This window comes from Neptunomonas sp. (assembly GCF_016744175.1).
In the GTDB taxonomy this organism is placed as follows: Bacteria; Pseudomonadota; Gammaproteobacteria; order Pseudomonadales; family Balneatricaceae; genus Neptunomonas.
Window position 1 is genome coordinate 61171 of sequence record NZ_JADGEV010000010.1, and the last position, 55533, is coordinate 116703.

Here is a 55533-nt window from a genome sequence, read left to right on the forward strand (position 1 = left end):
TTCTTTTGTCACGGCTTCTGTTGTATTGCCTGTTACAGAGGGGGCTGCAAGTTTTTCTTCTGTTGCATTCGTAGCGTCAGCTGACCCAAGTACTGCTGCTGTTGTAAGTGCGGCAGCAACTTGTTCCGTTTCGGGCTTTAGTGCATCGGAATCGGCAACAAGCGTTCGGTCAGCTGATCGCTCAGTATTTCTGCGACGACGGCCACGATTGCGACTTCTTGGCTGCTCGGTAGTCGTTTCTTCAGAGGATTCTTCAGATGTTTTTACGTTTTTGTTGTTCTCTGATGATTTATCAGTTTTCTCATCGCTGTTTTTGCGTGTGCGGCGACGGCGGCGAGGCTTTCCGTTTTTGTCATCGTCAGATTGCTCTGGGGCAGTTGATGCGCTAGCAACGCCAACGGCTTGAGGAGCCAGCTCTGAAGTCACTGTAATAACTTCGTCTTGCTGCTTATTAGAGCGGTTACGTTCTGAGTTATCACGGCCATTACGACGAGGTTTGCGGTTGCGTTGGTTATCCCTAGAGCCGTCTCGTGAATTGCCTCTTTTGTTGCTGCTTTCTTTTTTTGCAGGTTTGGCTGGGCTTGCCTGTTCTACTTTCTTTTCTTCAGCACCAAAAAGAGATTTGAGAATAGCTACAATCCTACTGCCAATACCAGCGGGCTGAGCTGTTGGTTTTGCAACAGATTTGGCTGGTGTCTGGCTGCTTGCTGCAGGAGCTGTTGGTGCGCTTGTAGGTTCTGCTTCACTAGGGGCAGGAGATGCTGGTGTTACACTTCTAACCGCCGCTAGTTCACGTTTAACCGGCGCTGCGCGAGCAGTCTCTTCCGCTTCCGTCTCTGGCTCAGGTTGTAGAGTGTAGCTTGCATCGTTAATTGTAGTAATCGTGTGGTCATCCCTTAAGCGGACCACTTCATAATGAGGTGTTTCCATATTAGGGTTAGGCACGATAACAACACGAACGTCATGGCGTAGTTCAATGTCATGAACAATACGTCGTTTTTCATTGAGCAAGTATGTAGCAACAGTAACAGGCAAAATTGCTCTGATTTGTGCAGTGCGATCCTTTGATGACTCTTCTTCAATAAGGCGCATGATAGATAGAGCTAAAGATTCGGTATCGCGTATAGAGCCTTGTCCATTACAGCGAGGGCATACAACACCACGACTTTCTGTGAGGGAAGGGCGTAGTCGTTGGCGAGACATTTCTAATAAGCCAAAACGAGAGATGCGACCCATTTGTACGCGGGCGCGATCAAGCTTTAATGCGTTTAGTAACTTCTCTTCAACAGCGCGTTGGTTTTTGATAGGTGTCATGTCGATAAAATCGATAACAACTAAACCACCAATGTCGCGTAAACGAAGCTGGCGTGAAACTTCTTCAGCTGCTTCAAGGTTAGTCTGTAGAGCTGTTTCTTCAATGTCTCCGCCGCGAGTTGCTCGGGCTGAGTTAACATCTACAGAAACGAGTGCCTCGGTTGGATCTATAACTATAGAGCCGCCAGAAGGTAGTTGTACTTCTCGCTCGAAAGCCGTTTCAATTTGGCTTTCGATTTGAAATCTATTAAAAAGTGGAGTCTGTTCTTTATATAGACGTAGTTTGCTCTCGTAAGAGGGCATAACTTGTTGAACGAACTGTAAAGCGTTTTGATAAACTTCTTCATCATCAATCAGGACTTCACCTATGTCGGCGCGTAGGTAGTCGCGTATGGCGCGAATAACAACATTGCTTTCCTGGTAAATCAAAAATGGAGAAGGTTTGTCGCTTGACTCTTTGATCGCATCCCAAAGTGTTTTTAGGTAATCAAGATCCCACTGTAGTTCTTGGGAGGAGCGTCCAACACCCGCAGTACGGACGATGATACCCATTTTGTCGGGGACGTTTACACCGTCAAGTGCTGCTTTTAGCTGTGTGCGCTCTTCGCCTTCTATGCGACGAGAAATTCCGCCAGCACGAGGGTTGTTAGGCATAAGAACAAGGTATCGACCAGCCAGGCTAATAAATGTGGTTAGAGCAGCACCTTTGTTGCCTCGCTCTTCTTTATCAACTTGAACAATAACTTCAGTGCCTTCTTTGACTACGTCGCGAATGCTCGGGCGATTGCCACGCTGAGGTTGTTTACTGAAGTAATCGCGAGAGATCTCTTTTAGCGGTAAAAAACCATGTCTATCAGAGCCGTAATCAACAAATGCGGCTTCTAAGCTTGGTTCTACGCGGGTTATTTTCCCTTTGTAGATGTTGGCTTTTTTCTGTTCACGGCTTTCAGATTCAATATCTAGGTCGTAGAGGCGCTGGCCGTCCACGAGTGCGACACGCAGCTCTTCTGGTTGAGTTGCGTTGATCAACATTCTTTTCATTTTAAATTATTTCTCTATTGCAGAGAGTGCAATCCATCCTGTCCGATCCGTCTGGTGAAAACGTTACACGATTCAATCATACGATACAGTTCAGTATTGAGGATGCCAGTATCTATAGATGATAGTACTGCGCAAATGCATCTGCGGTGGAGGAAAAAACAGCCATTATTGTTTTTCTAAGTGTTTGTGTCTGTGAGATGTAACCACAGGTTCTAGGCTGTTAATGCGTCTCCACCTCCAATCAAATCCAGCAGGAGATGTTCAGGGGTAATGCACTCTCTTAAAAACTTTAATTAATTCTGCCGTGCTGTTTAGTTATCATGTTAGATGCCAGGTTTAGATGTTTGCTAATCTGGGATGTGACACGAGTTTTACTATTACTAAGTCGTAACTGATATTAGTCGTAACGTAGATTCTACAAACGTGAGCATCAGCTAAAAAAATCACTTCTTAGCAGCTCATTATCTATTTTTTTAACAATAGCTAAAGCCAACAGCGTTCGGCGACGCTACAATATAGCAGCTAACCCATACAGCATCAATCGAGAACACAATTTCCTCAATGTCAGATACTAATCCATCCGCTAATATAAGCGTTCGCTATATCGAAGTAGAAGAAGATCAAGCGGGGCAGCGCATTGATAATTTTTTGCGCACTGCCTTAAAAGGCGTTCCTAAGAGCATGATCTATCGCATTATTAGAAAAGGCGAAGTTCGTGTTAATAAGAAGAGAATAAAGCCTGATGGCCGTATTCAGGGTGGCGATTTGGTGCGAATACCGCCTATTCGTGTATCTGAACCCAACGACGTTCCTATCGTAGGTAAAGCGCTGCTTGAGCTGCTAGAAGCGTCTGTCCTATATGAATCTAAGGCTCTTATAGTGATTAACAAGCCTTCTGGACTTGCGGTACACGGAGGTAGCGGTATAAATCTTGGGTTAATTGAAGCAATGCGCCAATTAAGACCAGATGAGCATTTTCTTGAGTTAGTTCATCGGCTTGATAGAGATACATCCGGCTGTATCATGATTGCAAAAAAGCGCAGTATGTTGCGCCATTTACATGAAGCCTTGCGCCAGAATCGCGTTAATAAAATTTATCATGCGTTGGTCGTAGGAAAATGGGAATCAAAAAATAATTCAGTTGATGCTCCTCTGCGCAAAAATGAGCTTCAATCTGGTGAACGGATTGTTAAAGTTCAACCTGATGGTAAGGCGTCACTCACGCGCTTTAAAGTATTACGCCGTTTTGCTCAAACTACATTAGTAGAAGCGAAGCCTGTAACGGGTAGAACTCATCAGATTCGTGTACATACGCAGTTCGCTGGACATCCTATTGTTGGAGATGAAAAATACGGTGTTGAGTCGATTAATCGAGATATGAAAAAGCAAGGCGTTCGTCGATTGTTTCTTCATTCTGCAATGTTGCAAGTAGCATTGCCAGAAGGTGAGACCTTGAATGTAAAAGCACCGTTAGAGTCTGCATTAAGTAGTGCGTTAGAAAGATTGGCTGCACAGCAAGATAAAGCATACCAGGAAGAATCTTAATGATAAAAGAGCAAGTTTATCGTTGCGCTGACCGGGTTTTGAGTAATGGAGAGCAACCAACTCCTGAGATGGTTAGTGCTGACTGTCAGATTAGTATAGATGATGCAGCATTATATTTAAGTGGTTGGAAGCAAGAGCTTCCAGCGCGTGTTAGCTTTGGTAGGAAAGATGTTTATGTGCCTGATGTACCTGATTCTTTAAGCTTGTCGTTTGGTCGCATATGGCAACAAGCTGTTGAAGAAGCAAGTATGCGTCTGCTCAGTGATCAAAAAGCAACGGGTACTCATATTGAAGAGGCAGGGCGTGTTTCAGATGACACTATTAAAGAGATGCAATACCGCCAACAAGATTTGGAAAACCGTTTACGCGAGCAGAACCAGAAAACAGGTGAACTAGCAGGCCATAATAAAGCGCTAGATGCAGAGCTATCTGTTTTAAAAACGGGGTTGGCTTCAGAAACAACCATGCGAAAGCAAGAAGAGCAGATCAGGTCAAACGTTGAGCACGAATTGGCTCATTTGCGTAAAACCTATGAAGATTCTAAGCGGACATTTGATCAGCGTATAAAAGATGAGCAGAGACATATGCTGGACTCTGTTAGTAAGGCTGATGTTGATGTTAGGTATTATAAGAACGCATTAGAGAAGCTTCGTGATGAAGTAGGTAAGAAAGAGTCAATTTTAACTAAGTCTATTCATGACATAAAAGCAGAAGTTGCTAAAAAAGATGTCAAAATTGATACGCAACGTTCTCAACTGCGCAGCCAAGAGGCTGAGTTGAAACTGCTTAAGCAGGATGTTGCAGCTCAAAGCCGTGAATTAGTGCGGTGTACTTCATCATTATTGGCTGAAACAAATAAATCTAAGCGTTTGGATGATAAAGCGCGTGAGTTAGACAACGAGATTAAGCGCCTGAATCAAAAGCAATACAATTCAGCGACTGACTGGAGCCGCCGTGAAAATAACTTGCGTAAAGAAGTAAAAGACAAGGATGATGAATTAATTAGAACATTGTCGCGCCTGACCAGTCTTGAGAAACGAATTATTGCTCAAGATGAAGAGCTGCGCCGTTTAAATTCACGCTTGTAGATGACGAAAGATTAACTCCTTATTCTTTACAGTTATAATAGAGAGTAGTAATAATAGTATGGGTAGTATAGATAAGATTAAATTAAGCGGAATGCTATTATGAAGCTGCAACAATTACGTTATATTTGGGAAGTCTCGCGTCATGATCTGAATGTTTCTGCGACAGCTCAGAGTCTGTACACATCGCAACCCGGTATCAGTAAGCAAATTCGCTTGTTAGAAGATGAGCTGGGTGTTGAGGTGTTTGCTCGCAGCGGAAAGCATTTAACGCGTGTGACACCCGCCGGTGAGGCCATACTCGAAGTCGCTGGTCAAATATTACAAAAAGTAGAAGGCATTAAGCAAGTCGCTCAAGAATTCAGTGATGAAAAGAAAGGTAGTTTGGCAGTCGCCACAACTCATACACAAGCTAGATACGCTTTGCCTAAAACAATAACTGAATTTATAAAATCTTACCCTGATGTTTCATTGCATATGCATCAAGGTACTCCTATGCAAATTTCAGAGATGGCTGCCGATGGCACTGTCGATTTTGCGATTGCTACTGAAGCCATGACGCATTTTTCTGACCTGATCATGATGCCGTGCTACCGCTGGAATCGTTCAGTTATAGTGCCAAAAGACCATCCATTGACCCAGGTCTCTAAGCTGACACTTAAAGATATTGCAGATTACCCGATAGTCACGTATGTATTTGGTTTTACCGGACGCTCTAAGCTTGACGATGCTTTTGCTCAAGAAGGATTGGAGCCTAAAGTTGTTTTCACTGCGGTTGACTCTGATGTTATTAAAGCATATGTACGCCTTAATCTTGGCGTCGGCATTGTCGCTACAATGGCTTATGAACCTGAAGTTGATAAAGACTTAGTGGTGCTAGATGCTAGTCATTTGTTTGAGCCCAGCACCACTAAAATAGGCTTTCGCAAAGGAACGTTCCTTCGCGGCTATATGTATGACTTCATACATTTATTTGCGCCTCATCTTACCAAAGATGTTATTAGGCAGGTGTTAGAGTGTGGTAGTCGTGCTGAAATAGACGAGATTTTTGCCCATCAGGAATTGCCCGATCTTTAATGGGTAGGTTTGTGTTTATCAATTATGCTTATGTTATGGCGAGCTAGACTAGAGTCTGAATTGTAGGCTTTGCTATAACAGGTTAAATTGCGTTCTTTTTTGTTAGAAATTTATCGTGGAGGAGATGCTTGTGGAACTGGCTTGTCTTGATTTAGAAGGTGTACTAATTCCTGAGATTTGGATAGCGTTTGCTGAAGAAACCGGAATAGATGAATTAAAGGCTACAACTCGCGATATTCCTGACTATGATGTGCTAATGAAGCAGCGTTTACGCATCTTGGATGAGCATGGTCTGACATTACCGCAAATTCAAGCAACAATAAGTCGGTTGACGCCTCTTGAGGGTGCTCGTGAATTTATTGACTGGTTGCGCGAACGCTTTCAGGTTGTCATTTTGTCGGATACTTTCTACGACTTTGCCGAGCCCTTGATGAAACAGTTGGGCTATCCTACTTTGCTATGCCATAAGCTAGAAGTGGATGATAGTGGCCGGATAACAGACTATACATTGCGTCAGAAAGACCCAAAACGTCAATCAGTAAGAGCTTTTCAATTGCTAAACTACCGTGTGATTGCGGCAGGTGATTCTTATAATGACACAACAATGTTAACGCAGGCGGAAACAGGAATTTTGTTTCACTCTCCGCAAAATGTTATCGACGAATTTCCGCAGTTTCCAGCAGTTCATACTTTTGAAGATCTAAAAAAACAATTCTTGAAAGCGAGCCTGCGAAATTTAACGCTTTAGCTTCTTATACTGCTTGCTGGGAGTCTTGCTAGTAGACTTCTAGTGGCAAATTAATGATTAGTTGTTAACATAGTTTGTTCGCCTTTCTGACATTTCCTTCGTAATCAAAAATCCTTGTTTGAATGCGCCAGAAGTTGCCTTTTTTTCGGGCGATTACAAAATCAGGGTGTGTTATCAGCAGGCTGTTCTCTGCTACCTCCTTTGCTGTCTTAAACGCCCTTGGGCTAATGCTGTTTAAGAGACGTCGACCAAATAACTTATTAAATACACCTCTTTGAGCTTTTGAGCTGAAGTTGAAACTTTCTTTTAATGTTTCTCCGTGTTCATCATGATAAATCACGGATACTTTTTCTTCGTTTGTTTCAACGCTAATGCCTGCACAGCGCAGAATGAAAGCATCTTTGAGTTGTAAGGCTTTTTTTAATTGATCATCAGGGTCAGTTAGCGCTTCTTCGCACTGATGGCATTGCCGAGCGGCAATATCATTTTCTGCATCACAAATAGGGCAGCTTTTAAAACGAAAACGGTATTCGCAGCGCTTAATAAGCCCGCTTTTATTTTTTTCTGCTTTTTGGCAGCGGCGTCCAAAGTGTTCTATGATTTGTCCGTTAGTATCTTTTTTTCCCCAGAAAATATTAGCAAACTCACATAGTGGGCAAAATACTTGTACGGGTTCTGAGTCTGAATCTGGTTTCGGCTTTCCTATTTCCGGGTGATGAAGATTAAAGTTATTACCCGCATAATCGATGATAAGGCAATCTGACTTTCCTGGAGATAACCGCAAGCCGCGACCAATGATTTGTTGGTACAAACTAACGGATTGTGTAGGGCGTAATAAAGCGATCATATCTACATGTGGAGCGTCAAAGCCTGTTGTTAAAACAGATACATTCACCATGTACTTGAGTTCTTGGCGTTTAAATCTCTGAATGTAATTGTCTCTGTCAGCGCTGGGGGTGTCGCCAGTAATGAGCGCTGTTAGTTCATTAGGTAGATATGAGGTGATTTCTTTCGCATGCATGACCGTCGCTGCAAAAATCATTATGCCGCGGCGGTTTTTAGCATATTCCTCAACTTGCAGAATAATGGCTTGGGTGACGCGCTTGCATCGCGTTAATAAGTCATTTACAGGCTTTTCGGGCAGGTTCCCAGAAGAGGATGGGGTGATCGCAGAAAAGTCGTATTGTGCGATGGCTGCATCAATTATGTTCGGCGGTGTTAGGTAGCCGTTCGATATCATTTGCCTTAAAGGCAGTTCATAAATGCATTGGATAAAGGGGCGAGGAGTATCGCTTCGAATATAACCCCGGTAGTGAAATTGATAGATCCACCCTAGACCCATTCGGTAGGGTGTTGCTGTCAGGCCAAGTACTTTAAGGTTTGGGTTTATGCTTTTTAAATGTGAAATGGTTTTTAGGTACTGACTGTCTTGTTCTTCACTTAGCCGGTGGCACTCATCTATTATGAGCAAAGAGCATGGAGTGTTGAGTGACGATAAATTCCTAGAAATGGATTGAACACTGGCAAACGTGATTTGTTCTTGCGTATTTTTTTGCTTTAGACCAGCAGAGTAAATGCCTGCCTTAATGTCTAGTTCGCAGAATTTTTTATGATTTTGTTCTACCAACTCTTTTACATGAGCGAGAACTAGTACGCGTCCTCGCGCTTTTTGAGCGAGAGCAGCAATAATTAGACTTTTTCCTGCGCCTGTTGGTAAAACAATGACTGCGGAGTCATTGCTATTGCGAAAGTGTTGGATTGTTAGATCAACAGCTTCTTTTTGGTAATCTCTGAGTGTGAAAGGTTTCATTTGCGAAGCATACGTATATTGCTAGCAGAGTAAAAGTCTCAATAGTGTCTTGTGGTATTAACTGGCCGTTATGCAGCAGCACTCAAAAAGTTACTATTGATGTTGCTTAAAATACATCTGATAAAGTACAGCGGTTATTTTTTGAGCAATAGGTAGGGGCTTATAAGCAGGAATAGTATGTTGATATCTTTGATATGTTGAATTAGTTGGGCATTTTTTATAATACTTTTTGTTATTTATTAAAGTATTGCTATGCTGAATTGATTGAAATAGATAATGAAGGAATATTATGGCAGCTGAGTTGAAAGAGCTTGTTTTAGAGCACTCTGGGTTTGATGCAGCAATATCAGGTGGGAACGGTCGCTCTATTGATTCAGCTATCATCATTCATCAAGATGGAGTGCATGACAAGCGAACCGTACAAAAAGCCGTTCTTTGGGCTTTAGGGCGCCATAAGGATTTGAGCTGGGATGTGCTCTCAGACGCTCAAGAAGAAAGTAATGGAAGGTATTATGAGTCTATGCTGTTAGATGTTCGAGTTATGAATGACTTTGGCAAAGTGCAAAGAGGGAAGCAAACTATATATTTTGATATTACTGAGCTTATGAGTTGTTAGTCATTTATATTGATAATTAACTAAGAACCCATTCAACAATTCGTATTGCGTCATTTTCTAAGTTGCGCTGTACATTTTTCCCCATGAGAGTGAACTCAGAACCCAAAATCATGCTAGGAGAGACCACAGGTGTTTGTGGTTTTTTCTGTTTGTTGGTTTGGCGGTTTCTCCATGATAGGGCTTCTGCAGTCCAATCTTCCATCGACCTAATGGTCAGGGATGTAGAGTTAACTAAATCATTCATATCTCTTGTGCTGATTAGATGAGATAGCGCGGGGTGGCGTGCCCAAGGTACTGGGAATTGCATTGTTTCATGGTGATTTCCAGTGAGGACTTCATGGAGAATAATATGGCCGCCAGGTATAAGTATTCGTTGGCACTCTTTTAATGCACTAATCTTATCAGGCATGTTTAATAAACTGTGTTGCAAAATAATTAAATCAAACGACTGATCTGCAAATGGAAGCTGTTGTCCGTTACCTGTGACAATCATCGACGGTGAGGACTTATCATGGAGTTTGTTTAACTGTCGGTTTATTTTATTGAGCTTATGAGTGATATCTAAACCGACATAAAACGCAGGGTAATGATTCTTGCAAACGCGTAATAACCCCCCAAGACCGCTTCCAATATCAAGAACCTTTGATGCTTTAAAATCGATTAACCGTTGACTCAGCTTTTCAGAGGCTTTTATGCCACCTATGTGGAGCTGGTCGATTGGGGCTAGGTGATATAGGTTAGGACCGTCAGGGTAAGCAGTATTGAGGCGGCTTATTATCTTTTCACTTTGAAGGCTTTGGCTGTAATGTGAATCAATGCTTGTCATACGGATCTACCATACGGGTATCTATGTATTCTAGATGATAACGTAAAACCTGGGGTGCTGCTATGAGACCTGTGCTATATCGCTACTTCCGGATGAAGTGGCGGTATAGAGACAGATAGATATTCTATACTGTAAAAAATTAAGTGTATTATTGAAAGTTCTGGGTTGTTTAACATGCTGTTGGTCTAGCAAATTATTATTGGTAGTGGTTACTAAATGTCTTTTAAAAAAATACTATTGTTATCGTCATTAATTGGCTTTATTGCAGGGTGTTCTGGATATGCTGCTTCAGAAAATCAGATTGGTCATACGCTATCGATTCAAAGCCTTAAATTTTTGCCTAGCAAAGTATCGGAAACGTCTGGTTTAGGGCACCACGGTGGTTATTTTTGGACGATAAATGATAGTGGTGGTAAGAGTGCAGTTTATGCTTTTAACCAACAGAGTTATAAATATGCTAAGCGAGTTAATGTTGAAGGAGCAAAGAATATTGATTGGGAGTCATTAGCTCAGGATGATAAGAGTTTATATATTGCAGATTGTGGCAACAATAAAGGCAAACGAAAAAAACTAGCTATTTACAAGGTTGGTTGGAAAAAGCTAATTAAAGCGAAGCATAAAGGTAAAGTCTCATCTAAAAAAATAAGCTTTAGTTATGCTGATAGAGATAATTCTGATGTTGGAAAACAGCATAATTTTGATTGTGAGGCGTTGACGGTCGTTGGTGATAAGCTTTGGTTATTTACCAAGAACAGAGGCGACTTACAGACTCGATTATATGCCTTAGATAAGAATAAATCTAAGCAAAAGATAACACCCTTGGTTACATTGCCTGTATCAGGGCTGATTACAGCAGCTGATTATGACGAAAAGAATAATAAGCTAGTGCTTTTGGGATACCAAAAAGCGAGTGTGTTCGGTAAATCGTTTATTTGGGTTGTCGATATTGAGGCGGGTTTGCCTGTATGGAAACGTGCTACCTACCATACTATTTTGCCGTATGGGCAATGGGAATCGGTTATGTGGGAAACACCTGAGTCTTTATTGCTAACGTCAGAGAAGAGTCCGCTGGGTGCTCAGCAAGTGGGTCGGATACGCTTGAATGATTAAGATCTAGCCATCATGTTTTAAATGGTGCCTCATTTGTCACATAGCGTGATGATTTGCATTATAATATCAGTCTGCTCAGCAGGGCAGTTATTACTCATTCATCAGGAATACATCAGTAGATCATGCTTCAGATTTATAACACTCTCACTAAGCAAAAAGCCCCTTTTACGCCGCTGGTAGAAGGCCGTATTAATATGTATGTTTGTGGCATCACAGTATACGATTATTGTCATATTGGGCATGCAAGAGTAATGGTGTGTTTTGATGTCATTACCCGATATCTGCGCTCTCGTGGTTGGGATGTGAATTACATTCGAAATATTACAGATGTTGATGATAAAATTATCAAAAGAGCCTCAGAAAATAGTGAAACCGTTGAAAAGTTAACTGAGCGAATGATAGATGCAATGCATGAAGATGAGGATGCATTATCTGTTTTACGTCCAAATCAAGAGCCTAAAGCAACAGCGCATATCGATGAAATTATCGAATTGGTAAGTACCTTAATCAATAAAGGTTTCGCTTATCCCGCATCAAATGGCGATGTATATTATCGAGTAGAGAAATTTGCTGAATATGGAAAACTAACAAATCAGAACATTGAAGAGCTTCGTTCTGGTTCTCGTGTTGAGGTGGAAGAAGCTAAGGAAAGTCCACTAGATTTCGTTTTATGGAAGGCTGTAAAACCTGGTGAGGTTAGCTGGGATTCTCCATGGGGTGCGGGTCGCCCAGGTTGGCATATAGAATGCTCGGCCATGTCTAAGTGTTGCCTAGGTGACACATTTGATATTCATGGCGGTGGTCCTGACTTGCCATTTCCGCATCATGAAAATGAGATAGCTCAGTCCGAGGCTGCCAATGGTTGCACGTATGCAAATTACTGGATGCATGCAGGACCCGTACGTGTAAATAGTGAGAAGATGTCTAAGTCTTTGGGGAATTTCTTTACGATTAGAGATGTCTTGAAGAAGTATGATCCTGAGGTGGTGCGCTTTTTCTTAGCGCGTGTACACTATCGTAGCTATATCGATTATAGCGAAGACAGTCTTAAAGAAGCGCGGGTTATGCTTGAGCGTTTTTATCAGGCCTTAAATGGCGTCGCTAAGTGTGAGTATTCGCAGAAAGACATTGATCAATTAAGCATTGAGACGTTTGAGCAGCGTTTTATCGACGCGATGGATGATGATTTTAATACCCCTAAAGCTATTTCAGTTTTGTTTGAAATGGTAAATGAGCTAAATAAGCTTAAGAAAACATCTGAAGCGGGTGCTGCAATAATGGCCTATAAGATTTCAGAATTAGGTGGTGTGATTGGCTTGTTGCAACAGAATCCAGATGTTTTCTTGAAAGGAGAAGGTAAAGAAGGCGAGTTGGATGCCGATAGTATCGAAGCGTTAATTCAGAAGCGGGTTTGTGCTAAAGCAAATAAAGATTATGCGGAGTCTGATCGAATTCGTGATGAATTAGCGGCTCAGGGCGTTGTTCTTAAGGACAGTCGAGAGGGAACTACTTGGTTTCGCGAAAGCTAAATAGGTTGGCAGGTTGTTAATTATTTAAAAAAGCGAGCATGGCGCTCGCTTTTTAATTGCCTATAAAAAGAAGGGGCTTGTTTAGTCGGTACTTGAAGCTGCTTCTAGCGTGTTTTCCATTAAACAGGCAACTGTCATGGGGCCAACACCGCCGGGCACTGGTGTGATCCAGCCTGCGTTTTGGGCCGCGGCATCATAGTCGACATCGCCAACTAATCGTCCATCATCAAGACGGTTAATACCTACATCAATAACGATAGCATCCTTCTTGATCCATTCACCTTTTACAATGCCGGGTTTGCCTACACCAACAACAACAATGTCTGCTCGCTTAACATGGAAAGCCAGATCGCGTGTAAAACGATGAGTTGTTGTAACGGTGCAGCCTGCAAGCAATAGTTCAAGAGACATTGGACGGCCAACAATGTTGGAGGCACCCACGACGACAGCTTCTTGGCCATGTAAGCCAATATTGGTGGACTCAAGTAGTTTCATTACGCCTTTGGGCGTGCAGGGGCGTAGTGCTGGAAGGCGTTGAGCTAGCCTTCCAAGATTAAAAGGGTGAAACCCGTCAACATCTTTTTTGGGCTGGATACGCTCTAAAATTTCATTACTATTTAGTTCTTCGGGTAGTGGGAGCTGTACTAAAATGCCGTCAACATCAGGATTTGCATTAAGCTGATCAACTAAGGAAAGTAGATATTGTTGCGAGGTGTCAGATGGGAGATCATATGAAAGTGACTCGATACCCACCTCTATGCAGGCATTTTTTTTATTGCGGACATAGACATGAGAAGCGGGATCATCACCAACAATAACAACAGCCAGGCAAGGGGCGCGTTTACCTTCTTTCAGTCTAATCTGTATTTTTTCTGCTACCTGTCGACGTACGTCGGCAGCTATTTGTTTTCCGTCAATAATCTGTGCGGTCATTGTTTTAGGTGATCCCTGATGCTGGCTTTGTATCAAAACAGCGCGGATTTTCTCATGTTAGAGCTCTGCGGCCAAGTAGGCGATAGGTGATTAGAGATAAGAAGATGATTTTTGCATTGAGTTTCAAAAAAATATTGACGATGTGCGAGTGCTCCTTTAGGATACGCGCTCCTTTATGAGGCCTTTGAATCTCGGTTCAGCAGCAGGGCCTCATAAAGGTTCAGGATATCTTGGTATCTGTAGTGCCCATAGCTCAACTGGATAGAGCAACGCCCTTCTAAGGCGTAGGTTGTAGGTTCGAGTCCTACTGGGCGCACCAGTTACTTCTTAAGTGATCCTCTTCGTATAACGATATTCTCTGTTAAATCTTCCTCTCGTATTTCTGATATAACACTTCAACATTTATAAAATCTATCTTTATGGCGCTGTGTGTGACGCCGATGGTTTGAATAACCTTAAGCGATTGGCATTACCAACGACGGTTGCTGATGAAAATGCCATGGCAGCACCGGCAATAATGGGGCTTAAAAGAATTCCAGTGAATGGAAATAATATTCCTGCCGCAATGGGGATGCCAATACTGTTGTAAATGAAGGCTCCGAAAAGGTTCTGGCGAATATTCTTTAGTGTAGCTTTTGATAACTCAACTGCGTCTGCAATGCTATGTATTGAGTTGCGTAAAAGCACCATGTCAGCACTTTCAATTGCTATATCAGTACCATTTCCAATGGCGAATCCTACATCAGCGAGTGCTAATGCGGGGGCGTCATTTATGCCATCGCCAGCCATGGCAACAATTTTACCTTGCTGTTGAAGGGCTTTAACTTTATTTGTTTTATCTTCAGGCGTGGTTTCTGCTATGAAGTCATCAATGCCTGCTTGTTTTGCAATAGCGGCTGCTGTGTTCTGATTATCTCCCGTTAACATAACTATATTAATACCAATATTTCGCAATCGCTTAATAGCGGTAGCTGAGTCTGCTCTTATAGGGTCTGCAACGGCAAGAATGCCTAAAAGCCTTCCGTCAGCTGCAAGGTAGATGAGCGTATGCGCAGTAGTTGTTATGCTTGAGTTGATTGCGGCCTCAGTATCTACGTTATTCTCATGCATGTATGCGAGATTGCCGAGTAGTAGGTGCTGCCCCTTAATGACGCCAGTTATTCCCCGGCCAGTAATTGACATAAATTGTTCTGCAGGAAGTAAGGGGAGGTGCTTGTTAATAGCAGCTTTAATGATGGCTTCACCTAAAGGGTGCTCTGACAACTGTTCTAGTGAAGCGGCGAGCGACAGTATATTATTTTCAGATGAGTTGATTGAAATGATACTGTTAAGCGTAGGAGATCCTTCGGTAATGGTGCCTGTCTTATCAAGGATGATAGTGTCGATATTTGACGCCGCTTGTAGTGCTTGTGCATTACGGATGAGGATCCCATGTTCAGCTGCTTTTCCGACACCCACCATGACGGACATGGGGGTCGCGAGGCCTAGTGCACAAGGGCAGGCAATAATCAGCACTGTTGTTGCACTTATTAGCATGTAAGCGGCCTTGGGTTCTGGACCAAAAAAGTACCAAAGTGCGGCGGTAATAAAGCTAATAAGAATAACTGAAGGCACGAAAATGGAAGAGATTTTATCGGCTAAGCGTGCAATAGCGGGTTTACTATTTTGTGCTTGTTTTATCATTTCTATAATGCGGCTAATCGTAGTTTCTTTTCCTACTTTTTCAGCTAAAATTAGTAGGCTGCCAGATTTATTGAGGGTTCCTTCAGATACATTGTCCCCCGGCCCTTTACTGGCAGGAACTGGCTCCCCTGTAAGCATTGATTCATCGATGTAGCTTTGCCCTTCAAGAACGATTCCGTCAGTAGGGATTTGCTCTCCCGGGCGAATGCGAATTTTATCGTTAATTAAGACAAGTTCCAGTGGTAGGGTTTGTTCTTTGTTGTTCCGGATGATGCAGGCTGTTTTAGGTTTTAAGTCTAGTAGTCGTTCTACTGCATTAGATGTTCTAGTGCGTGCTTTTAGCTCCATAGCCACACCAAGATTGACTAATCCAATAATCATAACGGCGGCTTCGAAGTAAATATGCCTAGCAGTATCAGGAAATAGTTGCGGGGCCAGCACGATAATCATTGAAAAAAGCCAAGCACTACCAGTGCCTATGGCTATTAATGTGTCCATTGTTGAGCTTCCGTTACGAAGCGCAATGAGAGCACCTGTAAAAAAGTGTTTCCCAGAAAAATACATGATGGCTAGAGTAAGAACGCCTATGGTGCCCCAGATGAATTGATCATTCGTAGTTTGGATGCTCATGCTGTCCATGAAAAATCCAGCAATCATCATGGGTATGCCGAGCGCAAGAGCTACGCCTGAGTGAGTTAGACGTTGAAGGTAAAGTGCTTTGTCTGCTTCTTTTTGTTTCAGTCTGTCTTGGGCATCGTTTTGTGAGAGTCTAGACTTATATCCGATATCATTAAGTTGACTAATAACTTTTTCAGGGTCAACAGAACCTGTGAAAAGAAGTCTGCGTTGAGGGAAGTTGACTTCAGCGCTTTCAATACCAGGAATATGAGAGGTGCACGTCTCAATTTTCTTTACACAGCCAGCGCATGATACGTTTTCAAGAATTAGAGTTGTGCTCATGATTGAAAGGGCCTTGTCAAATTGATGTAATCGCCTGTGTAAATTATATGCGATATTATTTGTGCTAGTTTAAACGTTACAGCAGCGGTAAGGTCAAACGCATACTGTCTGTTTAAATGTATAGTGTAGGGAAATAATGAATATTGCAGAGGCTGCTAAGCACACGGGATTAAGTCGGAAAACCATTCGATACTATGAGCAGCAGGGGGTAATACCCCCGGCAAAGCGTAGTGCTAATGGCTATCGTCTTTATGATACCGCCCAATTGGGATGTTTGCTTTTTATCAAAAGAGCAAGAGAGCTTGGGTTTTCATTAAATGATAGTCAGGAGCTATTATCGATTTCACAAGATCCTGGAAGAACAAGTGCCAGTGTTAAGAAAAAAGCTGAGTTGCATCTTCAAAAAATAAATCACCAGATTGCGCAAATGCAAAAGATGAAAGAGGTGTTGGAGGATGTTGTTGGGGAGTGCATGGGTGATGAGCAAACGCATTGCCCAATACTGGATAAATTAAACAAGGGGTGAAGTAAGTGGTTGCTGCCCTAGCAGTGGACGCTCAGATAGATAACGTCTATTAATTAACCAAATATCGACAATAATTAATGTGATTTATCAGGTTAAAGCTAGTCTCTTGAAATAATTGCAATTTCTTAGTGAAATGCTGAATAAACTTGTTGACAGCATGTGGCTGTCTCCCTAGAATACGCCCCATCTTGATTGAGGTGCTCTCCTAGGCACTGAAAACAGTAAGTATAAGGCTGTTTCAATTGAGTTAGTTTTTATTGCTTTAAGTAGTAGGAATGAATTTAGTTATGGTGGGCGTAGCTCAGTTGGTAGAGCTCCGGATTGTGATTCCGGCGGTCGTGGGTTCAAGCCCCATCGTCCACCCCATGCTAAAGTTATGCGGATGTGGTGAAATTGGTATACACGCTGGTTTTAGGTACCAGTGCCGAAAGGCGTGAGAGTTCGAGTCTCTCCATCCGCACCATTTATTACCCTAATAAATGGTGTTTTTAAGAGTTACTAAGTCTTCCACTTAAGGCTTGGATTATCAGTAAGTACTAGTTATCTAGTATATTGATAATAAAGTTAGAACCACGCGGATGTGGTGAAATTGGTATACACGCTGGTTTTAGGTACCAGTGCCGCAAGGCGTGAGAGTTCGAGTCTCTCCATCCGCACCATTTACTGTTCTGGTAAATGAAATTCAATGGTGAGCGTAGCTCAGTTGGTAGAGCTCCGGATTGTGATTCCGGCGGTCGTGGGTTCAAGCCCCATCGTTCACCCCATGTTTATATCTCTTTTGTATCTATTTCTTGATATCTCTTAATAAAAGAACAATTAAGGCTTTGTTTTGCGGTAATTACTTGACTAATAAGCCCAAGTGCCGGAAAATTTCGCGCTTTAGAATTTTGACTTTGACGTATAATCGAGTCTAATTAAACGACTATGTGAATTAACAGGACAATTAGTCTGATTAATTTAGTTCATGTAGATTGATAAACTGGTACATAGTATTTTTTGGTGAGGAATTCCATGCAAGTTTCTGTTGAAACGACTTCCGTTCTAGAGCGTCAGATGACAATCACTGTACCTGCAGAGCGCATTGAAGGTGATGTAAATAAGCGAGTTCAGCAAGCTGCTCGCACTCAGCGTTTGGACGGTTTCCGCCCTGGCAAAGTTCCTATGAAAGTTGCTAAGCAGCGTTTCGGTGCTGGTATTCGTCAGGATGTAATCGGCGAAGTGATCCAGCAAAGCTTTTATGAAGCAGTTCAGCAGGAAAACGTTTTACCCGCTGGTGGACCGCAAATTGAATTTAAAAACGATAAAGATGGTGAAGACTTTCAATACGTAGCAACGTTTGAAGTTTACCCTGAAATAGCGTTATCAGATTTCACTTCAGTAGAGATTGAAAAGCAAAGCTCTGAAGTGAAAGATGAAGATTTAGAGCAGATGATTGATACGCTTCGCAAGCAGCAAGCTAATTGGTCTGAAGTTGAAACAGCTGCAGTAGATGCTGATCGCCTTAAAATCGATTTTGAAGGTTTCGTCGGTGGCGAAGCATTTGAAGGTGGTACTGCAGAAGGCATGGATCTTGTGTTGGGTTCAAACTCAATGATTCCTGGCTTTGAAGATGGTCTTGTAGGCGCTAAGCCGGGTGATGAAGTTGAAGTTAAAGCAACTTTCCCTGAAGACTATCATGCTGAAGAGTTGAAAGGTAAAGATGCTGTCTTTAACGTAAAAGTACAAACAGTGTCATCTTCAGAGTTACCTGAGTTGAACGAAGAGTTTTTCACAAAGTTTGGTATTGAAGCAGCTGACTTGGAATCTTTCAAGGTAGAAGTGCGTTCAAATATGGAACGTGAAATGAAAAATGCTCTTAAGATGAAACTTAAAGATCAGGTTTTCACTCAGTTGGTCGATATCAACGGTATTGAAGTGCCATCAGCATTGGTCGATAGCGAAATTGATAATCTACGTAAGCAAGCTGTTCAGCGTTTTGGCGGCGGTGCAGAAATTGATCCAAGCATGTTACCAAAAGAAATGTTTGAAGATCAGGCTAAGCGTCGTGTAACAGTCGGTTTGCTAGTACAAGAAGTTATTAAAGTTAACGAAATCAAAGCTGATGATGATAATGTACGTGCTGCTGTTGAAGAAATGGCAAGTACTTATCAAGAGCCAAAAGAAGTTATCGATTGGTATTACAGTAATGATGATATGCTGAATCAGGTTAAAAGCTTGGTATTGGAAGACCTTGTGATTGATCACCTGCTTTCTTCTGCTAAAGTTACTGAAGCAGCGGTTGCTTATGAAGACGCAATCAAGCCTGCTCAGCAGTAGTCGTAGGGACATATTGTCTTGCGTCTCTAATTGATGCATTGACTGAATGAAAAACGACAGTTGGTGCTTATCTTCTGTCGTTTTTTGTTTATTAGGTTAAGGAGTAAATTGCATGTCAGTATTCCATCAGGATAATGCTAAGATCATTGAAAACTCTGGTCTGGTACCGATGGTAGTAGAGCAGTCCGCTCGTGGTGAGCGTGCGTATGATATCTATTCTCGGCTATTGAAAGAGCGAGTTATCTTTCTTGTAGGCCAAGTTGAAGATCATATGGCGAACCTGATCGTTGCTCAGATGTTGTTTCTGGAAGCTGAAAATCCGGATAAAGATATTCATTTGTATATCAATTCACCAGGCGGTTCTGTTACTGCAGGTTTAGCGATTTACGATACTATGCAGTTTATCAAGCCAGATGTGAGCACCATGTGCACAGGTCAGGCAGCTAGCATGGGTGCTTTTTTATTATCTGCTGGTGCGGCAGGTAAGCGTCATGCTTTACCTAATGCGCGTGTAATGATTCACCAGCCATTGGGTGGTTTTCAGGGGCAGGCAACTGATATCGAGATTCACACGAAAGAAATTTTAAGTATTCGTGAGAAGTTGAATCGTATATTGGCCGAGCATACTGGCCAAGATATAGAGACTATTAGTCGAGATACAGATCGTGATAACTTCATGGATCCTGTTGCTGCAGCAGAATATGGTTTGATTGATTCAGTATTGGATCGGCGCCAAGGGCAATAAAGTGTAATTCAGGGAATATTATGGAGGTATTGAGTTGAAAAACTCGATGTATGCCACTATTAATAAGAATACCGCTTTGCTGGAATGAGTTTGAGGTAGGTTGAATGAGCGATAATATCGACGATAAAGACAATGAACAGGGCAAACTTTTTTGTTCATTCTGTGGTAAAAATCAGGATGAAGTTAAGAAGCTGATTGCCGGCCCATCTGTTTTTATCTGTGACGAATGTGTTGATCTATGTAACGATATTATTCGTGAAGAGATTCAAGACATTGATGAGCAGGAAGCTAAAGAAAGCTTACCGATTCCCGCTGAAATTAAAGCGAAGCTTGATGACTACGTTATTGGGCAGGATCGTGCCAAAAAGGTATTGGCCGTTGCTGTCTATAACCACTATAAGCGTTTGCGCTTTCAGAGTAGCTCGGCAAATAAAGATATCGAATTGAGTAAAAGTAATATTTTACTTATTGGTCCAACGGGAAGTGGTAAAACCTTATTGGCCCAAACGCTAGCGCGTCTACTAAATGTTCCTTTCACAATTGCCGATGCAACCACGCTGACAGAAGCAGGTTATGTAGGTGAAGACGTTGAGAATATTATTCAAAAGTTGTTACAAAAATGTGACTACGACATTGAGCGTGCGCAGCTGGGTATTGTTTACATTGATGAGATAGACAAAATCTCACGTAAATCTGATAACCCTTCTATTACTCGTGATGTTTCAGGTGAAGGTGTACAGCAAGCGTTGCTTAAACTGATAGAAGGTACTGTTGCTTCAGTGCCTCCTCAGGGTGGGCGTAAGCATCCTCAGCAAGAGTTTCTTCAGGTAGATACGTCTAATATCTTATTTATCTGTGGTGGCGCATTTGCAGGTCTTGAGCAGATTATTCGTGATCGCTCTGAGAAAAGCTCTATTGGCTTCAATGCCAGTGTGAAAAGTAAAGATGATACAAAATCTATTACTGAAACATTGCAGGAAATTGAAGCTGAAGATTTAGTGAAGTTTGGCTTAATACCAGAATTTGTTGGCCGACTACCTATGATAGCTACGCTCGGAGAGCTTGATGAAGAAGCTCTCATGCAAATACTGACTGAGCCTAAAAATAGCCTAGTGCGTCAATACACTAAGTTATTTGAGATGGAAGGCGCTGAAGTCGATTTCCGTAAAGAAGCGCTTCATGCAATCGCCAAGCATGCATTAGAGCGTAAAACAGGAGCTCGTGGGTTGCGCTCGATTCTTGAGGGGACATTGCTTGATATCATGTATCAGCTACCTTCAATGGAAAATGTGAGCAAGGTTGTTATTGATGAAGGTGTTATTGACGGTACATCTGAACCAATTTTAATCTACGAAACTCCAGAGCAAAAAGTGGTTTCTGAAAAGTAAACTACACATTCATTAGCAGCGATCTAAAGGATTGTTGTAGATTATAAAGCCACTCATCTAAACGTGAGTGGCTTTTTTAATTGTTAGTCTGGTTCCGCAATAAATTTGAAATGCCTTGGGCACTGACTGGCTTACTAAATAAATAGCCTTGGGCGTTATCACAGCCAAGTTCTTTGAGCATATTGAGTTGCTCAGTATTTTCAATACCTTCTGCAATAATTTTGTATCCAAGATTGTGTCCCATTTCTATTATGGATTTAATGAGTAGCAGTGTCTTCTTGTCAGATAACATGTCATCAATGAAGTGCTTATCAATTTTAAGAAAATCTACATTTAAATGTTTCAATGAAGCGAAGGATGAGTAGCCTGTACCAAAATCATCGATAGCAAGTAAAACACCCAATTGTTTGAGCTCTTTGAAAATGGACAAGTTTTTCTTGCTTGTCTGAATGCTGCTCTCAGTAATTTCCAGTTTTAGCTCTGTTGCAGGTAGACCTGTTCTGCTGATAACTCGGTTGATGAGTGGTACTAGATCATTTTCGAGAAAGTGGCTAGGAGATATATTTACCGCAATTCGAACAGATGAAAACCCTGCTTGCTTCCAGGAAACTGATTGTTCACTTGCTGTATTTAATGCCCACTCCGTTAGAGGTTGAATCATGCCGATGCGTTCTGCTATTGGAATGAACTCAGTTGGTGAAACATGACCTAACGTTGGGTGTTCCCAGCGTGATAGTGCTTCTACGCAAATAATAGTACCCGTATTGATATCAACCTGTGGTTGGTAAACGAGTGATAGCTGATTTTTATCAACGGCTTCTCGAAGGCACTGCTCTACTTTAAAGCGGTGCTCGGCTTTTCTAGTGAGTTCTTTATTGTAGAATGCGAAGCGATTTTTACCGTAATCCTTTGCAGCGTAAAGAGCAGTGTCTGCAGCTTTTAACAGTGTTTGTAAATTACTCCCATCACTTGGATATCGAGCTGCACCGATGCTACAGGTGGGGATAAATTTTCTACCAGAAAAGTTTATTGGCTTTGATATTGCCTCAAGATATTGCTGAGCTATCTCGGCAAGATGTGAGCTGCTTATAATGTCTCTGATAACAATACAAAATTCATCTCCTCCAAGACGTGAAACAAAATCAACCTCGCGGCTAATGTATTTTAATCTCTTGGCTACTTCTTGAAGGAGGTAGTCACCACTATCGTGACCAAGACTGTCGTTAATGTGTTTAAAGTTATCAAGGTCAATATAAAGAACGCTGAATGGGATTCTGTTTTCTGGTTTTTTTTGGATTAAGCTCTTAAGGTGAAGATACAAATGAGCACGGCTGGAGAGGCTAGTAAGTTTATCTGTATAGGCTAAGTTACGTATCAACTTTTGATTGTGTTCTCTTTCCATGATAATGCCGGTGAGCCTTCCTGCCGAGATTAAATCATTTAATTCATCTTCATTCGGAAGTGATGGAAAGTCGTAGTACATGCCAAATGCACCTAATATTTTTCCTGAAGAGCTTTTTATTGGTTCGGACCAGCAGCAGCGCATGCCATGAGGTAAGGCGTATCTTTTTAGGCTAGCCCATTTAGGGTCTGATTCAATATTTTCAACAAGTACTCGTTTCCCTGTATAGGTCGATGTACCGCATGAACCAATATCGGGCCCGCTTATTAGGCCGTTAACAGAATCGCAGTACTCTTTAGGTAAGCTAGGTGCTCCGCCATGGAGTAGTGTTTCACCCTCTAGTTCAAGCATTGAACAACGCATTCCTGGGTTGCGCTCTTCGTATAGTAATCCGATTTCATTATAGATTTTTGATGCTGTAATGCCTTTCGCAATCATTTCTAAAATATTTGTATTTCGTCGATCAAATATTTCAGTTTTTTTACGAAGCGTTATATCTACATGGGTTCCAATTAATCTAGCCGGTACATCGCTTGAGCCAAGCATGGTTTTAAATGCACGAGATCGGATGAAAATATAGTGGCCGCTTTTATGATACATGCGCATTTCAACTTCGAATACGCTTGTTTTTCCCGATAAGTAATCGTGCACTTTCTGCAGAACAAAGTCTTTGTCATCACAGTGAGTTAGTGACGCCCATGTGTCTAAATTATTTTCGAGCTCATTCTCATTATAGCCGAGCATGCTTTTCCATCGAGGTGAGTAGTACACCTCATTGGATTCTAAATCCCAATCCCACAACCCATCACTGGCGCCACGCATAGCAAGCGCAAATCGTTCCTCGCTTTTGTACAGTTCAGCAGTACGTTGCTCTTTGGTCAGTTTTGTTGAGGCTAATTCCGTGCGCAAGTATTTGATTTCTTCCAGTAAATCAATTTTAGATTTATTCGGTTTATTCATCTTGCCCCCAGATTTATAGCATTAATAATTTCACCTGGTTTTGCGGTACTCCTTTATATGTGTATTTGAAGCGCTGCTTTTATAGTAATGCAAGTTTATGTTTTGTGTTTGAAACACGAGTGCTTGTTTGTAATCGTGATTGTACTAGCTTCGTTATTACAATATAGCAAACTTGTAGAGAATTGGTCGCTAGTGAGGGCTATGAATAGAAATGGTATGTGGGGTAGGGTAAGTGTAGAAAGTATTTGTCGGTCTTTCGTGTGGCTAGGATTTACAAATTTTGTTTGAAATAGTTAGAAGATTTTTGATACGCTTCGTATGCAAACCACTCGCTCAAATATGGATTCTAGTGAGAGAGTGGTGCAATTTAGCCTTCGATGCTTTTCTAGTCTTCTTCACCTTCTAAAGCACGCTTTATCTGTTCGACAACGCGGCTTGGCATGCGGCGTAATATCAATATTTGTTTATCTTCATCAAACTCAATATCACTGCCGGATCCTGCCGCACCAAGCGAGCGTTTAGCAAAGTCTACTTGCCAGTTATCCGCTTTTGCTTTCAATTTGGTGTGGGCATTTAGTGTATGTGTATGCGGTTGGAACTCTTGGCTAACTTGATATCTTTCACTGTTTGCAAAGCGGCCAAATTTTCCTGTGATCTCTTCAGTTTTTTCGGTAGGAATATGTTGATCAAATATCTGTTCAATTTCTGGTAAATTAGCTGTGTTTTTTTCAGACCTCTGGCGGCTTAAGTAACTAACGACATCTTCGACAACTTGTTCTCTTTCGTCATACATACCATTTTGTGTACAAAAATCACGGGTAGCACGAATAAGGTCACCGGTGGATTTCTTAGAAGGAGTGACGTCAGTACAACCAAAAGCATTAGAGAAATAGTGCGTAACATCGCCTTTTTCTTTTGTGCCCATAAAACTTAAGTAGCTATCTTTACCTTTTTGATATGAAGTTATATTGATCTTAGCAGCTTGATGTAGCTTATCTAAATCTACTTCATTTATCTCAGTGGGACTGAGTTGGTCGTTTAGGGATATTGTTGAGCGATTGCGCACTAATGCAACTAATAAAAACTCGTAGCGCTCTTGTTGATAATGGGCAAAAATAATATATCCGCCGACAGCCGAGTCTGAAGAGGATGAATCCATGGCTGCTGCAAGTTGAGCAATACCTAAATCAGCAAGTTTTAGAAAATCAGTAGGGGATTGCTCATGTGATAGATAGCTTTCGAAAGCGTGTATGAAGGGATAGCCATCTCGATTTTCTTTGTTGAAAGATCCGTGTGTAAGCGTTGAACGTCTTGCTAAAGCGTTATTTAAAGCCAGAACCATGTCGGGTACAACGGGATGCTGCGTGTTAACGCTGCCGCCACGTTCGCTGATAGCAGTAGCCTGATCTTCTTCTTTATGGAGTTCTCTAATTACTAGGTGTTTTAATTCCACAGGTATTCCCAGATCTTTAAATCAAAGTTGAATTTTATGTGAAAGACAGGTGAATGTCAGGGATATCTTACATCAAGCTAGATATCATATTGGCGTTGTATGCTCGTTGAGGCACAAGTTAAGGTGTAGTACATACGTTTTTTGCATGATATTCATTAAGAAAACAACTTTTGGAGAAGCTCGATGCGCTGGAAAAGTGGTCGCCGCAGTACTAATGTAGAAGATCGCCGTACTGAACAGGCGAGCTCGGGTCGTGCTAATAGAGGCTTTCGTATTGGCGGCGGTAAAAAAGGTGGCATAGGCATTATTGTCGTTGCGGTTGTTGTCATGCTATTGGGTGGTGATCCCAGTACTATTTTGAACATGCTTTTAGGTGGTAGTGGGGTTCCAACTCAAACTCACAGCCAAACGACGGAACGCAATTATCAAACATCGGCACCTACCGATGAAATGGCTGATTTTGTATCGGTAGTTTTGGCAGATACAGAAGATACATGGAACCCTCTATTCCAGAAGATGGGTGAGCAGTACCAAAAGCCACGCTTAGTGCTGTTTCGTGGCTCGGTGAAGTCTGCGTGCGGGATGGCTCAGTCAGCGATGGGGCCGTTTTATTGCCCTGGCGATCAAAAAGTATACATCGACCTTAGCTTTTATGAAGAACTGAAACATGCATTTGGTGCACCTGGCGATTTCGCTCAGGCTTATGTTATTGCTCATGAAGTTGGCCACCACGTACAGCAACAATTTGGTATATTGCAAAAAGTCCATAAAATGCAGCGCGGTATGCCAAAACCGCAAGCTAATGTTCTGTCTGTGAAGCTCGAGTTGCAAGCGGATTGTTTAGCGGGTATCTGGGCGCATCATGCCAATCGTGTTAGAAATATTGTTGAGCCGGGTGATATTGATGAAGCGATGAATGCAGCAAGTAAAATTGGTGATGACGCTATCCAGAAGCGTACACAAGGGTATGTTGTACCCGATTCTTTTACGCATGGAACATCAGCTCAGCGAGTTAAGTGGTTTAATGTAGGGTTTACGCGTGGCGATGTCCAAAGTTGTAACACTTTTGGTTAGTTTTTTAAGGGACTGTATTTTGATCTAAATATGGTTTAACACTGGCTTAGCTAGTTATAAGAGGCTTGATTTCAATCACTTTATTTCTTCATGGATATTATCTTTTTGCTCTGGGGCTGTACGGGAAGGCTTATAAGCTCTATGCTGCTGGCATAGAAAATGATGTAAGGAAATAAACAATGCCGTACAACGCTGAATTGGTTGATGAACTGAATTTATTAAATCACTTTAACTTGGGTACAACACAAGAAGGTATTAAAGTGCACCAAAGTGCAGGGCCTAAAATGGTCGATGCAGCTAAACGCTTATTTGATAAAGATTTAATCTCTCAGGAAGATGGTGGTTACCTAACAGACTTAGGCCATGATGCTGCTGAGCATTCACAAAATCTCATATTGATTTTAACCACGCCAGTTCAAGTAGACACCACGTCTTAAAAATATATGGCACACAAACCAACCATCTATAAGGTGGAGTTGCAGCTGGTAGATATGAATCGTGATATTTATACCAGCTGTAAACTTACACTTGCACAGCACCCTTCAGAAACACTCGAGCGTATGATGATAAGACTGATGGTATTCGGTTTGAATTATCATGAGGATCTGCAATTTAGTCGTGGGTTATCTGCTACTGACGAACCAGATATTTGGGAATGTTCTTTAGACGGTCAGGTCAATCATTGGATTGAGGTAGGGCAAGCAACACCAGAGCGTATTCGTAAGGCGATTAGCCGATCTCCAAAGATTTCTTTATACGCTTTTGGGCGAGAGGCTGATATTTGGTGGGCACGTGCCCAAGATGCTTTTAGAGACCTTCCGCGAGTAGATGTTTGGCAATTTAATGCAGAGGAATCTGCTAAGCTTTCAGATTTAATAGAGCGAACAGTATCTATTACAATGACGATAACGGGCGCTGAAATTTTTCTGAACAAGGATGAAAAGCAACTTTCATTGGGGTTTAAACAGCTTCTGTAGTTGTTAATGCCGTTATGTTATACCCGTTGCTCGTGATTGGGGCCGCTTACTAATAAGCTCAGTAAATCGCTGCGACAAACTATTCCCACTACACTATGTTCCTGATCAACAACAGGAACACAACTTACTTTTTGTTCCATAAAAATCAAAGCAATTTCACGGACTAAGGTTTCGGGGCTGACAGCAATTAGCGCGACACTGAGTAAATTGCCAACAAAAGCACTAGAGTCTGATCCTGAACGCAGAAGGTTTTCGCCAGTAATTGCGCCTAACGGGTGTCCATTAGCATTGGTTATAATTAAATGATTAATGTTCTCTTGTTGCATTAACTCCCAAGCATATTTAATCGTCTCGAACTGCCCAACGGTAACGACGGGTGCATTCATTATGTGTAAAGCGATAAGGCGTCGGCGGTCTTGTAGCGTGTCTGACTTGCGTCCTGTTTCTTCGTAAAGGCGAGATGAAACCATAGTTGATCGTGTGCCGCTCGTTAGTGGCGAGTTCACAGTTTTGGCTTGAGTTGTGATTTTGGCATTTCCAACGGTGTTGTTTTGTAAGGAGTTTTTAGCAGTGTTACTCCTGTTAGTGGCGGCAACACCGCGCTGTGGAAACTGTGCAGCTGACGGGTTCTTTACGAGATTCCCGTTGTCATAGATTAACAACGCCATTTAATTTCTCCGAACTACAATATCTACTTTATCGGCGAGAAGACTTTTTACTTTAATTCTATAGCTATTAGTCAACGATCTTTAAAAAACATTCAATAATACGCTACATCGTTGTACAGAATACTGACTCGAACCTGAATATTTCCAGAATAGTGTCAGAATAAAGCGACTAGATATCGAATAAAAATAGTGAGTTGGCATTATATTAGAATGTGCTAAAATAAGTGCAATTCTTATTGTCGAGGTATTGTATGTTTCGTTTAGCGGTGTCTTGGTTGTTGCTTTTATTTGTTATGTTGAGTATCCCTGAAGCTCTGATTGCCCAAGAATTGAAATCAATAACCGTAGTGAAAACCACAATGCCGCTTCAGCGCTTCCTTGAAGGGCGTGTTGAGGCTATTTCTCAGGCTACGGTATCTGCTCAAACAAGTGGTTTGGTTGATCAAGTCATGGTTGATATTGGAGACTATGTTCCTGCTGGTACTGTTATTCTGAAGCTTGTCGGTGCTGATCAAAACGAAGCTTTAAATCAGGCTAGAGCGAATTGGAGTGAAGCCTCTGCTAATCAAAAAGCAGTCTCTCAACAATTCGGCAGAGTGGAAGCTCTCTACGCAAAAAAACTATTATCCAAAGCAAACTACGATAGTGCTCTAGCCAGTTATAACAGTGCCAAAGCACGTGTTTCTAATACGCAAGCTGCCTTAAATCGGGCGCGTCAGCAGGTGTCATATACCGAAATAAAAGCGGTTTACGGTGGGGTGGTTAGCGGGCGACATGTTGAAGTGGGAGAGGCTGTTCAGCCAGGCATGGCGCTAATGAGTGGTTTTGACCCCAGCCATTTACGTGTTTATGTTGATGTGCCACAGTCGATAGTCAGCACTGTTCGCAAAAACCCGCTTATTAATGTGGTTATGAATAATAGAGTAGCAATACTTCCTTCAAAAATTACGTTTTTTCCTATTGGTGATATTGATACAGGTACTGTTCGAATGAGGCTTGAAATAAATACTTCTCAGGAAGGACTTTATCCTGGCCAATTAGTAAAAGTTGCCGTTAATATTGGTGAAAAAGAGCGTCTGCTAATACCTAAAACAAGTATGGTTTATCGATCTGAGATTGCAGGAGTATATGTACTAGGAAAGAAACGAGGTGACTTAGTACCGCTGTTACGCCAAGTAAGAATTGGTAACCATTATGGCGATAAACTTGAAATTCTTTCCGGTCTAATGGTCAATGAAACTATTTTAACAGACCCTTTAAAGGCTGGGATTATCGCAACGAAAGACTCTGTTAAAGAGGAGCAATAGCGATGGCTAAGCCATTAGGATTGTCTGGTGCTATTGCTAAACGCTTTATGTGTTCTCAATTAACACCTTTATTGGCTTTAATTGGTTTGCTGATGGGTATTTTTGCAGCAATGGTGACGCCAAGAGAAGAAGAGCCGCAAATTAATGTAACTATGGCTAATGTAATGGTTCCTTTTCCTGGTGCCTCAGTTGCTGATGTGGAAGCGTTAGTTAGCACGCCGCTTGAACAAATCTTGGGAGAAATTAAAGATATTGACCATGTTTATTCTGTCTCTAGCCCAGGGATAGCAGTGCTAACAGTACAGTATAAAGTTGGAGTCGAGCGAACAGAAGCATTAGTACGGCTCTATAATGCGGTTTACTCTAATCTTGACTGGCGTCCTATTAATTTGGGCATTGGAACAATTATTATTAAGCCCAAAGGAATTGATGATGTTCCTATTGTCGCATTAACACTTCATAGTAAAGGTGCTTTGCGTGGCGCATATGAGCTTCGACAAGTGGCTCACACGTTGGAAACTGAGTTAAAACGAGTCCCTGGGACTCGTGATATAGACACCATTGGAGGCCCCGAGCAAACCGTTCGTGTTTTATTAGACCCTCAAAAAATGGCGGCTCGTAACATCTCTATCAATGAGCTTAGGCAAGCATTGCTTGTTAGTAATATTGCAAAAGATGCCGGTGCTTTTATTGGCGATAATACATATACACCTGTTACTGCGGGAACATTTCTATCAACATCTGATGACCTAAAAGAATTAGTTATAGGCATGATTAACAATCGCCCTATATACCTTGAAGATGTGGCAGAGGTTAAGCATTATGCCGCAGAAAATAAGCAATATGTGTGGACGCTAGACGCAAGTAGTGGAAATGTTGATGCGGCCGTAACTCTATCGGTTAGTAAAAAGCCGGGTGAAAATGCTGTAGATATTGCTAATAATGTATTAGAAAGAGTCGAGCATCTTAAAGGGCATTTAATCCCTCAGGGCGTTGATGTCACGGTGACAAGGAACTATGGAAAAACGGCAAATGATAAAGCCAATACACTTATAAAAAAACTCATATTTGCAACGTTGTCAGTGATAGCTTTGGTTTTTCTAGCGTTGGGTAGACGCGAGGCTTTAGTCGTTGGTGCTGCAGTCATCCTGACGTTAATGGTAACCCTTTTTGCTTCATGGGCATGGGGGTTCACATTAAACAGAGTTTCCTTGTTTGCTCTCATTTTCTCAATTGGGATCTTAGTCGATGATGCCATAGTTGTTGTTGAAAATATTCATCGTCATATGGAGCTGAATGATAAATCGCTAGTTGAAGCGATTCCGATAGCCGTTGATGAAGTGGGTGGGCCGACAATTCTTGCAACCTTTACGGTTATTGCTGCCTTATTGCCTATGGCGTTTGTTAGCGGATTAATGGGACCATATATGAGTCCTATTCCTATAAACGCATCGATGGGGATGGTTCTTTCACTCATCATTGCTTTCACGTTTACTCCTTGGCTTTGTTTTAAGTTGCTTAAATATAAAGGGGCAGTGCTTAAAGAAAGTAATCTCACTAAAACATCAGCTAGCGCTTCACATAAACATTCACGATTACATAATGCATTCGCTCGAGTAATGACGCCTTTCTTGGGTGTGCATAAACGCCTAAATCGCTATGCCTTAGGTTTATCTTTGATAGGTTTAATTGTAGGTGCGATTGCCTTGGGCGTAGGGCAGTTAGTGATATTGAAAATGTTGCCTTTTGACAATAAAAGTGAATTTCAGGTTGTGGTGGATATGCCTGAAGGCACACCTTTAGAGCAGACAAATAGGGTGTTAGCGGAAATGGCTAATTCGTTATTAAATGTTGAAGAGGTGTTGAATATTCAAGGCTATGCTGGAACAGCGTCGCCTATTGGCTTTAATGGATTAGTGCGCCAATACTACTTACGAAAATCACCTAATCAAGGCGATTTGCAAGTGAACTTAGCAGGGAAAAAGGACCGTAGCCGTACAAGCCATGAAATTGCACTTTCAGTCCGCCCACAGCTAACCCGTATTGCTGAAGAGTTTTCAGCCGCAATAAAAATTATTGAAGTACCACCAGGGCCCCCTGTGATGGCTCCATTAGTAGCAGAGGTTTATGGTCCAAATTATAAAGGCCAAATCGAAACTGGGCATGAGCTTGAGGCACTATTCAAAAAGACAAAAGGGCTAGTAGACATTGATACGAGTATCGAAGCGGAGGCAAATCGTATTGTATTTGAAGTTGATCGTATAAGGGCTGCTCAATTAGGTATTAGTCAGGCAGATATCGCCTCTACAATAGCAGCAGCACTTGATGGTGAGAATGTGACTTATATCCATACTGGGCATGCTAAATATCCAATTCCTGTGCGAATAGAGTTGCCTATATCGGGAAAGTCAGATGTCTACTCATTGCTGGATATTAAGCTTAAGAGCCGTAATGGGACGCTTATCTCTGTTTCCGAAGTAGTAACGGTTCAGCAAAAAGCGTGGGAAAAAAGCGTTTATCATAAGGATCTATTGCCGGTGGTATACGTCACAGGTGATATGGCAGGAGAGCAGGATAGCCCCCTGTATGGGATGTTTGAAATGGTGAGTAAGATGGATAAACTTGAGCAAACATTTATCAGTCAGCCTGAGCACCAGCATGATTATTCAGTGAAATGGGATGGTGAGTGGCAAATCACTTATGAAACTTTCAGGGATATGGGGGTCGCGTACTCTGTAGGCCTTATCCTCATCTATTTACTCGTCGTTGCGCAATTTGGTTCTTATATGGTTCCGTTAGTCATAATGGCACCTATTCCATTAACGATGATTGGAATTATGCCTGGGCATGCACTATTAAGTGCTCAGTTTACCGCTACCTCGATGATTGGGATGATAGCGCTTGCCGGAATTATTGTACGTAATTCAATATTGCTAGTGGACTTTATCAATCATCTAATCGAGCGTGGAACAGCCTTAGAAGAAGCGGTTGTTATGGCGGCCAGTGTGAGAGCTAAACCCATTATATTAACAGCGCTGGCTGCAATGATGGGAGCATTCTTTATATTAGATGATCCCATTTTTAATGGGTTAGCAGTGAGCTTGATTTTTGGTTTACTGGTATCCACCTTGCTAACACTCATTGTTATCCCGTTGCTTTATTACAGTTTATTGCGACGCCGATAGGTGAGAAATGACTTCTTTATTAGTCATCTACTTTACGTTCATCTTTATTACTTTAGTATAGAGACTATGTTAGTACGGTGAATTTTATATGCCGTGTTGCCCCTTACTCTTAAAAAGAATAATTAAAATGAATGCAAATGCGATTCGCTCACAGCACGACTTAGCATTGGCTGCACAGTTAATGCAGGCACCAGAAGTCATCTCAATCAATAAGAAAATTGCTCAATCTGAAGCGCAAGGCGAGCATGGAGTAAGACGACGTTTATTGTCGACATCGGTTAGGTTGAGCCCAGCTATGGCGCCTAGCCTTACGCGCATAGCAAAAGATTGCATAGCTAAACTGGGTGTGGATTTGCCGGTTGAGCTGTATGCCTATTCAAGTCCTCATTTTAATGCAGCATGCGTAAAGCCTGAAGAAGGGCGGTTATTCATTATGTTTTCATCAAGCTTACTCGATAGTTTTGATGAAGAGGAATTACGATTTGTAATGGGGCATGAGCTAGGGCACTTTATTTATGGTCATCATGATATACCTGTAGGTTATCTATTAAAGGGGGAGGCACCTATATCCCCGGATTTGGCTTTAAAGCTTACTAGCTGGTCGCGTTTTGCTGAAATATCTGCTGACCGTGCAGGTGCTTTTTGTACGCAAAATTTACATGCAGTAGCTCGTTCTTTATTTAAACTGTCCTCTGGAGTAACAAGCTCTATTATTCGTTTTAATCTTGGTGACTTTCTCAAGCAAATGGACGATATGAAACTAGAAGATGGGGCTCCGGGTGCAGGAGCACCAATGGAAGACTGGTTTATGACTCACCCATTTAGCCCTTTGCGAGTTAAAGCACTGCAGTTATTTCACCACTCACAACACATGATTCCCATGGGCGTTAATGTAGAGACACTCGAGCTGGGTGTTGAAGGAATTATGACCCTAATGGAACCGAGTTATCTTGAATCCAAATCAGACGCTTCGTTAGCAATGCGCCATCTACTGTTCGCAGGCTGTTTGTTAGTGGCTAACGCTAATGGAGAGATATCAAAAGAAGAAATAGAAATTTTTGAGAAATTTTTTGGTAAATATAAATATCGAGAAGATTTTAATCTTGAAAAATTACGAGAAGAACTACCTAAGCGTGTAGATCAAGTTGTCAAATACAATACGCTACCAAAACGTATGCAAGTATTAAGGGATTTATGCGTTATGGCAAAGGCTGAGAGTAGAGCGCATCATGCAGAAATCGTTGTATTACGTGAAATTGCTCATCGATTAGAAATCCCTGCTTTCTTGGTAGACCAATTGCTCAATGAAAACCCCGAACTAGATTAATGACGAATAAGCCGTTTGCCGGTTGAAGGCGGCTTGTTCTCAGATACCTTTATCACCTATGTGAAAGCGCAACAAAATCAAAGTGGCTCTACTGTTTTGTATGAAAATGGACCTGTTCTTGGTCCATTTATCATTCTATTCTTTATTCATATTTACCTAGTTGTCCTTGGATTACTTCAAGCCGCTTGAGGCAAGATTGTGTGTTTTAGTTAATGAATTAATACTTCCAGTAAGGAGTGGTAGGGTATGAATGAGAGAATGAATCATTTGGGGCAACCTATTGGAGGTGAGCTTAATCAATGGGAAGAGCGGCCAAGCCCTAGGCGTATAGTCCTGCAGGGTAAGTATTGTAGGTTAGTGCCACTTGATCCCGTATTACATGGTGCCCAGCTATACCAGGCCTTTATTGAAAAAGACCAAGAAGCTGATTGGACCTATCTTCCATATGGGCCTTTTCATAACTCTAAAGAATTTGATGTCTGGCTAGAGAATGCATGCTCAGGTAATGATCCCCTTTTTTATTCCGTTATTGATGAACGATCATCGCAAGCAATAGGGCTGGTCAGCTTTTTGCGTATTGACCCTCGTGTAGGTGTTATTGAAGTTGGCCATATTCACTTTTCTGCTTGTTTGCAAAAAACGCCGATGGCAACAGAGGCCATGTATCTCATGATGGCTTACGTATTTGATGAGCTAGGTTATCGCCGATATGAATGGAAGTGTGATTCATGCAATCAAGGCTCCAAGAAAGCTGCTCTACGTCTTGGTTTTAAGTATGAAGGAATATTCCGTCAAGCAACGCTTTATAAGGGACGAAATAGAGACACTGCGTGGTTTTCTATGCTTGATAAAGAGTGGCCTGAATTAAAAGAAATTTTTCATAAATGGTTAGATGAGGAAAATTTTGATGATAAAGGGCAACAGAAGTGCTCTTTACAAGACTGTCGATAGGAGGGGAATAAAATGCAAGGCACAGTATTGGTTACGCCATTAAACAAGGATGATAGAGAACAATGGGAAGTTTTGTACCAGAGTTATGCTCGTTTTTATCAAGTACCTATGAATCAGGTAATATTGGATAATGTCTGGTCGTGGATTTTCGATGACAGCACACGGTTTTATGCATTGATAGCAAAAGATGAGCAGGGGTGTGCGGCTGGGTTTATGCACTATCGAGAAATGCTATCCCCTTTACGTGGGGCTAAGGTAGGGTTTCTCGATGATCTATACGTAGATACATCGGTCCGTGGAGAAGGCGTTGTTGAGGTGTTATTTAGTACACTTAAAAACTCCGCCAAAATGCATGGCTGGCCATATGTTAGGTGGATAACTGCTGAAGATAATTACCGAGCACGGGCGGTGTATGACAAGCTCGCAACAAGAACTCAGTGGAAGACATATCAGATTTCTGTTGATTAAATGCTAAAAGATAAATACTAATAAAAGCCATCATAGTTAAGTTATGATGGCTTTTCGTATGTATTACGCTTTCTTAATACTGCTAATGAGCATCACCAGCATGGCGAGTGATAATCCAGCCGAGATAGTTATTAAACCTTCAGCCATCGTTATTCCAAATAGCAGTTCTGGCGTATAGCCACAGGCTTCCCATGGTTCAAATAATGTCGGCATCCATTTGTCTAGGGCGAGCCAGCTAGGAAAACCTGAGTTTAGGGTGCAGCTTCCATCGACAAAGCCTCTCTCTATACCGAGCGTTGTGTACGCGCGCTCTAACATGCCTACCGAGAAAGCCAAGGCGGTAAAGTTGGATATCACTAACCCTATATGAGAGGTTCGCAGAAAAAAGCCCAATATTGAGGTCATGAGTAGGGCTAGAACCCAAGCACGAATATGTACACATAATACGCATGGGCCGTAATCTAATTGATATTGAAAATATAAAGCGATAGATTCCATGCTGACAAAGAGAACCATCATTGCAAGCCAGAAGAAGGCTGAGCGGTTAATACAGCGAAACAGGGAAAGCATAGGTGAAAAATCCTTCTTATGGAGCTAGGTAGTATAGGACGTCATAATTTCAAAAAAGTTTAACAGATACGAAAGAACAGATGAAAAATATAACATATGAACTCATGCACTCTTATGCTTTGAGTCTATAAGAACGTTCTTAAAACAATAACTGTTCTATTCACTGTATATAGTATGGAAGAATCATATGTATGTTGTAATATTTAGGGCAAAAACCCGTAATGTGGATGATGAATATTTTTTGTTGCCAATCGGATGAGAGAAATAGCGATTGAAGAATATGGCTGCTTAGGTTTTTTTGGCAAGTGACTAAAATTTCCCGATAATATAAAAAGGGCTCTAATTGAATAAAAGAGCCCTATATACGCTGTGTTTTAGCGTGTTGGGAGTATGTCTTTAAGTTTCTTATTCATCTCGATTAAGCATTTTTCTGTTGCTGGCCAATCGATACAAGCATCAGTGACCGATACGCCATACTTGAGATCTTCCAAATTGTCAGGGATTGACTGATTGCCCCACTCTAGGTTGGATTCAATCATTAAGCCGACAATGGATTTGTTACCTTCGATGATTTGGTTGGCAGCATTTTCTGCAACCAACGGCTGTAGTGCAGCATCTTTGCTTGAGTTTGCATGGCTACAGTCGATCATGATGTTTTTCTTGAGGCCCGTTTTATCGAGTGCTTGTTCACAGATAGAAACGTTTACTGAGTCATAATTTGGCTTACCATCTCCACCACGTAAAACGATATGACCATACTGGTTGCCCTTAGTTCTAATGATAGAGACTTGACCGTCAGGGTTTATGCCCAGAAAATTATGTGGGTGCTGGACTGACTTTAATGCATTTGTTGCAACCGTAAGGCCGCCGTCAGTTCCGTTTTTAAAGCCAACTGCACAGGATAAACCTGAAGACATTTCTCGGTGGGTTTGAGATTCAGTAGTGCGTGCGCCGATAGCAGACCAAGAAATTAAGTCTTGCATGTACTGAGGAGAGATTGGATCCAATGCTTCAGTAGCCAATGGAAGACCCATTTCCGAAAGGTCTAACATTAACTTACGCGCAATATGTAAGCCCTCCTGAATATCAAAGGAGTCATTTAGGTGCGGATCGTTTATTAAGCCTTTCCAGCCAACCGTAGTTCGAGGTTTTTCAAAATACACGCGCATGACTACATAAATAGAATCTTTAACCTGCTCAGATAATTTCTTAAGACGCTTTCCATATTCAATAGCCGCATCAACATCATGAATTGAACATGGGCCGATCACTACAAAAAGGCGTTTATCTGTGCCGTCTAGAATGTCACGGATGACTTTACGCCCCTCAATAACGGCGGCTGCGGCAGTCTCGCTGATCGGTAATTTGTTTTTAAGATCTTCGGGGGTGATCAGAACCGAATGAGATTCTACATTAAGGTTTTCTACACGATTATCAGTCATGGTACATTTTTCCTGAAGCAATTCAGTACAAGCCGATAACTTGGCCGTACGCGTAATCATAAGTACGCATCTTTTTACCATAAAGTCATGACATATATAAGGGTTTCTGGGATGTAAGTGGTGACTAAACCTGAAAGGATAAGAATAAAGAGTAGTGTTACAATGTTTATTAAATATTGTCTTGGGTTTTTTGTTGAGAAAGGATCATATTTTATAAATTCATTCTTTAAACAGAACTCAACTGACCACCTGTAGTCCATAGCTTATCAAATGATGATTCAGGAGTACCTCTGCGGTGCCGAGAGTAATAAAAACAGCAGTGAAAAGTATAACGATATTTCTATTTCTGGTCATGAGTGCAGCATCTGCACATGCCGGTTTTTTTGATAAGAAAAATGAAGTAGGCCAATCAGGTGACGGACCTCTGCCCGTAGAAGAGGCATATATTTTTGTTCCTCAAGTGAGTGATAACGGTAAGGTTTATCTGCGTTGGGATATACCTGATCGTTATTATTTATATCGAGACCGTATGAAAGTTACTTCTTCCGATACTTTGGAAGTTGTAAGCCGTTTAAATAGTGAAACGGATACTAAAGATGATCCGTTATTTGGCACGGTTGAAGTCTTCCATAAGAAGGCTGAAGTCACTCTGCAGGTTCGTAGCCTAACGGGGCAACCTGCTGACGGGTACCTTAAAATCACTTATCAAGGTTGCTGGGAAGGCGGGATTTGTTATCCGCCAGTGACGAAGCAGCTTTCGCTTAACAACATTCCTGCGGATGTTCTCGTAACGGAAGTAAGCGATAACCTTAAAAAAGAAGTCATGCCGGAAAATGCTGCCAATGAAATGGCTTTGCCTGTATCAAAAGCCACTTCTGTGCAGGTAGCACTTTTGAGCGAGCAAGATCAATTCGCTAGCCTTCTATCGGGCGATAACTTGTTGTTAACATTAGGCGCTTTTTTTCTTGCCGGTTTAGCTTTGTCTCTAACGCCATGTGTTTTTCCTATGATCCCTATTATTTCAAGCATTATTGCAGGGCACGGGCATAGAATAACTACGCGACGAGCGATGTTTCTTTCAGCGGTATATGTGTTGGCAGTTTCTGTGACTTATACGATTGCGGGTGTGCTTGCTGGTTTGTTTGGTGAGAATTTACAAGCCGCATTTCAGAATGCGTGGATAATAAGCTTTTTTAGCCTGATATTTGTGTTGCTTTCGCTATCAATGTTTGGATTTTATGAGCTTCAGTTACCAAATGCTTGGCAAAGCAAATTAAACAAAACCAGTAATCATCAACAAGGTGGAACCGTGACTGGTGTCGCAGTCATGGGGTTATTGTCAGCTTTAATTGTCGGCCCATGCATGGCGGCTCCTCTGGCAGGAGCACTTATCTATATAGGTCAAACGGGTGATCCAGTGATGGGTGGTTTGGCTTTGTTTACATTGAGTATGGGGATGGGAGTACCAATTTTGTTAATAGGAGCTTCGGCAGGGAAATTATTACCTAAAGCGGGTCGATGGATGGACTCAATCAAAGCGGGTTTTGGCGTTGCTTTATTATTGATGGCGGTATGGATGCTTGACCGTGTTGTGCCTGTAACTGTCACCATGACATTGACAGCAATCATTCTTATTATTGCTGCTATTTATATGCGTGCTGTTGATGCTATTGCCCATGATGCCAAAGGCTGGTTAAAGCTTTGGAAAGGTGTTGGGGTCATGTTATTGCTCTATGGGTCAGCTTTATTGATAGGGGTGTTCTCAGGAGGCAAAAGTCTAATTTACCCACTTAAGGGCCTGAGTTCTAATTCAGCATCAGCTTCTGAACTAAATACATTAAGTTTCGTGACTGTAACAACGATAGGCCAGTTAGAGCCGCTTTTGAAACAAGCAAAAGAATCGGGTAAACCGGTGATGCTTGATTTCTACGCAGACTGGTGCATTTCTTGTATTGAGCTAGAACATGTCACATTTGCCGATACTAAAGTGCAGCAAGCCTTGTCAGGTTTTGTACGTATTAAAGTTGACGTAACGGCAAATGATGATGAGTCAAAGGCTCTTAGCAAAGCCTATAAAGTAATTGGCCCGCCTGCACTTATTTTTTATAACCAATCAGGCGTGCTACGTTCGGAGCTTACATTAATAGGTGTTATTGATCCGTCTGATTTTGTTAGCCACCTGACGCGGCTAACAGGAGCATAAAAATAATAATGGCGACGAGCCACAGGGAGGAAAGATGAAATTACATTCATTGCTAACAGTCTTATTGTTGAGTGCGTCGACTGCATTTGCAGGCAACGCCGATAGTGGGTTGGAACTGTATCAAGAGGTGGAAATCGAGCGAACTATTAATGGAGAACATCGCACTGACGTTAATTGTGAAACGTGCCATTCCGCCGATATTTACCGAAGTGAAAGCCGTAAAGCTACTACATTAGCGAAGCTAGAAAGTAGAGTTGAGGGGTGCAATACTAACCTTGATGTGGGCTGGTTCCCTGAAGATGTAAGTGATGTGGCAGCCTATTTAAATCGTGAATTCTACAAGCTAAAGTAACCGCACCAATGTGCTGGTGGTCGGCCACCAGCCTCTTCTTTTTATCTTCAGTCAAAATGATGAGGTAGTAATACGATGAAGCTTTTCTTAACGTTAGTTGTTGTTGCGGCTTCCGTCGTTATTATCTATTTTTTTGTATTGGGTTATCTTTCCAAAAAAAGTGATCCAGTAGGTATTGTTGATGACCGCTTGGCTGCATGCTCACAAAAGCCTAATTGTGTATGCAGTGAGCATCCAGAGGATGCCGCGCACTTCATATTACCTCTTCGCTTAAAAGAAGAAAGCGTGCGTTCTGGTTTGTCTTCTAACAGCATTCTCTTAGTCATTAAGGAATCAATTACTGAATCAGGTGGTAAGTTACTAGGCAGAGAGGCACAGCCAAAAGGTGCTCTGTATCTTGCTGCCAATTATCAGTCTTCTTTATTTGGCTTTATTGATGATTTAGAAATACGTCTTGATCCACATAGTAACCTGGTTCACTTTAGGTCATCGTCCCGTGTTGGGCATAGCGATTTTGGCGTTAACAAAAAAAGAGTTGAGTTGTTAAAAAGCGCAATCATCAGACGTTTGCAATGAAGCCGGCGTGTCTGCTTCCTTTGGCAAAAGGGTAGAATGATTCAAAAGAGCACAAAATGAATAGCATTGGGTGCTGTGTTTAATATTTATTTCTTGTATTAATCTCACATAATAATAAGCTTTGCTTATGAATATAACGATTAAACAACTTCGAGCTTTTGTCGCTGTCGCTAAAACGCATAGTTTTACGGAGGCATGTGCGGTTGTACACCTTTCACAACCCGCTCTGAGCGTCGCAATTAAAAACCTAGAAGGCGAGTTAGGCGGAGCGCTTTTATCACGTACGACCCGGACATTATCATTAACACCAGAGGGTGAAGCCTTCTACCCGACTGCTCAGCGTATATTGGCTGATCTTGATGAAGCTTACGAGGAGATGCATAACCGCTTTTCACTGTTTCGTGGCAAGGTTGCAATTGCTAGCATGCCATCGTTTGCATCAAATCAGCTGCCGACGGCGCTTAGAAATTTTCGCGACAAATACCCGCATATCAATATGACCGTTCATGATGTGATCGCTGAAGATGTGGTTGATATGGTGAGAGACGGTCGTGTTGAAGTGGGAGTGTCTTTTGATCCGGGAGATACAGAGGATCTATTATTTAATCCGCTGTTTGATGATCGATTTATTGCGGTATTGCCTCAAGACCATCCCCTCTCAAAAGCGTCTGTCATTCAATGGGAGCAGCTACTTGAAAGTGACTTTATAATTTTACAGCGCCCTTCAAGCGTTCGCTTATTGGTAGATATGATGCTTGACGAGGAGGGGTTAGTGTTAATTCCGCAGTTTGAAACGCACCAGTTAGCAACAATAGGTCGAATGGTCTCAACAGGATTAGGTGTGAGTGTCGTGCCATCTCTGTGTCTTAAACAAATGACGGAGTTAGGTGCTGTGTGTTGCGCGCTTGAAGCACCTATTATATCAAGGCAGGTAGGGGTAATAACACGGCGTCGTTACCCTCTATCGTCGGCTGCTAAAGGTTTGGTTGATGTTTTGCTAACGACTTACTGATTACACTAGTTTCGTTATTTATTCACTAGAGAATCAACTTCATCCCATACAGGGTTACCCCAGAGTGGCACAGTCGAAAGTGAGTGCTTGTGGCTACCTTGTACTTCTATTGTTGAATAACTCACATAAATAATCGTTTTATTTTCGGCATCGTAGATACGTCTTACTTTTAGGCTCTTAAAGAGGATACTTTTTGATGTTTTAAATACAACCTCACCACCTTTGCTTTTATCGATATTAGCGATCATTGGAAGAGTAATGGGGCCTGTTTGGCGACATGCGATTGACATATCAGATGGGTCAGAAAAATCTAAATTAGCTTCAACATGCGCAATATGGCAGCTAACGCCAGTAATTATTGGATCTTCAACGATAACTAGTTTGATGTCTTTTGTAGTAAATACGCCCAAGCTTACATTTCCTACTTCATTATCTGAGCAGCCTGAAAGAAGGGTCGTCATAAAGAAAAAAGGGATAAGGTAAATAAACTTGAGCATGTTAGCCTCATGAAAATAGGTAATAAACTGTACCTACTTTAGAAAATTAATTTTGTTAAGCTGATGTATATTGTGACACTAAAAAAGTGAATCTGAAATGAAAATAGCAGTTTTTTGCGGATCTGGTGCTGGAGCTAATCCTATCTTTACTAAGGAGGCACAGCGGTTAGGGCGGTTATTAGTCGATGCTGGCCATGAGCTTGTCTATGGCGGAGGTAAAACCGGATTGATGGGCGTAATTGCCGATACGGTCCTAGAGGAAGGGGGTAACGTTTATGGTGTCATGCCTCTTGCCTTAAAAGAAAGGGAAATAGAGCACAAGGGTGTTACCGAGCTGTTTATCGTCGCAGACATGCACGAGAGAAAAGCTAAAATGGCTGAGTTGGCAGATGCATTCATTGCAATGCCCGGTGGTATTGGCACGTTAGAAGAGATCTTTGAGATATGGACCTGGGGGCAGCTTGGTTACCATCAAAAAGCGTGTGGATTTTTAAATGTTGATGGCTATTACAATCAATTATTAGGGTTTATTAATACGGTAGTGAAACAAGAGTTCATGAAACCTGAATATGCCAACATGATGCAGGTGAGCACAGACCCTGCAGAGTTATTAGATATGCTTCGTCATTATGAAGCCCCACAAGAGAAGTGGAGCTGATCTTTATGTTATTGAGTTTTCAATCAATTCTGCCCCTGTTTTTAATGATTGCACTGGGGTATGTAGCAAAGCGAACTATCTTTGATATCAAGATGTTACCTGGGTTAAATCAGTTTGTTTATTACTTAGCTGTTCCCGCTTTATTGTTTAATGCCGCCAGTAAAGCCTCTATAGATAATTTGATAAATGGCCCTGCACTGGCCGCTTTCTTTTTGGGTGTTATTGTTACCGCGTTTATTGTTGTGTTTGGTAGCCGTGTGTTTTTTAAAGCAGATAACACTGAGCAATTAGTACTGCGTGCCTTAAACGGTACTTTTGCAAATTATGCTTATATGGGAATCCCGCTGACGTTCGCGATATTTGGTGATGTAGCTTATGCCGCTACGGTTAGCATCATTCTTGCTGGGAACATTTTTCTCATTGGTGGTGCCCAGTTATTGATAGAATCTGTTCGTCAAAAAGAACTAGGCCTTAAGCCTATTTTAGCCATTTTGGATCGTTCTTTACTACGAAATCCAATTTTCATCTCAACAGTGGTAGGGCTACTGGTTTCTGCAAACAGTGTAAGCATGCCTGATTCTATTCAAACTCTGTTGGATATGCTCGCACCTGCTGCGATACCCGTTGCTTTATTCTGTTTAGGTGCCAGCCTGCAATTTGCTAAAACTACGATAGTGTTAGCAGAATTAGGATGGATGATTCTGGTGAAGTTGTGCATTCACCCTGCACTTACATTGGCGGCATTTTGGCTGCTGGACGTAAAAGATCCTATCTGGATAGCTACCACGGTATTACTTACAGCACTGCCTACAGGGGCGCTAGCGCATGTAGTGGCACTTAAATATGATGTGTTCGAAAAAGAAACGTCTCAAATTGTAGTTGTAACGACTGTGGTTTCTTTAGCAAGCGTGACGCTGTGGATGAGCTGGTTACAGTAATATTGCTACGAATCTTTTAGTTCATGCCTTATTAATGGTAGGAGAGCTAAACCTATACCAAGACTGATAGATTCTTAATCAGTGCTCTTGAACTGATTAAGTTTTTATCAGGGTAAATAGCTGTATTTTACTCAACTTGGAGAGACCGAATGTCTATTGCAAAAATTACTGAAGTTACATCGTCTTCTAAAAAAAGCTTTGATGACGCCCTTCAAAAAGGGGTTAAGCGTGCATCTAAAACAATCAAGAACATTAGTTCTGTTTGGGTTAAAGACCAGAATGCCACCGTTGTAAATGGAAAAATTGAAGAGTATCGAGTGACAATGAAAATCACCTTTGTTTTGGATTAAGTAAATATTACGTGAAAGGGGGGATCGTCCCTCTTTTGCTGTTTTATCGTTAACGCACTTTAGATAGAATCTTACGTTTTGCTAATACTTAGCGTTTATAGGCCCGCTTTAATCCCATCTTTATATTGAGTATTTAATGTTGTGAGTCACTTATGGTTTACTGTTAATATCTCTCTTTTTATATAGCGTTAAGGACATTTTATGCAGATTGCAAAAGATTCAGTGGTTCAGTTTTCTTATACACTGAAAGACGTAAGCGGTGACATTATAGAAGCAACAGATGAAGGCTCACCTGTCGCTTACTTGCACGGCCATAACAGTATGATTCCTGGGCTTGAGAAGGTAATGGAAGGTAAAAGTGCTGGCGACCAAGTCTCTGAAACATTGCAACCAGCTGATGCCTATGGCGAGAGAACTGAAGAGCCTACTCAGCGAGTACCCGTTAAGCACTTGCAAGGCTCAAAAAAATGGAAAGCCGGTATGACCGCTACTGTGCAAACAGAGCAAGGTAACCGACAAGTGACAATCGTTAAAATGGGTAAGTTCATGGCGACGGTAGATACTAACCATCCACTTGCTGGCAAAGTCGTTACTTTTGATATTGATATCAAAAATGTCCGTGAAGCAACGGCTGAAGAGATTCAGCATGGTCATGCACACGGGGCTGGCGGACATCATCACGACTGACCTTAACTTATGAAACAAGCGCAAGATGCATTGATCCCGTGGGAACATGATGACGGTACATTAATCCTGCGAGGGTGGATGTCACCCAATTGTGGTAATAATGGTCGCCCCATTATCCATTTCCTACACGGGACTGGGCTGCCTAGTTTAACGTACTGGCCATTTCTTGAGTTGTTTCATGAAGAATATGACTTGTTTCTTGGCTCGTTTGAAGGGCATGGTGATAGTGACCATGCTTCACGAGAGTCGTATTCCGATTGGCAGGCATTAACAGCTCGTGCGCTTGTTTGTTATGAGTCCTTCAGTGAGAGCTGGGATCCTACATTACCCGTTATTGGGCTAGCACATAGCTTTGGTGCTATTGCGACGACACTCATGTTGCATCAACAAAGACGCTGGTTTGATCAGTACATATTACTGGATCCCGTTATCTATCCTAAATCCATGATTGCTGTGATGCGGTTTTTGCATATTGTCGGAGTAGCAGGACGCTTGCCTCATGTGAAGCAAGCAAAAAAAAGGCGCCATACATGGGCGAGCAGAGATGACGTACGTAATAATTTGCAAGGCCGAGGGGTATTTAAAAGCTGGACGCCAGCATCCCTAGATAGTTATATCGATCATGCGATTAAACCCAATGAAAAAGGCGAATGGCAGTTACGTTGTCCTCCTTGGCTAGAAGCGCGTATATTTTCTGGCTACCCCAAAAAGCTGTGGCCAGCTATCTCACAGTTACCCGAATATACGCATATATTGCACAGTACCAAGACATATCCTTTTGTTCCGCCAGCAGTTAGACGAGCAGAAAAAGCTAATGCTCATATTCAACTGACAGAAGTAGAGGGTGGGCATTGTTTTATGCAAGAAAGGCCAAAAGAAACCTATTTGCATGTTAAGCATTTGCTGCGGTTTTAAAGTGAAGAGTAGGATGCAATATGATCACCTCCTTAGCGATTAATAATTACCGTTCTATTTTGAATTTAATCATTCCGTTGGGGCCGCTTAATGTTATTACCGGCCCCAATGGTACGGGTAAATCTAACTTGTATAAGGCATTGCGCTTGTTGGCGGATACTGCACAAGGAGGGGTTGTTAACTCATTAGCGCGTGAGGGGGGCTTAAGTTCAACCTATTGGGCGGGACCGGAAAAAATATCAAAGCGCATGAAAGAAGGCGTGGTTCCTGTTCAAGGTGGTCCATTACAGGAGGTTAAGCGCTTACGCCTAGGGTTTGCGACAGAGGAATACGGATACTCTATTGCGTTAGGGTTGCCTACTCCATCATCTTCACAATTTAGCTTAGACCCTGAGATAAAACGAGAGGCAATTTGGGCGGGCGGTTTTTACCGGCATGCATCATCTTTGGTTGATCGAAACGGACCCGCAGTTAAGCTACGCAATGGCCGGAGCTGGGACGTTGTAGCACAGCATCTAAACAGTTTTGATAGCTTGTTTGATCAGGTGGCAGACCCTGGTGTTGCGCCTGAAGTATTTCATATGCGCGAGTTAATAAGGCGCTGGCGATTTTACGATCACTTCAGGACAGATGCCGATGCGCCTGCACGCAAACCACAGCTTGGCACCCGCACACCGGTTTTGCACCATGACGGCCGTGATCTAGCCGCTGCTTTACAAACCATACGTGAAATTGGTGACCCTAACGTACTGGATCATGCCATAGCTGATGCATTTCCGGGTGCAAGAGTTGCCGTAATGCCGCATGAAGATGGGCGGTTTTCTATTGAGTTTTATCAGCATGGACTATTACGTCCATTAACCGGTGCTGAGTTATCAGACGGAACATTACGCTATTTATTATTGATCGCCGCATTGCTAACGCCAAGGCCACCCTCATTGATGGTGCTGAATGAGCCAGAAACAAGCCTGCATCCTGATTTGTTACCCGCACTTGCCCGCTTAATTATTCGTATATCAAAAGTCACTCAGGTATGGGTAGTCTCACACTCAAACCGCTTAATAGCAGCGCTTAATCAAGACCCAAACTGCCATGCTATTGAGCTGGAAAAAGAATTAGGGCAAACAGAAGTAAAAGGCCTCGGCATGTTTGATGAACCGCCTTGGTATTGGCCCGATAAGTAATCTGTACAAGTTGCTACGTTATAGTCATCATAAGAATATTGATAATCAGCCATTAGTCTGATATTTTGCGGCATCATTCTAGGGATCTGGAATGACATTATGGAAGATATATTTAATTAAAAGGATGTTGTTTTGCCCTCGAATTCGAATGAGAGGCCTGTTGACACAGGTCTAGCTTGTCTCATCATGGTGGCCCGCTTTTACCAAGTCGCGGCAGACCCTGCTCAAATACACCACCAGTTTGGCACTCACGATAAACCCTTAGATGAAACAGCGCTGATACGCGCGACACGCCATTTACGCTTAAAAGCTAAAGCGGTGACGACCACCCAAGATAAACTCGAAAAACTCTCCTTACCTGCCATCGCTGAAGATAAAAACGGTACCTATTTCATACTGGCCCGTGTGGGCGAAGGTAAAATACTCATACAAGATCCACTATCAAATAAGCCAGAGCTGATCACAGAAGAAGATTTCTCTCAACGATGGAGTGGGCGCTTATTGATGGTAACCCGCCGCTCCGTGATACCGGGCATGAGCGGGAAGTTTGATATTAGCTGGTTTGTACCCTCTATCATCAAGTACAAAAAAGTGCTGATTCAAGTATTGATAGCCTCCTTCTTTATACAGCTATTCGCTTTGATTACCCCGCTGTTTTTCCAAGTGATTATTGATAAAGTGCTGGTGCATCAAGGGCTAACCACGCTCGATGTGCTCTGCTTTGGCTTAATTGTGGTGTCCTTGTTTGATGTGATATTAAATGGGTTACGTACCTATGTGTTCTCACATACCACTAACCGGGTGGATGTTACGTTAGGCTCAAAGCTTTTTAGCCATTTATTACGGCTACCGATCTCTTTTTATAACAGCCGACAAGTCGGTACTACGGTTGCTCGGGTACGTGAGCTGGATACCATCCGTGAGTTTATTACCGGCTCCGCATTAACCCTCGTGATTGACCTGTTGTTCACGGTTATCTTCTTTGTGGTGATGTATTACTACAGTCCTACGCTAACCTGGATAGTACTGGGGTCTATTCCGCTTTATATTCTTTTATCTGCCAGTATTACACCGGTATTACGTAACCGCCTTAATGAGAAGTTTAAACGAGGCGCCGAGAACCAAGCGTTTCTGGTGGAATCGATATCCGGTGTAGAAACGCTCAAATCCATGGCCGTAGAACCACAGATGCAACGCCGTTGGGAAGAGCAACTCGCGGCTTATGTCTCTGCTTCATTTAAAGCCACCAACCTAGGTAATATCGCCAGCCAAACCGCTGGCTTTATCAATAAAACCGTGACGGTACTTATCTTATGGGTGGGCGCCACCCTAGTGATTGCGGGCTCCTTAAGTGTGGGGCAGTTAATCGCCTTTAACATGCTGGCAGGCCGTGTGAGCGCACCTATTTTACGGCTAGTGCAGCTGTGGCAAGATTTTCAGCAAGCCAGTATCTCGCTGGATCGTTTAGGCGACATCTTAAACACACCCACCGAGCCCGGACATAACCCGAACAGAACAACCTTGCCTGAGCTGCAAGGGCGAGTGACATTTGAACATATTACTTTTCGTTACCAGCCCGACCGCCCCGAAGTATTAAAAGACCTTTCCCTAGAGGTTAATGCGGGTGAAATTATCGGCATTGTGGGCCGCTCAGGTTCAGGTAAAAGTACCATCACTAAATTGGTGCAACGCCTGTATGTGCCTGAATCAGGCCGTGTACTGGTGGATGGTGTGGACGTTGCACAAGTAGAGCCGGCATGGCTACGCCGCCAAATCGGCGTTGTACTACAAGAGAACGTGCTCTTTAACCGCTCCGTGAAAGATAACATCGCATTGGCCGACCCAAGCTTACCGATGGACCGTGTTATCCATGCCGCACAGCTGGCAGGTGCGCATGACTTTATACTGCAGTTACCGGATGGATACGACACCGTCGTAGGTGAGCAAGGCTCCTCGTTATCCGGTGGGCAAAAGCAACGTATTGCCATTGCACGCGCATTGATTACCAACCCCAGAATCCTAATCTTTGATGAAGCGACCAGTGCACTGGATTACGAATCAGAGCGCATCATCCAAGACAACATGCGTGCCATCTGCCAGAACCGAACCGTCTTTATTATTGCGCACAGACTCTCAACGGTACGCATGGCAGACCGCATCATAGTGGTAGAGCAAGGCCGTATCATGGAAAGCGGCAACCATGACCAACTCATCGAACACAACGGTTACTACGCACGCCTTTACGGTTACCAAAATCATATGCCAGCGATGAGGCAGCCAAGCACTGCGCCTACATTAGATAAAGCCTCATTGGACAACACATCATTGAATAAAACACAGCCCGCTGACGCGGAGGTACTTACATGAAAATATCACCGGGTGCAAAAGAGGCACAAACACGAGAAGTCCTGACCCAAGACGATATCTATCAGTTCTTGCCGGCGGCAATAGAAGTAGAACAAACCCCCGCATCACCGGCAGGCCGCGCAATTATCTGGGCTATAGTAATTCTCTTTATGCTCGCAGCTTTATGGGCCTTCTTTGGGAAAGTGGATATTGTGGCGGTGGCGTCGGGCAAAATTATCCCCAGTGAACACATCAAACAGATCCAACCGCTAGAAGCAGGCAAAATAAAACAGATCCATGTACGCGAAGGCCAGCAAGTAAAGCGGGGCGACCCTTTAATAACGCTGGATGCGATTCAAACAGAAGCAGATGAGCAGCGCCTACGCCACGAACTAGACGACAGACAAGCCACCGCCATACGCTTAAAAGCCTTTGATCAATGGCTCGCCAAAGATGCTCAATCAGATGAAGAGACCGAACTTACACTGACACCCACCCCCATGAGTGCTTCACAGCAACATCTCTTCACCCAGCAGCGCTTAGAATTTTCCGCACGCCTTAATGCCTTAAAAAGTGAACAGATGAGGCAGCGTGCCGAACAAGAAATGACACAGGCAGAGATCAACAAAAAAAGACGCATTATCCCGGTATTGAGTGAGCGCGTAGGCGCCTTAAATACCTTACGTAAAAAAGAATACGCCTCACGCCAACAGTACCTAGAACTAAAGCAAGAACTCATCGAAGAAGAACAAGACTTACTCATCCAAAAAGCGCGTTATAAACAGCTAAACGCTTCTGTTCGACTCACACAGAACCAAATCGATACCTTGGTATCGGAACAACGAAAAAACAACCTGACTCAACTACAAGAAACACTACTGCAAATAGCCGGCGCCCAACAAGAACTGATAAAAGCCACCGAGCGTAACCAACAACAACAACTCACATCACCCATCAGTGGACAAGTACAACAACTGGCCGTTCATACCATCGGTGGTGTAGTGACACCCGCACAAGCATTAATGGTAATCGTGCCCGAACAAAGCCAAGTAGAGATGGATGCACTCATCCTTAATAAAGATATTGGCTTTGTACATGAAGGGCAAAAAGCAGCCGTAAAAATAGATACTTTTAACTTTACCAAATATGGCCTGATAGATGCCGAAATACTCACCATCTCAGACGATGCCATACAAGATGAAAACCTCGGGCTGGTCTACAGCGCCCGTATAAAGTTACACCAAGACGGCCTACAAATAGACGACCGTTGGGTAAAACTCTCCCCCGGCATGTCGGCCACCAGTGAGATTAAAACCGGCAAGCGACGTTTGATTGAATACTTCTTGTCACCTTTGCTGAGGTACAAGCAGGAAAGCGTGAGGGAGCGGTAGAAATTGATTATTTTATTGAGGTTGAAATTTTGAATTAAAAACCCTTTGTGACTAACTACTGTTTACAGGTGTGTAGTTAGGACGTTATGGAGCTAGATTTAGCGATAAGTGGATCTTAAATAATCACGAAGGTGAATATAATATATGTTTGTTGTTTTTTTGGCTTGTTTTTTTGTTTTTTTGTTCTTTTTTTCGAGACTTCGTTTAATTAAACGGCAGGGACGTTCGCTAGTATTGCTTAATAGATTCTCTTTTCTATCAATTCCATTGTCTATTGTTCCTGTTGTTTTTTTTAAAAAGATAGAATTTATGTATCAGAATTTTGAGTGGGTATTTGTTGGACTTCCTTATGGTTCTTCTGTTTTTCTGATAATGCTTTTCTCGTCAATGTTGTCCGTATTTATAGCACTGTTATTTATGTTTGGTTATAGGGACCAAAAATCTCTTTTTGGTTCAATAAATGGAAAGAAACGTGTTCTGCTTTCTTTAGTTTGTTTTACGTTAATTCTAATTGTCGGTGATGCATTAATGAATAGATGGTTTCTTAGCTATGTAAATGCAATTTTATTGTTTTTTACTGGTTATGGTTTTGTTGTTGTTTTTGCTGGTTTGCAATTAAATATTTTTTGGGCTTTATATAACAAGGAGTAATTATAGTGTCTGATTCTAAAATAGATATTGAGAGTGGCATAGATCAAGAGTTATATGGAAATGTAGAAGCCGTTGGGTTCTCTGTTCAAGACGTTGTTGATTATATTGCTTACGAATGGGATGGTACCGAAGCATCACTTTTAGCTCCTGATACGTCAACTATTTCAGGCTCAACAGCTTCAGCCGTATCACAATATTTGAAAAAAGCAGCTGAAAATGCTCAATCAGCATCTAATGGAACCGGATCATTATATGATCTGGTAGCAGATATTAAAGCTGGTGCTATTGCGAATAGCTGGACATCTCATATTTCAAGATTTGTGGCGTCTACTTCCGCAGGTGCAGCTATTGGAGTGTTGAGCGCATATGCAACATGGGATGGTAATGATGAAAATGAGTTAATATCAAATATTGGTACTGGTATAGGTAGTGCTTTGCTTGGTGCTGGGTTTGTAAGTCTATTAATACCGTTCGTAGGCACCGGAGTATTGGCAACAGGTGGCGCGGTTTTGATTGCAGGTATAGTCGCAGGTTATGCGGCAAAAGTCGCAATCGAATTCGCTCAAGATTTTTTGGCCGACCAAGATTGGTTATGGGAAGCCTATGATGCAGTATCAATTGATGTATACGATTTCTTCCAAAACGCCTTCAACTGGGCTGCACGTGGTGATCCACTAGTCCTCGACCTTGATGGTGATGGAATAGAAACTATCGCTGCTGATGGTTCGGTTCTTTTTGACCATGATGGTGACGGCGTCAAAAATGGTACTGGCTGGATCAGTGCTGATGATGGAATGTTAGTACTAGACCTCAACGGAAATGGCACCATCGATAATGGTGGTGAGCTATTTGGTGACAACACATTAAAAGCCGATGGAAGCAAAGCGATTCATGGCTTTGATGCCTTGGCAGAGTTGGACACTAATGGTGATGGACTTGTTAATGCCAGTGATACGCAATTTGCAGCCTTGCGAGTGTGGCAAGATCTTAACCAAGATGGTATTAGCCAAGCCAATGAGCTCTCCACACTGTCTGACTTAAATATTCTAAGCATTAATACCGACAGCGTATCTTCCACGATAAACATCGGTAATAACAACCAGTCGATTGCACAGGGTACTTATACGAAAGTAGACGGCACCGAAGGTGTATCGGGAGCAGCAGGCAGCCTAAATCTTGCAGAGAATAACTTTTTCCGTGAGTTCCCTGATCAAATAACCATTCCAGATCATTTAAAAAGCTTACCTAATATGCAGGGTTCAGGCGCAGTACGTGACCTGAAAGAAGCGACAGCACTCAGTCCCGCACTGGCATTAATACTAGAACAATACGCCAGTGCTACTACCCGTGATGCACAAATGGGGTTGCTTGATAAGTTACTGCAAGCGTGGGCCGACTCAAGCGACTTTGTGAACTTTGTAGATCGAATAAATCAGCAAGAAGTGAATAATAGAGACGTCGAGTTTAGGTTTTACAAAGAAGCCGAGTATACAGACAACACGACCGACGGAGGTATGTTCGTAATTGCTGAAGGCGATGGTAGCGGCGGTAGTTCTGGTGGTAGCGTCGAGACAGTTGCAAATACAACCAACGATGGCGATGGGCTAAGGGTGGGTGTAGCACCATACAGCTCCACTATTGAAGCGCTAGCAAAAATAAAAGTGCTAGAAGTTTTTAATGACCAAGAATTTTTGAATGTTGATTTTGAAGATACTGATGAAGGTGGCTTCAAAATGGTATCAGACTCAGGAAGGACAGGAAGGCAAAGTGGCTCTTCTTCAGGAGCGATACTTTCAGGGATAACATTAACAGAAAAAACCTTCGCATTAGCACAAGCCCAAATTGAAGGTATCGATAACTCTTATAACGCGCTTAAAGAATCAACATATCAATCGCTATTAACACAAACAAGGCTAAAACCTTTTTTAGATGAAGTAACTCTTGGCATAGATGAGAACGGAGGTTTAGAGGTTGATTTCGAGCAGCTTAATGCGTTTATAGAATCAAAACTAAACTCTGGCGCTAATGGTGTGATTGATGTAGCAGAGTTCTACACCTCTAGGCAAGCTACTTCCTTGGTTGAAAGTGGACTAGAAAGAAACTGGGGCAGCTTTAAAACGGCTGTTGGCGGGCTATCTATAGCAGATAAAGAGTTGCTTACTGATAGTGGTTTTTTGGTAACGGCTGGGTCCTCAACAGTTGAACAAGAATCTGGTTTGGTGTTTGCTTTGCATCAAGCAGATGATGGAGTATTAAACTATATCGGTGGCGATGGTGTTGATGTGGTACTGGGTTCGAATGAATCTGACATTATTTATGGTGGTGAAGGGCGTGATTTTATTACTGGAGCAGTAGGTAACGATAACCTTCAGGGGCAAGGTGGCAACGATACCCTATCAGGCGGTGACGGTGACGACAATATCCAAGGCCAAGAGGGTGATGACATTATCTCGGGTGATGCTGGGAACGATATTCTTCATGGGCAAGTTGGTGATGATGTACTGAACGGTGGCGCCGGTAAAGATCGACTTAACGGCGGTTATGGTAATGATATCTTGCGTGGTGGAGCTGGTTCAGATGACTTCCTCTCAGGTGATGCTGGAAACGACACCTACCTATTTGGTGCAGGCGATGGAAATACCACGATTAAAAACCTTGATTCTAGTGTAGGTAGCGTGGATGTCTTACGCTTTATGGGCGGCATTGTGGCCTCAGATGTGTTGGTGTCGCGCTCAAACAATAACTTGTTACTGACATTACAAACCACGGGAGAAGTGATCAGTGTAACGGGCTTCTTTAGTCACAGTGTGCTCGAATTAGACACAGTGGAGTTTAGTGATGGAACACAGTGGTCGTCGGCAGATTTAAAAGCCGCTGTCTTAGTAGCAACGGAAGGTGCTGATACCATTATCGGTTATGCAGGTGATGACATTATAAATAGCCTTGGGGGGAACGATAACCTTCAAGGCCAAGGTGGCAACGATACTCTATCAGGCGGTGACGGTGACGACAGTATACAAGGTAAGAGCGGCAACGACGTTATCTCGGGAGACGCAGGTAACGATACTATTTACGGACAGGAAGGTGATGATGTACTGAATGGAGGTGCCGGTAAGGATCGGCTCATCGGTGGCTATGGTAATGACATTTTACACGGTGGAAGTGGCATCGGAGACTTCCTCTCCGGCGATGCAGGTAATGATACCTACCTGTTTGGTGCAGGCGATGGGAACACCACGATCAATAATCTTGATAGTAGTGCAAGTAGCGTAGATGTCTTGCGTTTTTCTGCCGGTATTACGGCCGCTGATATACTGGTGTCGCGCTCAAATAACAACTTGTTACTGACGTTACAAACTACGGAGGAAGTGATCACTGTAAGTGGCTTTTTTAGTTACAGTGTATTTGAATTGGATGTGGTGTCCTTTGACGATGGAACCGAATGGGTGGCAGCTGATTTAAGATCTATTGCCCTTGGGGTAACGGAAGGTGCCGATACCATTATCGGTTACGCAGGTGATAACACCATAAATAGTCTCGGAGGCAATGATAACCTGCAAGGTCAAGAAGGTAACGATACCCTTTCAGGCGGTGACGGTGACGACAGTATACAAGGCAAGAGCGGCAACGACATTATCTCGGGAGACGCAGGTAACGATACTATTTACGGACAGGAAGGTGATGATGTACTGAATGGAGGTGCCGGTAAGGATCGGCTCATTGGTGGCTATGGTAATGACATTTTACGCGGTGGAAGTGGCGTCGGGGACTTCCTCTCCGGCGATGCAGGTAATGATACCTACCTGTTTGGTGCAGGCGATGGGAACACCACGATCAATAATCTTGATAGTAGTGCAAGTAGCGTAGATGTCTTGCGTTTTTCTGCCGGTATTACGGCCGCTGATATACTGGTGTCGCGCTCAAATAACAACTTGTTACTGACGTTACAAACTACGGAGGAAGTGATCACTGTAAGTGGCTTTTTTAGTTACAGTGTATTTGAATTGGATGTGGTGTCCTTTGACGATGGAACCGAATGGACACCGGCAGATTTAAAAGCAGCAGTTTTAGTGGCAACGGAAAGTGCCGATACCATTATCGGTTATGCAGGTGATGACATTATCAATAGTCTTGGGGGTAGCGATAATCTTCGAGGCCAAGAGGGCAATGACACCTTGTCAGGCGGAGACGGTGACGACAATATCCAAGGCCAAGAGGGTGACGATATTATTTCGGGCGATGCTGGAAACGATACTCTTTATGGGCAGGGCGGAGATGATGTGCTGAATGGAGGTGCCGGTAAGGATCGGCTCATCGGTGGCTATGGTAATGACATTTTACACGGTGGAAGTGGCATCGGAGACTTCCTCTCCGGCGATGCAGGTAATGATACCTACCTGTTTGGTGCAGGCGATGGTAGTACCACGGTATCCAATTACGATACCGCTGCAACGGCAGTCGATATAGCCAAGTTCGAAGATGTACTCGCTGAAGATTTATGGTTTAGCCGTGCGGGTAATAATTTGCAGATAACGGTTGCCGGCACGGAGGATCAAGCCATGATTAGCAATTGGTATAGCAGTAGCCATTATCAATTAGACCGTGTTGAAGTAGGGGATTCTGTTTTATTAAATAACCAAGTCGATCAACTTGTTTCTGCTATGGCGGCTTACAGTGTGCCTGATGGCGTAGGGAATGATATCTCGCAGGAAACAAAAACTGATTTGCAATCTGTTT

General features: G+C 42.5%; 44 protein-coding genes and 5 tRNA genes. 38 read left to right on the forward strand and 11 right to left on the reverse strand.

Going from position 1 to position 55533, the window contains the following annotated elements:
• On the reverse strand, nt 1-2355 hold a 2355-nt coding region (gene rne / locus QZZ55_RS06520), incomplete at its 3' end, for a ribonuclease E (RefSeq protein WP_293266540.1).
• 561 nt (nt 2356-2916) lie between these two features.
• Here rne and rluC point away from each other — a divergent pair.
• From rluC to thrH, 4 genes are all read left to right on the forward strand, one after another.
• Nucleotides 2917-3900, forward strand: a complete 984-nt coding sequence (rluC, locus tag QZZ55_RS06525; RefSeq protein WP_293266541.1) for a 23S rRNA pseudouridine(955/2504/2580) synthase RluC — start codon at nt 2917-2919, stop codon at nt 3898-3900.
• Entirely contained in the window at nt 3900-4988 is a 1089-nt protein-coding gene (locus QZZ55_RS06530) for a DNA-binding protein (RefSeq protein ID WP_293266542.1), read from the forward strand. Before rluC ends, QZZ55_RS06530 begins: the two co-directional genes overlap by 1 nt.
• A gap of 99 nt (nt 4989-5087) precedes the next feature.
• Nucleotides 5088-6062, forward strand: a complete 975-nt coding sequence (cysB, locus tag QZZ55_RS06535) for an HTH-type transcriptional regulator CysB (RefSeq protein WP_293266543.1) — start codon at nt 5088-5090, stop codon at nt 6060-6062.
• A 130-nt stretch (nt 6063-6192) separates the two neighbouring features.
• Nucleotides 6193-6810: a bifunctional phosphoserine phosphatase/homoserine phosphotransferase ThrH gene (gene thrH / locus QZZ55_RS06540; protein ID WP_293266544.1), complete on the forward strand. Its 618-nt coding sequence runs from the start codon at nt 6193-6195 to the stop codon at nt 6808-6810.
• Between the two features lie 64 nt (nt 6811-6874).
• On the opposite strand, the gene QZZ55_RS06545 is transcribed toward thrH, so the two are convergent.
• Nucleotides 6875-8620, reverse strand: a complete 1746-nt coding sequence (locus QZZ55_RS06545; protein WP_293266545.1) for a DEAD/DEAH box helicase — start codon at nt 8618-8620, stop codon at nt 6875-6877.
• A 289-nt stretch (nt 8621-8909) separates the two neighbouring features.
• On the opposite strand from QZZ55_RS06545, the gene QZZ55_RS06550 reads away from it, so the two are divergent.
• Nucleotides 8910-9236 (forward strand): hypothetical protein, encoded by a 327-nt coding sequence (locus QZZ55_RS06550; RefSeq protein ID WP_293266546.1) that lies wholly within the window; start codon nt 8910-8912, stop codon nt 9234-9236.
• A gap of 16 nt (nt 9237-9252) precedes the next feature.
• On the opposite strand, the gene QZZ55_RS06555 is transcribed toward QZZ55_RS06550, so the two are convergent.
• Nucleotides 9253-10062, reverse strand: coding sequence for a class I SAM-dependent methyltransferase (locus QZZ55_RS06555; RefSeq protein WP_293266547.1), 810 nt, complete (start codon nt 10060-10062; stop codon nt 9253-9255).
• Between the two features lie 216 nt (nt 10063-10278).
• Between QZZ55_RS06555 and QZZ55_RS06560 the strand changes: the two genes are divergently transcribed.
• Both QZZ55_RS06560 and cysS read left to right on the forward strand, forming a co-directional pair.
• Nucleotides 10279-11172, forward strand: a complete 894-nt coding sequence (locus QZZ55_RS06560) for a hypothetical protein (RefSeq protein WP_293266548.1) — start codon at nt 10279-10281, stop codon at nt 11170-11172.
• Nucleotides 11173-11294: 122 nt separating this feature from the next.
• Nucleotides 11295-12701 carry a cysteine--tRNA ligase gene (gene cysS, locus QZZ55_RS06565; protein ID WP_293266549.1) on the forward strand — a complete coding sequence of 469 codons (1407 nt, stop codon included), beginning with the start codon at nt 11295-11297 and terminating at the stop codon, nt 12699-12701.
• 81 nt (nt 12702-12782) lie between these two features.
• Here the strand turns inward: cysS and folD are convergent, their stop codons facing one another.
• A complete protein-coding gene (folD, locus tag QZZ55_RS06570; RefSeq protein ID WP_293266550.1) occupies nt 12783-13634 on the reverse strand; it encodes a bifunctional methylenetetrahydrofolate dehydrogenase/methenyltetrahydrofolate cyclohydrolase FolD in 852 nt (283 codons plus the stop codon).
• Nucleotides 13635-13876: 242 nt separating this feature from the next.
• Here folD and QZZ55_RS06575 point away from each other — a divergent pair.
• Nucleotides 13877-13953 (forward strand) — tRNA-Arg (locus tag QZZ55_RS06575).
• 98 nt (nt 13954-14051) lie between these two features.
• On the opposite strand, the gene QZZ55_RS06580 is transcribed toward QZZ55_RS06575, so the two are convergent.
• Nucleotides 14052-16277, reverse strand: a complete 2226-nt coding sequence (locus QZZ55_RS06580) for a heavy metal translocating P-type ATPase (protein WP_293266551.1) — start codon at nt 16275-16277, stop codon at nt 14052-14054.
• A 136-nt stretch (nt 16278-16413) separates the two neighbouring features.
• On the opposite strand from QZZ55_RS06580, the gene cueR reads away from it, so the two are divergent.
• The 8 genes from cueR (at nt 16414) to clpX (ending at nt 21252) form a co-directional block, all read left to right on the forward strand.
• The gene (gene cueR / locus QZZ55_RS06585) at nt 16414-16803 is read left to right on the forward strand and encodes a Cu(I)-responsive transcriptional regulator (protein WP_293266552.1); all 390 of its coding nucleotides are present in this window, start codon (nt 16414-16416) and stop codon (nt 16801-16803) included.
• 290 nt (nt 16804-17093) lie between these two features.
• Nucleotides 17094-17169 (forward strand) — tRNA-His (locus tag QZZ55_RS06590).
• Nucleotides 17170-17181: 12 nt separating this feature from the next.
• Nucleotides 17182-17266, forward strand: a tRNA-Leu gene (locus QZZ55_RS06595).
• 111 nt (nt 17267-17377) lie between these two features.
• Nucleotides 17378-17462, forward strand: a tRNA-Leu gene (locus QZZ55_RS06600).
• A gap of 29 nt (nt 17463-17491) precedes the next feature.
• Nucleotides 17492-17567: transfer RNA gene (locus QZZ55_RS06605), tRNA-His, on the forward strand.
• 247 nt (nt 17568-17814) lie between these two features.
• On the forward strand, nt 17815-19119 hold the full coding sequence (gene tig, locus QZZ55_RS06610) for a trigger factor (protein ID WP_293266553.1): 1305 nt from the start codon (nt 17815-17817) through the stop codon (nt 19117-19119).
• Between the two features lie 112 nt (nt 19120-19231).
• Complete coding sequence (clpP, locus tag QZZ55_RS06615) at nt 19232-19864, forward strand: ATP-dependent Clp endopeptidase proteolytic subunit ClpP (RefSeq protein WP_028470914.1); 633 nt, start codon at nt 19232-19234, stop codon at nt 19862-19864.
• A gap of 104 nt (nt 19865-19968) precedes the next feature.
• The gene (gene clpX / locus QZZ55_RS06620) at nt 19969-21252 is read left to right on the forward strand and encodes an ATP-dependent Clp protease ATP-binding subunit ClpX (RefSeq protein WP_293266554.1); all 1284 of its coding nucleotides are present in this window, start codon (nt 19969-19971) and stop codon (nt 21250-21252) included.
• Nucleotides 21253-21328: 76 nt separating this feature from the next.
• Here clpX and QZZ55_RS06625 read toward each other — a convergent pair whose 3' ends face one another.
• Together QZZ55_RS06625 and QZZ55_RS06630 are read right to left on the reverse strand one after the other, a co-directional pair.
• On the reverse strand, nt 21329-23614 hold the full coding sequence (locus QZZ55_RS06625) for an EAL domain-containing protein (RefSeq protein WP_293266555.1): 2286 nt from the start codon (nt 23612-23614) through the stop codon (nt 21329-21331).
• A 385-nt stretch (nt 23615-23999) separates the two neighbouring features.
• Nucleotides 24000-25067, reverse strand: coding sequence for a nucleoid-associated protein (locus tag QZZ55_RS06630; RefSeq protein ID WP_293266556.1), 1068 nt, complete (start codon nt 25065-25067; stop codon nt 24000-24002).
• A gap of 183 nt (nt 25068-25250) precedes the next feature.
• On the opposite strand from QZZ55_RS06630, the gene QZZ55_RS06635 reads away from it, so the two are divergent.
• From QZZ55_RS06635 to QZZ55_RS06645, 3 genes are all read left to right on the forward strand, one after another.
• Nucleotides 25251-26141, forward strand: a complete 891-nt coding sequence (locus QZZ55_RS06635) for a neutral zinc metallopeptidase (RefSeq protein ID WP_293266557.1) — start codon at nt 25251-25253, stop codon at nt 26139-26141.
• Nucleotides 26142-26320: 179 nt separating this feature from the next.
• Entirely contained in the window at nt 26321-26578 is a 258-nt protein-coding gene (locus tag QZZ55_RS06640; protein ID WP_293266558.1) for a TIGR02647 family protein, read from the forward strand.
• Between the two features lie 6 nt (nt 26579-26584).
• Nucleotides 26585-27118, forward strand: a complete 534-nt coding sequence (locus QZZ55_RS06645; RefSeq protein ID WP_293266559.1) for a YaeQ family protein — start codon at nt 26585-26587, stop codon at nt 27116-27118.
• 17 nt (nt 27119-27135) lie between these two features.
• Here the strand turns inward: QZZ55_RS06645 and QZZ55_RS06650 are convergent, their stop codons facing one another.
• A complete protein-coding gene (locus QZZ55_RS06650; protein ID WP_293266560.1) occupies nt 27136-27786 on the reverse strand; it encodes a CBS domain-containing protein in 651 nt (216 codons plus the stop codon).
• Between the two features lie 251 nt (nt 27787-28037).
• Here QZZ55_RS06650 and QZZ55_RS06655 point away from each other — a divergent pair, with 251 nt between their 5' ends.
• From QZZ55_RS06655 to QZZ55_RS06675, 5 genes are all read left to right on the forward strand, one after another.
• Nucleotides 28038-29093 (forward strand): efflux RND transporter periplasmic adaptor subunit, encoded by a 1056-nt coding sequence (locus tag QZZ55_RS06655; protein ID WP_293266561.1) that lies wholly within the window; start codon nt 28038-28040, stop codon nt 29091-29093.
• A gap of 2 nt (nt 29094-29095) precedes the next feature.
• A complete protein-coding gene (locus QZZ55_RS06660; RefSeq protein WP_293266562.1) occupies nt 29096-32278 on the forward strand; it encodes an efflux RND transporter permease subunit in 3183 nt (1060 codons plus the stop codon).
• A 127-nt stretch (nt 32279-32405) separates the two neighbouring features.
• A complete protein-coding gene (locus QZZ55_RS06665; RefSeq protein ID WP_293266563.1) occupies nt 32406-33605 on the forward strand; it encodes a M48 family metallopeptidase in 1200 nt (399 codons plus the stop codon).
• 246 nt (nt 33606-33851) lie between these two features.
• On the forward strand, nt 33852-34556 hold the full coding sequence (locus QZZ55_RS06670; RefSeq protein ID WP_293266564.1) for a GNAT family protein: 705 nt from the start codon (nt 33852-33854) through the stop codon (nt 34554-34556).
• A gap of 12 nt (nt 34557-34568) precedes the next feature.
• Nucleotides 34569-35024, forward strand: a complete 456-nt coding sequence (locus QZZ55_RS06675) for a GNAT family N-acetyltransferase (protein WP_293266565.1) — start codon at nt 34569-34571, stop codon at nt 35022-35024.
• Between the two features lie 63 nt (nt 35025-35087).
• Here QZZ55_RS06675 and QZZ55_RS06680 read toward each other — a convergent pair whose 3' ends face one another.
• Both QZZ55_RS06680 and QZZ55_RS06685 read right to left on the reverse strand, forming a co-directional pair.
• Nucleotides 35088-35594 carry a disulfide bond formation protein B gene (locus QZZ55_RS06680; protein ID WP_293266566.1) on the reverse strand — a complete coding sequence of 169 codons (507 nt, stop codon included), beginning with the start codon at nt 35592-35594 and terminating at the stop codon, nt 35088-35090.
• A 374-nt stretch (nt 35595-35968) separates the two neighbouring features.
• Complete coding sequence (locus QZZ55_RS06685; protein ID WP_293266567.1) at nt 35969-37036, reverse strand: 3-deoxy-7-phosphoheptulonate synthase; 1068 nt, start codon at nt 37034-37036, stop codon at nt 35969-35971.
• A gap of 295 nt (nt 37037-37331) precedes the next feature.
• Between QZZ55_RS06685 and dsbD the strand changes: the two genes are divergently transcribed.
• The 4 genes from dsbD to QZZ55_RS06705 all read left to right on the forward strand — a co-directional run bounded on the left by dsbD (nt 37332) and on the right by QZZ55_RS06705 (nt 41179).
• Nucleotides 37332-39239: a protein-disulfide reductase DsbD gene (gene dsbD / locus QZZ55_RS06690; RefSeq protein WP_293266568.1), complete on the forward strand. Its 1908-nt coding sequence runs from the start codon at nt 37332-37334 to the stop codon at nt 39237-39239.
• A 34-nt stretch (nt 39240-39273) separates the two neighbouring features.
• Entirely contained in the window at nt 39274-39591 is a 318-nt protein-coding gene (locus QZZ55_RS06695; RefSeq protein WP_293266569.1) for a hypothetical protein, read from the forward strand.
• 75 nt (nt 39592-39666) lie between these two features.
• The gene (locus QZZ55_RS06700) at nt 39667-40167 is read left to right on the forward strand and encodes a DUF1499 domain-containing protein (RefSeq protein ID WP_293266570.1); all 501 of its coding nucleotides are present in this window, start codon (nt 39667-39669) and stop codon (nt 40165-40167) included.
• A 127-nt stretch (nt 40168-40294) separates the two neighbouring features.
• Nucleotides 40295-41179: a LysR family transcriptional regulator gene (locus QZZ55_RS06705; RefSeq protein WP_366512297.1), complete on the forward strand. Its 885-nt coding sequence runs from the start codon at nt 40295-40297 to the stop codon at nt 41177-41179.
• 14 nt (nt 41180-41193) lie between these two features.
• On the opposite strand, the gene QZZ55_RS06710 is transcribed toward QZZ55_RS06705, so the two are convergent.
• Entirely contained in the window at nt 41194-41676 is a 483-nt protein-coding gene (locus QZZ55_RS06710) for a CreA family protein (protein WP_293266571.1), read from the reverse strand.
• A 97-nt stretch (nt 41677-41773) separates the two neighbouring features.
• On the opposite strand from QZZ55_RS06710, the gene QZZ55_RS06715 reads away from it, so the two are divergent.
• The 10 genes from QZZ55_RS06715 to QZZ55_RS06760 all read left to right on the forward strand — a co-directional run.
• Complete coding sequence (locus tag QZZ55_RS06715) at nt 41774-42334, forward strand: TIGR00730 family Rossman fold protein (protein ID WP_293266572.1); 561 nt, start codon at nt 41774-41776, stop codon at nt 42332-42334.
• A gap of 5 nt (nt 42335-42339) precedes the next feature.
• A complete protein-coding gene (locus QZZ55_RS06720; protein WP_293266573.1) occupies nt 42340-43272 on the forward strand; it encodes an AEC family transporter in 933 nt (310 codons plus the stop codon).
• A gap of 149 nt (nt 43273-43421) precedes the next feature.
• The gene (locus QZZ55_RS06725) at nt 43422-43622 is read left to right on the forward strand and encodes a dodecin family protein (protein ID WP_028470858.1); all 201 of its coding nucleotides are present in this window, start codon (nt 43422-43424) and stop codon (nt 43620-43622) included.
• 201 nt (nt 43623-43823) lie between these two features.
• The gene (locus tag QZZ55_RS06730) at nt 43824-44309 is read left to right on the forward strand and encodes a peptidylprolyl isomerase (RefSeq protein ID WP_293266574.1); all 486 of its coding nucleotides are present in this window, start codon (nt 43824-43826) and stop codon (nt 44307-44309) included.
• A 9-nt stretch (nt 44310-44318) separates the two neighbouring features.
• A complete protein-coding gene (locus QZZ55_RS06735; protein WP_293266575.1) occupies nt 44319-45224 on the forward strand; it encodes an alpha/beta hydrolase in 906 nt (301 codons plus the stop codon).
• 20 nt (nt 45225-45244) lie between these two features.
• Entirely contained in the window at nt 45245-46408 is a 1164-nt protein-coding gene (locus QZZ55_RS06740; RefSeq protein WP_293266576.1) for an AAA family ATPase, read from the forward strand.
• A 132-nt stretch (nt 46409-46540) separates the two neighbouring features.
• Nucleotides 46541-48775 (forward strand): type I secretion system permease/ATPase, encoded by a 2235-nt coding sequence (locus tag QZZ55_RS06745; protein ID WP_293266577.1) that lies wholly within the window; start codon nt 46541-46543, stop codon nt 48773-48775.
• The gene (locus tag QZZ55_RS06750; RefSeq protein WP_293266578.1) at nt 48772-50145 is read left to right on the forward strand and encodes an HlyD family type I secretion periplasmic adaptor subunit; all 1374 of its coding nucleotides are present in this window, start codon (nt 48772-48774) and stop codon (nt 50143-50145) included. The genes QZZ55_RS06745 and QZZ55_RS06750 overlap by 4 nt, the downstream gene beginning before the upstream one ends.
• A 144-nt stretch (nt 50146-50289) precedes the next feature.
• A complete protein-coding gene (locus QZZ55_RS06755) occupies nt 50290-50796 on the forward strand; it encodes a hypothetical protein (protein WP_293266579.1) in 507 nt (168 codons plus the stop codon).
• Nucleotides 50797-50801: 5 nt separating this feature from the next.
• Nucleotides 50802-55533 (forward strand): calcium-binding protein (locus QZZ55_RS06760; RefSeq protein WP_293266580.1); only part of this gene is annotated, 4732 nt, incomplete at its 3' end.

Bases quoted from the DNA above. Each gene is read 5' to 3' on its own strand.
- QZZ55_RS06670 (WP_293266564.1), top strand. From the start codon at position 33,852: ATGAATGAGAGAATGAATCATTTGGGGCAACCTATTGGAGGTGAGCTT.
- QZZ55_RS06530 (WP_293266542.1), top strand. From the start codon at position 3,900: ATGATAAAAGAGCAAGTTTATCGTTGCGCTGACCGGGTTTTGAGTAAT.
- QZZ55_RS06715 (WP_293266572.1), top strand. From the start codon at position 41,774: ATGAAAATAGCAGTTTTTTGCGGATCTGGTGCTGGAGCTAATCCTATC.
- QZZ55_RS06655 (WP_293266561.1), top strand. From the start codon at position 28,038: ATGTTTCGTTTAGCGGTGTCTTGGTTGTTGCTTTTATTTGTTATGTTG.
- QZZ55_RS06720 (WP_293266573.1), top strand. From the start codon at position 42,340: ATGTTATTGAGTTTTCAATCAATTCTGCCCCTGTTTTTAATGATTGCA.
- clpP (WP_028470914.1), top strand. From the start codon at position 19,232: ATGTCAGTATTCCATCAGGATAATGCTAAGATCATTGAAAACTCTGGT.
- clpX (WP_293266554.1), top strand. From the start codon at position 19,969: ATGAGCGATAATATCGACGATAAAGACAATGAACAGGGCAAACTTTTT.
- QZZ55_RS06710 (WP_293266571.1), bottom strand. From the start codon at position 41,676: ATGCTCAAGTTTATTTACCTTATCCCTTTTTTCTTTATGACGACCCTT.
- QZZ55_RS06640 (WP_293266558.1), top strand. From the start codon at position 26,321: ATGCCGTACAACGCTGAATTGGTTGATGAACTGAATTTATTAAATCAC.
- QZZ55_RS06685 (WP_293266567.1), bottom strand. From the start codon at position 37,036: ATGACTGATAATCGTGTAGAAAACCTTAATGTAGAATCTCATTCGGTT.
- cueR (WP_293266552.1), top strand. From the start codon at position 16,414: ATGAATATTGCAGAGGCTGCTAAGCACACGGGATTAAGTCGGAAAACC.
- QZZ55_RS06740 (WP_293266576.1), top strand. From the start codon at position 45,245: ATGATCACCTCCTTAGCGATTAATAATTACCGTTCTATTTTGAATTTA.
- QZZ55_RS06755 (WP_293266579.1), top strand. From the start codon at position 50,290: ATGTTTGTTGTTTTTTTGGCTTGTTTTTTTGTTTTTTTGTTCTTTTTT.
- cysS (WP_293266549.1), top strand. From the start codon at position 11,295: ATGCTTCAGATTTATAACACTCTCACTAAGCAAAAAGCCCCTTTTACG.
- QZZ55_RS06555 (WP_293266547.1), bottom strand. From the start codon at position 10,062: ATGACAAGCATTGATTCACATTACAGCCAAAGCCTTCAAAGTGAAAAG.
- QZZ55_RS06580 (WP_293266551.1), bottom strand. From the start codon at position 16,277: ATGAGCACAACTCTAATTCTTGAAAACGTATCATGCGCTGGCTGTGTA.
- QZZ55_RS06665 (WP_293266563.1), top strand. From the start codon at position 32,406: ATGAATGCAAATGCGATTCGCTCACAGCACGACTTAGCATTGGCTGCA.
- QZZ55_RS06560 (WP_293266548.1), top strand. From the start codon at position 10,279: ATGTCTTTTAAAAAAATACTATTGTTATCGTCATTAATTGGCTTTATT.
- QZZ55_RS06550 (WP_293266546.1), top strand. From the start codon at position 8,910: ATGGCAGCTGAGTTGAAAGAGCTTGTTTTAGAGCACTCTGGGTTTGAT.
- QZZ55_RS06735 (WP_293266575.1), top strand. From the start codon at position 44,319: ATGAAACAAGCGCAAGATGCATTGATCCCGTGGGAACATGATGACGGT.
- QZZ55_RS06695 (WP_293266569.1), top strand. From the start codon at position 39,274: ATGAAATTACATTCATTGCTAACAGTCTTATTGTTGAGTGCGTCGACT.
- QZZ55_RS06700 (WP_293266570.1), top strand. From the start codon at position 39,667: ATGAAGCTTTTCTTAACGTTAGTTGTTGTTGCGGCTTCCGTCGTTATT.
- QZZ55_RS06645 (WP_293266559.1), top strand. From the start codon at position 26,585: ATGGCACACAAACCAACCATCTATAAGGTGGAGTTGCAGCTGGTAGAT.
- QZZ55_RS06750 (WP_293266578.1), top strand. From the start codon at position 48,772: ATGAAAATATCACCGGGTGCAAAAGAGGCACAAACACGAGAAGTCCTG.
- tig (WP_293266553.1), top strand. From the start codon at position 17,815: ATGCAAGTTTCTGTTGAAACGACTTCCGTTCTAGAGCGTCAGATGACA.
- QZZ55_RS06680 (WP_293266566.1), bottom strand. From the start codon at position 35,594: ATGCTTTCCCTGTTTCGCTGTATTAACCGCTCAGCCTTCTTCTGGCTT.
- rluC (WP_293266541.1), top strand. From the start codon at position 2,917: ATGTCAGATACTAATCCATCCGCTAATATAAGCGTTCGCTATATCGAA.
- QZZ55_RS06675 (WP_293266565.1), top strand. From the start codon at position 34,569: ATGCAAGGCACAGTATTGGTTACGCCATTAAACAAGGATGATAGAGAA.
- folD (WP_293266550.1), bottom strand. From the start codon at position 13,634: ATGACCGCACAGATTATTGACGGAAAACAAATAGCTGCCGACGTACGT.
- QZZ55_RS06725 (WP_028470858.1), top strand. From the start codon at position 43,422: ATGTCTATTGCAAAAATTACTGAAGTTACATCGTCTTCTAAAAAAAGC.
- QZZ55_RS06635 (WP_293266557.1), top strand. From the start codon at position 25,251: ATGCGCTGGAAAAGTGGTCGCCGCAGTACTAATGTAGAAGATCGCCGT.
- QZZ55_RS06625 (WP_293266555.1), bottom strand. From the start codon at position 23,614: ATGAATAAACCGAATAAATCTAAAATTGATTTACTGGAAGAAATCAAA.
- QZZ55_RS06730 (WP_293266574.1), top strand. From the start codon at position 43,824: ATGCAGATTGCAAAAGATTCAGTGGTTCAGTTTTCTTATACACTGAAA.
- QZZ55_RS06660 (WP_293266562.1), top strand. From the start codon at position 29,096: ATGGCTAAGCCATTAGGATTGTCTGGTGCTATTGCTAAACGCTTTATG.
- cysB (WP_293266543.1), top strand. From the start codon at position 5,088: ATGAAGCTGCAACAATTACGTTATATTTGGGAAGTCTCGCGTCATGAT.
- QZZ55_RS06545 (WP_293266545.1), bottom strand. From the start codon at position 8,620: ATGAAACCTTTCACACTCAGAGATTACCAAAAAGAAGCTGTTGATCTA.
- QZZ55_RS06650 (WP_293266560.1), bottom strand. From the start codon at position 27,786: ATGGCGTTGTTAATCTATGACAACGGGAATCTCGTAAAGAACCCGTCA.
- QZZ55_RS06705 (WP_366512297.1), top strand. From the start codon at position 40,295: ATGAATATAACGATTAAACAACTTCGAGCTTTTGTCGCTGTCGCTAAA.